This is a genomic window from Agrococcus sp. KRD186 (assembly GCF_017168255.1).
GTDB lineage: Bacteria > Actinomycetota > Actinomycetes > Actinomycetales > Microbacteriaceae > Agrococcus.
In genome coordinates this window covers 1,637,333-1,695,003 of record NZ_JABFAP010000001.1, presented here as the reverse complement: position 1 = coordinate 1,695,003, position 57,671 = coordinate 1,637,333, and the positions used below count along the sequence as shown (strand labels likewise).

47 protein-coding genes and 1 pseudogene (2 of these 48 running past the window's edge) are annotated in these 57,671 nt (G+C 70.4%); 31 read left to right on the top strand and 17 right to left on the bottom strand.

From position 1 onward, the window contains the following. Positions 1 to 1,428: the 5' portion of an acetyl/propionyl/methylcrotonyl-CoA carboxylase subunit alpha gene (locus J1M46_RS08130; protein ID WP_206447355.1), read on the bottom strand. 336 nt of this gene lie to the left of the window's left edge; only the first 1,428 of its 1,764 coding nucleotides appear in the window; the start codon lies at positions 1,426 to 1,428; its stop codon lies off the left edge, out of view. 151 nt (positions 1,429 to 1,579) lie between these two features. On the opposite strand from J1M46_RS08130, the gene J1M46_RS08125 reads away from it, so the two are divergent. Genes J1M46_RS08125 through J1M46_RS08115 form a run of 3 tightly spaced genes read left to right on the top strand, consistent with a single transcriptional unit; the run spans position 1,580 to position 5,981 of the window. Continuing rightward, positions 1,580 to 2,206, top strand: coding sequence for a TetR/AcrR family transcriptional regulator (locus J1M46_RS08125; RefSeq protein ID WP_342384320.1), 627 nt, complete (start codon positions 1,580 to 1,582; stop codon positions 2,204 to 2,206). A 3-nt stretch (positions 2,207 to 2,209) separates the two neighbouring features. Then, a complete protein-coding gene (locus tag J1M46_RS08120) occupies positions 2,210 to 3,940 on the top strand; it encodes an ABC transporter ATP-binding protein (protein WP_206447354.1) in 1,731 nt (576 codons plus the stop codon). 1 nt (position 3,941) lies between these two features. Further along, the gene (locus J1M46_RS08115) at positions 3,942 to 5,981 is read left to right on the top strand and encodes an ABC transporter ATP-binding protein (RefSeq protein ID WP_206447353.1); all 2,040 of its coding nucleotides are present in this window, start codon (positions 3,942 to 3,944) and stop codon (positions 5,979 to 5,981) included. 115 nt (positions 5,982 to 6,096) lie between these two features. On the opposite strand, the gene J1M46_RS08110 is transcribed toward J1M46_RS08115, so the two are convergent. From J1M46_RS08110 to J1M46_RS08100, 3 genes are all read right to left on the bottom strand, one after another. After that, positions 6,097 to 6,825: a hypothetical protein gene (locus J1M46_RS08110; protein ID WP_206447352.1), complete on the bottom strand. Its 729-nt coding sequence runs from the start codon at positions 6,823 to 6,825 to the stop codon at positions 6,097 to 6,099. After that, a complete protein-coding gene (locus J1M46_RS08105; protein ID WP_206447351.1) occupies positions 6,822 to 7,454 on the bottom strand; it encodes a Maf family nucleotide pyrophosphatase in 633 nt (210 codons plus the stop codon). Before J1M46_RS08105 ends, J1M46_RS08110 begins: the two co-directional genes overlap by 4 nt. A gap of 113 nt (positions 7,455 to 7,567) precedes the next feature. Next, positions 7,568 to 8,122 (bottom strand): TetR/AcrR family transcriptional regulator, encoded by a 555-nt coding sequence (locus tag J1M46_RS08100; protein ID WP_206447350.1) that lies wholly within the window; start codon positions 8,120 to 8,122, stop codon positions 7,568 to 7,570. Positions 8,123 to 8,181: 59 nt separating this feature from the next. Between J1M46_RS08100 and J1M46_RS08095 the strand changes: the two genes are divergently transcribed. From J1M46_RS08095 to J1M46_RS15915, 5 genes and pseudogenes are all read left to right on the top strand, one after another. Then, the gene (locus tag J1M46_RS08095; protein ID WP_206447349.1) at positions 8,182 to 8,544 is read left to right on the top strand and encodes a DoxX family protein; all 363 of its coding nucleotides are present in this window, start codon (positions 8,182 to 8,184) and stop codon (positions 8,542 to 8,544) included. 93 nt (positions 8,545 to 8,637) lie between these two features. Then, on the top strand, positions 8,638 to 9,912 hold the full coding sequence (locus J1M46_RS08090) for a class I SAM-dependent RNA methyltransferase (RefSeq protein ID WP_206447348.1): 1,275 nt from the start codon (positions 8,638 to 8,640) through the stop codon (positions 9,910 to 9,912). 78 nt (positions 9,913 to 9,990) lie between these two features. Then, positions 9,991 to 10,686: a hypothetical protein gene (locus J1M46_RS08085; protein ID WP_206447347.1), complete on the top strand. Its 696-nt coding sequence runs from the start codon at positions 9,991 to 9,993 to the stop codon at positions 10,684 to 10,686. Next, entirely contained in the window at positions 10,683 to 11,345 is a 663-nt protein-coding gene (locus J1M46_RS08080) for a nucleotidyl transferase AbiEii/AbiGii toxin family protein (protein WP_206447346.1), read from the top strand. Before J1M46_RS08085 ends, J1M46_RS08080 begins: the two co-directional genes overlap by 4 nt. Positions 11,346 to 11,356: 11 nt before the next feature. Further along, positions 11,357 to 11,827 (top strand): annotated as a pseudogene (locus tag J1M46_RS15915) (zinc-binding dehydrogenase); the annotation flags it as partial. Between the two features lie 93 nt (positions 11,828 to 11,920). Here the strand turns inward: J1M46_RS15915 and J1M46_RS08070 are convergent. The 4 genes from J1M46_RS08070 to J1M46_RS08055 form a co-directional block, all read right to left on the bottom strand. Beyond that, positions 11,921 to 13,060, bottom strand: coding sequence for an FAD-dependent monooxygenase (locus J1M46_RS08070; protein WP_206447345.1), 1,140 nt, complete (start codon positions 13,058 to 13,060; stop codon positions 11,921 to 11,923). Positions 13,061 to 13,094: 34 nt separating this feature from the next. Further along, entirely contained in the window at positions 13,095 to 14,057 is a 963-nt protein-coding gene (locus J1M46_RS08065; protein ID WP_206447344.1) for a DNA topoisomerase IB, read from the bottom strand. Between the two features lie 65 nt (positions 14,058 to 14,122). Beyond that, positions 14,123 to 14,335 carry an acyl-CoA carboxylase epsilon subunit gene (locus J1M46_RS08060; protein WP_206447343.1) on the bottom strand — a complete coding sequence of 71 codons (213 nt, stop codon included), beginning with the start codon at positions 14,333 to 14,335 and terminating at the stop codon, positions 14,123 to 14,125. A gap of 28 nt (positions 14,336 to 14,363) precedes the next feature. Continuing rightward, on the bottom strand, positions 14,364 to 15,980 hold the full coding sequence (locus tag J1M46_RS08055; RefSeq protein WP_342384319.1) for an acyl-CoA carboxylase subunit beta: 1,617 nt from the start codon (positions 15,978 to 15,980) through the stop codon (positions 14,364 to 14,366). 127 nt (positions 15,981 to 16,107) lie between these two features. Between J1M46_RS08055 and J1M46_RS08050 the strand changes: the two genes are divergently transcribed. The 6 genes from J1M46_RS08050 to J1M46_RS08025 all read left to right on the top strand — a co-directional run bounded on the left by J1M46_RS08050 (position 16,108) and on the right by J1M46_RS08025 (position 21,752). After that, positions 16,108 to 16,833: a biotin--[acetyl-CoA-carboxylase] ligase gene (locus tag J1M46_RS08050; RefSeq protein WP_206447341.1), complete on the top strand. Its 726-nt coding sequence runs from the start codon at positions 16,108 to 16,110 to the stop codon at positions 16,831 to 16,833. A 17-nt stretch (positions 16,834 to 16,850) separates the two neighbouring features. Beyond that, positions 16,851 to 17,324, top strand: a complete 474-nt coding sequence (locus tag J1M46_RS08045; RefSeq protein ID WP_206447340.1) for a PH domain-containing protein — start codon at positions 16,851 to 16,853, stop codon at positions 17,322 to 17,324. Between the two features lie 42 nt (positions 17,325 to 17,366). Continuing rightward, complete coding sequence (locus J1M46_RS08040) at positions 17,367 to 18,683, top strand: UDP-glucose dehydrogenase family protein (protein WP_206447339.1); 1,317 nt, start codon at positions 17,367 to 17,369, stop codon at positions 18,681 to 18,683. Then, the gene (locus tag J1M46_RS08035; RefSeq protein WP_206447338.1) at positions 18,680 to 19,801 is read left to right on the top strand and encodes a 5-(carboxyamino)imidazole ribonucleotide synthase; all 1,122 of its coding nucleotides are present in this window, start codon (positions 18,680 to 18,682) and stop codon (positions 19,799 to 19,801) included. Before J1M46_RS08040 ends, J1M46_RS08035 begins: the two co-directional genes overlap by 4 nt. Before the next feature lie 65 nt (positions 19,802 to 19,866). Further along, entirely contained in the window at positions 19,867 to 20,388 is a 522-nt protein-coding gene (gene purE / locus J1M46_RS08030) for a 5-(carboxyamino)imidazole ribonucleotide mutase (RefSeq protein WP_206447337.1), read from the top strand. Continuing rightward, a complete protein-coding gene (locus J1M46_RS08025) occupies positions 20,385 to 21,752 on the top strand; it encodes an LCP family protein (RefSeq protein WP_206447336.1) in 1,368 nt (455 codons plus the stop codon). Before purE ends, J1M46_RS08025 begins: the two co-directional genes overlap by 4 nt. Before the next feature lie 3 nt (positions 21,753 to 21,755). Here the strand turns inward: J1M46_RS08025 and J1M46_RS08020 are convergent, their stop codons facing one another. Continuing rightward, entirely contained in the window at positions 21,756 to 22,865 is a 1,110-nt protein-coding gene (locus J1M46_RS08020) for a glycosyltransferase family protein (RefSeq protein WP_206447335.1), read from the bottom strand. A gap of 28 nt (positions 22,866 to 22,893) precedes the next feature. After that, the gene (gene rfbB / locus J1M46_RS08015) at positions 22,894 to 23,877 is read right to left on the bottom strand and encodes a dTDP-glucose 4,6-dehydratase (RefSeq protein WP_206447334.1); all 984 of its coding nucleotides are present in this window, start codon (positions 23,875 to 23,877) and stop codon (positions 22,894 to 22,896) included. 199 nt (positions 23,878 to 24,076) lie between these two features. Between rfbB and J1M46_RS08010 the strand changes: the two genes are divergently transcribed. Together J1M46_RS08010 and rfbA are read left to right on the top strand one after the other, a co-directional pair. Then, on the top strand, positions 24,077 to 25,864 hold the full coding sequence (locus J1M46_RS08010) for a CAP domain-containing protein (protein WP_206447333.1): 1,788 nt from the start codon (positions 24,077 to 24,079) through the stop codon (positions 25,862 to 25,864). Positions 25,865 to 25,925: 61 nt separating this feature from the next. Next, entirely contained in the window at positions 25,926 to 26,792 is an 867-nt protein-coding gene (rfbA, locus tag J1M46_RS08005; RefSeq protein ID WP_206447332.1) for a glucose-1-phosphate thymidylyltransferase RfbA, read from the top strand. Between the two features lie 6 nt (positions 26,793 to 26,798). On the opposite strand, the gene J1M46_RS08000 is transcribed toward rfbA, so the two are convergent. Continuing rightward, entirely contained in the window at positions 26,799 to 27,752 is a 954-nt protein-coding gene (locus J1M46_RS08000; protein ID WP_206447331.1) for a glycosyltransferase, read from the bottom strand. Positions 27,753 to 28,085: 333 nt separating this feature from the next. Here J1M46_RS08000 and J1M46_RS07995 point away from each other — a divergent pair, with 333 nt between their 5' ends. Both J1M46_RS07995 and J1M46_RS15775 read left to right on the top strand, forming a co-directional pair. Then, positions 28,086 to 29,864, top strand: a complete 1,779-nt coding sequence (locus tag J1M46_RS07995; protein WP_206447330.1) for a rhamnan synthesis F family protein — start codon at positions 28,086 to 28,088, stop codon at positions 29,862 to 29,864. A gap of 80 nt (positions 29,865 to 29,944) precedes the next feature. Continuing rightward, positions 29,945 to 30,946 carry a glycosyltransferase gene (locus tag J1M46_RS15775; RefSeq protein ID WP_206447329.1) on the top strand — a complete coding sequence of 334 codons (1,002 nt, stop codon included), beginning with the start codon at positions 29,945 to 29,947 and terminating at the stop codon, positions 30,944 to 30,946. Here J1M46_RS15775 and J1M46_RS07985 read toward each other — a convergent pair. Both J1M46_RS07985 and J1M46_RS07980 read right to left on the bottom strand, forming a co-directional pair. Further along, entirely contained in the window at positions 30,914 to 32,608 is a 1,695-nt protein-coding gene (locus J1M46_RS07985) for a glycosyltransferase (protein WP_206447328.1), read from the bottom strand. The two genes, J1M46_RS15775 and J1M46_RS07985, sit on opposite strands and share 33 nt — an antisense overlap. Further along, a complete protein-coding gene (locus tag J1M46_RS07980) occupies positions 32,601 to 35,474 on the bottom strand; it encodes a glycosyltransferase (RefSeq protein ID WP_206447327.1) in 2,874 nt (957 codons plus the stop codon). The genes J1M46_RS07985 and J1M46_RS07980 overlap by 8 nt, the downstream gene beginning before the upstream one ends. 48 nt (positions 35,475 to 35,522) lie before the next feature. Between J1M46_RS07980 and J1M46_RS07975 the strand changes: the two genes are divergently transcribed. Beyond that, positions 35,523 to 37,013, top strand: a complete 1,491-nt coding sequence (locus tag J1M46_RS07975; RefSeq protein ID WP_206447326.1) for a glycosyltransferase — start codon at positions 35,523 to 35,525, stop codon at positions 37,011 to 37,013. Here the strand turns inward: J1M46_RS07975 and J1M46_RS07970 are convergent. Then, positions 36,970 to 37,899: a polysaccharide pyruvyl transferase family protein gene (locus tag J1M46_RS07970; protein ID WP_206447325.1), complete on the bottom strand. Its 930-nt coding sequence runs from the start codon at positions 37,897 to 37,899 to the stop codon at positions 36,970 to 36,972. The two genes, J1M46_RS07975 and J1M46_RS07970, sit on opposite strands and share 44 nt — an antisense overlap. A gap of 98 nt (positions 37,900 to 37,997) precedes the next feature. Between J1M46_RS07970 and J1M46_RS07965 the strand changes: the two genes are divergently transcribed. From J1M46_RS07965 to J1M46_RS07950, 4 genes are all read left to right on the top strand, one after another. After that, positions 37,998 to 40,013, top strand: a complete 2,016-nt coding sequence (locus J1M46_RS07965; protein WP_206447324.1) for an acyltransferase family protein — start codon at positions 37,998 to 38,000, stop codon at positions 40,011 to 40,013. A gap of 61 nt (positions 40,014 to 40,074) precedes the next feature. Next, on the top strand, positions 40,075 to 40,944 hold the full coding sequence (locus J1M46_RS07960; protein WP_206447323.1) for an ABC transporter permease: 870 nt from the start codon (positions 40,075 to 40,077) through the stop codon (positions 40,942 to 40,944). Beyond that, positions 40,944 to 42,149: an ABC transporter ATP-binding protein gene (locus tag J1M46_RS07955; protein WP_206447322.1), complete on the top strand. Its 1,206-nt coding sequence runs from the start codon at positions 40,944 to 40,946 to the stop codon at positions 42,147 to 42,149. The genes J1M46_RS07960 and J1M46_RS07955 overlap by 1 nt, the downstream gene beginning before the upstream one ends. Positions 42,150 to 42,257: 108 nt before the next feature. Further along, the gene (locus tag J1M46_RS07950; RefSeq protein WP_206447321.1) at positions 42,258 to 45,014 is read left to right on the top strand and encodes a hypothetical protein; all 2,757 of its coding nucleotides are present in this window, start codon (positions 42,258 to 42,260) and stop codon (positions 45,012 to 45,014) included. Positions 45,015 to 45,035: 21 nt separating this feature from the next. Here the strand turns inward: J1M46_RS07950 and J1M46_RS15770 are convergent, their stop codons facing one another. Next, a complete protein-coding gene (locus J1M46_RS15770; protein WP_206447320.1) occupies positions 45,036 to 46,319 on the bottom strand; it encodes an O-antigen ligase family protein in 1,284 nt (427 codons plus the stop codon). A 193-nt stretch (positions 46,320 to 46,512) separates the two neighbouring features. Here J1M46_RS15770 and J1M46_RS07940 point away from each other — a divergent pair, with 193 nt between their 5' ends. Then, the gene (locus J1M46_RS07940; protein WP_206447319.1) at positions 46,513 to 47,283 is read left to right on the top strand and encodes a polyprenol monophosphomannose synthase; all 771 of its coding nucleotides are present in this window, start codon (positions 46,513 to 46,515) and stop codon (positions 47,281 to 47,283) included. Here J1M46_RS07940 and J1M46_RS07935 read toward each other — a convergent pair. Further along, the gene (locus J1M46_RS07935) at positions 47,258 to 48,436 is read right to left on the bottom strand and encodes an acyl-CoA dehydrogenase family protein (RefSeq protein ID WP_206447318.1); all 1,179 of its coding nucleotides are present in this window, start codon (positions 48,434 to 48,436) and stop codon (positions 47,258 to 47,260) included. The two genes, J1M46_RS07940 and J1M46_RS07935, sit on opposite strands and share 26 nt — an antisense overlap. A gap of 80 nt (positions 48,437 to 48,516) precedes the next feature. Here J1M46_RS07935 and manA point away from each other — a divergent pair, with 80 nt between their 5' ends. The 5 genes from manA to J1M46_RS07910 all read left to right on the top strand — a co-directional run bounded on the left by manA (position 48,517) and on the right by J1M46_RS07910 (position 55,665). Further along, a complete protein-coding gene (gene manA, locus J1M46_RS07930; protein WP_342384318.1) occupies positions 48,517 to 49,653 on the top strand; it encodes a mannose-6-phosphate isomerase, class I in 1,137 nt (378 codons plus the stop codon). Positions 49,654 to 49,852: 199 nt separating this feature from the next. Next, entirely contained in the window at positions 49,853 to 50,110 is a 258-nt protein-coding gene (locus J1M46_RS07925; protein ID WP_177220369.1) for a WhiB family transcriptional regulator, read from the top strand. Positions 50,111 to 50,121: 11 nt separating this feature from the next. Beyond that, the gene (locus J1M46_RS07920; protein WP_206447317.1) at positions 50,122 to 51,210 is read left to right on the top strand and encodes a glycosyltransferase family 2 protein; all 1,089 of its coding nucleotides are present in this window, start codon (positions 50,122 to 50,124) and stop codon (positions 51,208 to 51,210) included. A 79-nt stretch (positions 51,211 to 51,289) separates the two neighbouring features. Further along, positions 51,290 to 54,064 carry a glycosyltransferase gene (locus J1M46_RS07915; protein WP_206447316.1) on the top strand — a complete coding sequence of 925 codons (2,775 nt, stop codon included), beginning with the start codon at positions 51,290 to 51,292 and terminating at the stop codon, positions 54,062 to 54,064. After that, positions 54,061 to 55,665: a DUF5719 family protein gene (locus J1M46_RS07910; protein ID WP_206447315.1), complete on the top strand. Its 1,605-nt coding sequence runs from the start codon at positions 54,061 to 54,063 to the stop codon at positions 55,663 to 55,665. Before J1M46_RS07915 ends, J1M46_RS07910 begins: the two co-directional genes overlap by 4 nt. Before the next feature lie 54 nt (positions 55,666 to 55,719). Here J1M46_RS07910 and J1M46_RS07905 read toward each other — a convergent pair whose 3' ends face one another. After that, positions 55,720 to 56,142 carry a hypothetical protein gene (locus J1M46_RS07905; RefSeq protein WP_092918041.1) on the bottom strand — a complete coding sequence of 141 codons (423 nt, stop codon included), beginning with the start codon at positions 56,140 to 56,142 and terminating at the stop codon, positions 55,720 to 55,722. Positions 56,143 to 56,198: 56 nt separating this feature from the next. Between J1M46_RS07905 and J1M46_RS07900 the strand changes: the two genes are divergently transcribed. Both J1M46_RS07900 and J1M46_RS07895 read left to right on the top strand, forming a co-directional pair. Then, positions 56,199 to 56,423 (top strand): DUF3499 family protein, encoded by a 225-nt coding sequence (locus J1M46_RS07900; RefSeq protein ID WP_206447314.1) that lies wholly within the window; start codon positions 56,199 to 56,201, stop codon positions 56,421 to 56,423. A 29-nt stretch (positions 56,424 to 56,452) separates the two neighbouring features. Further along, positions 56,453 to 57,671, top strand: partial view of a phosphomannomutase/phosphoglucomutase gene (locus J1M46_RS07895; RefSeq protein WP_206447313.1) — the 5' portion only. 170 nt of this gene lie beyond the right edge of the window; 1,219 of the gene's 1,389 nt are visible here — the first part of the coding sequence; its start codon is at positions 56,453 to 56,455; the stop codon falls past the right edge of the window.

The window sequence follows — 57,671 nt, the reverse complement described above, 5'->3', positions numbered from 1 at the left end:
CTCGACCACCACGGTGCGGCGCGCCTCCGGGCCGCCGAGCTCGCCCGGCTCGCCGCCCCAGGCCGGGATGTCGTTCTCGAACTCCGTCTCGATCCACGACGTGTAGATCGTGAACGGAGCGTCGCCCTCGGGGGCGAAGGCCGGGTCGTCGACGATCGCGCGGTGGAACGGCAGCACGGTCGGCAGCCCCTCCACCTCGAACTCCGCCAGCGCCCGGCGCGAGCGCGCGAGCGCCTCGGCGCGGTCGCGGCCGGTGACGATGAGCTTCGCGAGCATGGAGTCGAAGTTGCCGCCGATCACATCTCCGGCGACCACGCCCGAGTCGACGCGCACGCCGGGACCCGTGGGCGCGCGGAAGATGCGCACCGGGCCTGGCTGCGGCATGAAGCCGGCACCGGCATCCTCGCCGTTGATGCGGAACTCGATCGAGTGGCCGCGCACCTCGGGGTCGTCGTAGCCGAGCTGCTCGCCCTCTGCGATGCGGAACTGCTCGCGCACCAGGTCGATGCCGGAGACCTCCTCGGTGACCGGGTGCTCGACCTGCAGGCGGGTGTTCACCTCGAGGAACGAGATGGTGCCGTCGGCGCCGATCAGGAACTCGCAGGTGCCGGCGCCCACGTACTTCGCGGCGCGCAGGATCTCCTTCGAGGCGCGCCGCAGCTCGGCGTCCTGCGCGGCGGTGATGAAGGGCGCAGGCGCTTCCTCGACGAGCTTCTGGTGGCGGCGCTGCAGCGAGCAGTCGCGGGTGGAGACGACGACCACGTTGCCGTGCGCGTCGGCGAGGCACTGCGTCTCGACGTGGCGCGGCTTGTCGAGGTACTTCTCGACGAAGCACTCGCCCCGGCCGAAGGCGGCGACGGCCTCGCGGGTTGCCGACTCGAACTGCTGCTCGACCTCGTCGCGGGTGAACGCCACCTTGAGGCCGCGCCCGCCGCCGCCGAACGCCGCCTTGATCGCGACCGGCAGCCCGAACTCGTCGACGAACTCCAGCACCTCCGCGGCGCCGGAGACCGGCTCGATGGTGCCCGGCGCGAGCGGTGCGCCGACCGACTCGGCGATGTGGCGCGCCGAGACCTTGTCGCCCAGCTGCTCGATCGCCTCTGGGCTCGGGCCGATCCAGGTCAGGCCGGCATCGATCACCGCGCTGGCGAAGCCGGCGTTCTCCGCCAGGAAGCCGTAGCCCGGGTGCACCGCGTCCGCGCCCGAGCGGCGTGCGACCGACAGGATCTTCTCGATCACCAGGTAGCTCTCGGCGCTGGTGGATCCGTTGAGCGCGTAGGCCTCGTCGGCCAGCTGCGCGTGCTGCGCGTCGCGGTCGGGATCGGCGTAGACGGCGACCGATCCGATGCCGGCGTCGCGTGCGGCGCGGATGATGCGGACGGCGATCTCACCGCGGTTGGCGATCAGGACCTTCGTGATGCGGGGCATGGTTCCTCAGCCTAGGCGTCCATGCATGACGGATGCGTGCAGTCGCCACACAGAAACTGCGGTTCCCGTTGCGGAATCCCACAGCGGCCGCCGCGACGCGCCGAAGACCACGACTTGGTAAGTGAGCGCTCACTCAACTAGAGTCTTCGACGTGAATCCCATCCCTCGGCTGAGCGTCGACGACCGGCGCGCCCAGATCATCGAGGCGGTGACGCCCGCGGTGCTCGAGCACGGCGCGGCGATCACGAGCCGCCAGCTCGCCGATGCGGCGGGCGTGGCCGAGGGCACGCTGTTCAAGGCCTTCGGCGACAAGGAGTCGCTGCTGGCCGCTCTCGCCGAGCACCACATGACCGACGACGACGCGATCGTGGAGTTCTTGAGCGATTCGCTCGAAGCGCTCGTCGAGACGCTCATCGCCGTGCTAGTCGAGCGGATGCGCTTCATGTTCCAGCTGGTCGTGGCGCTCGGTCCGATCGCGCAGCGGGTCGCCGAAGAGCACCGCGAGGTGTTCGAAGCGTCGAAGGTCTGGATCGCCGCTCGATTCGAACCCTTCGAGCCGCAGCTGCGGGTGTCGCCACTGGTGGCGGCGGAGATGCTCCGCACGCTGGCCTGGTCGGCTGCCTCGGGCTGGGGCGAGAACAGCCCGGTGTCGTCGGTCGATGACATCATCCAGGTGCTCCTGCACGGCATCGTCCATGTCGAGCCCGCACCGAGCGCGGCCGCAGATCCCCTCCCCGCCGGCACCCCGGCATCCGTCACCGAGACCCAGAAGGCCTGAGACATGCTCTGGAAGCTCATCGTCCGCTACGTGAAGCCCTCCTGGCTTCCCCTCATCCTCGTCGTCGTGTTCCAGTTCACGCAGTCGGTGCTCTCGCTCATGCTGCCGACGATCAACGCCGACATCATCAACGACGGCGTGCTCGCCGGGGACACCGACACCATCTGGCGGCTCGGCTTCCTCATGCTCGGCCTGAGCCTCGGCCAGGTCGCAGCGAACATCCTCGCGATCCTGTTCGGCTCGCGCCTGGCCATGCGCGCCGGCCGCGAGATGCGCGCCGACATCTTCCGCACCGTGGGCGACTACAGCGAGCAGGACGTGCAGCGCTTCGGCGCCGCGAGCCTCATCACGCGCAACACGAACGACGTCCAGCAGGTGCAGATGCTCATCCTGATGAGCTGCACGATGCTGCTGTCGGCTCCCATGCTCGCGATCGGCGGCGTCATCATGGCGATCCGCGCCGACCCGACGCTGTCGTGGCTGATCGCCGTCGCGGTGCCGCTCATGCTGCTCGTGCTGGGCATCATCGTCTCGCGCATGGTGCCGATCTTCCGTCAGCTGCAGGTGCGCATCGACGCCATCAACAAGGTGCTGCGCGAGCAGCTCACCGGCATCCGCGTGATCCGTGCCTTCGTGCAGGAGCAGCGCGAGAAGCAGCGCTTCGCGGTCGCCAACGACAATGTCACCGACGCCATGCTGCGCACCGGCAACCTGTTCGTGCTGATGTTCCCGATCATCATGCTGATCGTCGAGATCTCGTCGATCTCCGTGATCTGGTTCGGCGCCGGGCTGGTCGAGACGGGCGAGCTCGAGGTCGGCACCATGATGGCGTTCCTGCAGTACCTCATGCAGATCCTGATGGGCATCCTGATGGTGACGTTCATGACGATCATGATCCCCAGGGCCGCCGTCTCGGCGAACCGCATCGGCGAGGTGCTCGAGACCGAGGCCTCGGTCGTGCAGGTCGAGCCGGGGCAGGGCGCTGCCATGCTGACGCCCGGCACGGTCGAGCTGCAAGACGTGGTCTTCCGCTACCTGGGCGCCGACACCCCGGTGCTGGACGGCGTCTCGCTCAAGGCAGAGCCCGGCGAGACCGTCGCCATCATCGGCTCGACCGGTGCGGGCAAGACGACGCTCGTCAACCTCATCCCGCGGCTCTTCGACGCCACTGGCGGCCGCGTGCTCGTCGGCGGTGCCGACGTGCGGGATGTCGACGCCGAGACGCTCTGGCGCGGTCTTGCGATCGTGCCGCAGCGGCCCTACCTGTTCGGTGGCACCGTCGCATCCAACCTCCGCTACGGCAACGAGGATGCGAGCGACGAGCAGCTCTGGCGGGCGCTCGAGATCGCGCAGGCGGCGGGCTTCGTGCAGCAGATGGACGGGCAGCTCGAGGCGCGCATCGCGCAGGGCGGCACCAATGTCTCCGGCGGCCAGCGCCAGCGCCTCTCGATCGCACGCGCGCTCGTGGCCGAGCCCGACGTGCTGGTGTTCGACGACTCGTTCTCGGCGCTCGACCTGACGACGGATGCGCGCCTGCGGGCCGCGCTGAGCGAGGCGGTCGGGCAGACCACACGGATCGTCGTCGCCCAGCGTGTGTCGACGATCGTCGACGCCGACCGCATCGTGGTGCTGGAGGCAGGCAAGGTCGTCGGCACCGGCACCCATGAAGCGCTCCTCGAGAGCAACGAGACGTATCGCGAGATCGTCGAGTCGCAGATGGCTGTGGAGGCCTGAGATGGCACGTGTTCAGAAGCCCAAGCCCGAGCTGACCGAGGAGGAGCGCCTCGAGGAGGAGCTCGCCGAGGCCGCACGCCTGGGTGCCGGCGACTGGGAGCCGCCGCCCGGCAAGGCCAAGTCGTTCTGGTCCTCCGGCCGACGCCTCATCGGCCTCATGCACCCATACCGCTGGTGGCTCGCGCTGGTGTTCACGCTCGGCGCGATCGGCGTCGTGCTCGTCGTGCTCGGCCCGAAGCTGCTCGGCGAGGCGACGAACGTCATCGTCCAGGGCTTCATCCAGCAACAGCTGCCGGAGGGCGCGACCCAAGCGCAGATCGTCGACGGCCTCCGGCAGCAGGGCCAGGGCGACTTCGCCAACATGATCGAGCGGATGCCCGCTCTGCAGCCCGGCCAGGGCATCGACTTCGAGACGCTCGGCGGCATCCTGCTGCTCGTGCTCGGCGTCTACCTCGTCGGTGCGCTCTTCCAGTGGCTGCAGGGCTTCGTCATCAACCGGGTCGTGCAGCGCACGGTGCAGGGCCTGCGTCGCGATGTCGAGGACAAGATCCACCGCCTGCCGCTGTCCTACTACGACCGCACGCAGCGCGGCGACCTGCTCTCCCGCGTCACGAACGACCTCGACAACGTCTCGCAGTCGGTGTCGCAGACCATGTCGCAGATCGTCATAGGCCTGCTGACCGTGATCGGCGTGCTCGTGATGATGCTGTCGATCAACGTCTGGCTGGCGCTCATCGCACTCATCGCCGTGCCGCTCACGGGCATCATCCTGGGCGTCGTGATGGGTCCGGCGCAGGGGCTGTTCAAGGAGCAGTGGAAGCGCACCGGCAAGCTCAACGCCATCGTCGAGGAGGCCTTCACCGGCCACGCCCTCGTCAAGGTGTTCGGGCGCGAGGAGGCCGTGCGCGCCCGCTTCGCCGAAGAGAACGACGGCGTGTTCCAGGCATCGTTCAAGGCGCAGTTCATCTCGGGCCTGGTGTTCCCGCTCATGACCTTCGTCGGCAACATCGGCTACGTGCTGGTCGCGGTCGCCGGCGGGCTGTTCGTGGCCGCCGGCCAGATCCTGGTCGGCGACGTGCAGGCGTTCATCCAGTACTCGCAGCAGTTCTCGCAGAACCTGGGCCAGATCGGCCAGACCATCACCATGGTGCAGTCGGGCGTCGCGAGCGCTGAGCGCGTGTTCGAGCTGCTCGACGCCGATGACGAGGCGTCGGATGCGGGCGGTGTCGTCCCCGAGGAGGGCTCGGGCCGCGTGACCTTCGAGCACGTGCGCTTCTCCTACTCGCCCGAGAAGCCGCTCATCGAGGATCTCTCGCTCGAGGTCGAGCCGGGCCAGACGGTCGCGATCGTCGGCCCGACCGGCGCGGGCAAGACCACGCTCGTCAACCTGCTCATGCGCTTCTACGAGCTCGACGGCGGCCGGATCACGCTCGACGGCGTCGACACGGCGACCATAACGAGGGATGCGCTGCGGGCGCAGACGGGCATGGTGCTGCAGGACACGTGGCTGTTCGGCGGCACGATCCGCGAGAACATCGCCTATGCCCGGCCCGACGCGACCGAGGAGGAGATCCGCGCGGCGGCCGAGGCGACCTATGTCGACCGCTTCGTGCACGCGCTGCCCGACGGCTACGAGACCGTCATCGACGAGGAGGCCTCCAACCTCTCCGCCGGTGAGAAGCAGCTGGTGACGATCGCCCGCGCCTTCCTGGCGCAGCCGAGCGTGCTCATCCTCGATGAGGCCACCTCATCGGTCGACACCCGCACCGAGCTGCTGCTGCAGCATGCGATGGCGGCGCTGCGCACCGACCGCACCTCGTTCGTGATCGCGCACCGGCTCTCCACGATCCGCGATGCCGACCTGATCCTGGTGATGGAGGCCGGCCGCATCGTTGAACAGGGTGACCACGACTCGCTGGTCGCCGCCGAGGGCGCCTACTGGCGACTGCTGCACGCGCAGTTCGAGCAGGCCGCCACCGACCTCGATCTGGAGGAGGAGCTCGCCGAGACCGGCGCGATCCCGACGCAGCAGACCACCTGAGTTGAGGGTTTGCGTCCGAGTTGACACCCGAACGGACGCGAAACCTCAACTCGCTGGCGCGGGGAGCATCCGCTGACGGCGGAGCGCCCGGCCGCAGGCCGGACGCGTCTCGAGATCACGACCCGAGCGACTGCCATCCGGCGGCGTCGTGCACCGCGACGCCGGCGAACCACCGATCGCCCGCGAGCTGCGCAGCCACCAGCGCGAGCTCCCGCTCGAGCACGGCGCCGCCGTCGTCGGCGAACGTCACGTGCGGCGGCGGCCCCGCGATCGTCTCGACGCCGATCCGGTAGGGGGTGCGCGACTTCGCGAGCTGCCGGCGTGCAGCGGCGCTGAACGACAGGATGCCGGCGGCGCGGTCTCGATAGGCCATCAGCGTGATGCGGTCGGTCTGCCTGGCAATGCCTGCGAACGCCTGCGGATGCTCGTCCGCGAGCCACGGCGCCAGGTCGACCTGCACCGGCAGCGAGGTCGCGGCGGCGACATCGCGCACCGCGCGCTCGAGCCCGGCCAGCAACCGCTCCCGATCACCGGCCCACTCGGGCAGCCCCCAGGGCTCGATGTCGAGGTGCACGCCATCGAACAGCCAGGCCGAGGTCGCGCGCCGCGCCCACGTGACCGCGCCGTCGCCGTCGACCCACGACGGGTCCCCGCCCAGTGCCGAGACGCGCACGCCACGTGCGCGCAGCGCCGCGACCAGGTCGTGCGTGAGCGGCGTCGGTCCGCCCCAGGGCACGCTCACGAACGCGTCGCCCACGCGCTGGGCGCCGGCGAAGGCGCCGAGCGCGCCCGGATCCGGCGGCGCATCCTCATGCACCCACACCCACATCGCGCGCCTCGTCATCGCGTCAGCACCGGCCAGGCGACGCCGAGCTCGCGGGCGAGCCGGCGCACGGCAGGGATGCTCATGCCGACGACCGTCGACGGGTCGCCATGGATGCGATCGATGAAGGCGGCGCCGCGGCCGTCGATCGTGAAGGCGCCGGCGACCTCCAGCGGCTCGCCGGTGGCGATGTAGGCGTCGATCTCGTCCGTCTCGATGTCGGCGGCGAAGTCGAGCTGCGTCGCGGTCGTGATGCCCGCGGAGTCCTGGATCCGCCCGCCGCGCACCCGCAGCATCCAATGGCCTGAGTGCAAGGTCGCCGAGCGGCCACGCTGAGCGAGCCAGCGCTCCCGGGCTCGCTCGGGCGTGTGCGGCTTGCCGAGCATCTCGCCGCCGAGCTCGAGCGACGAGTCGCCGCCGAGCACCAGGCCGTCGAAGCCGGTGAGCGGATCCTGGTCGAGCAGCGCCTCTGCCTTCGCGCGCGCCAGCAGCAGCACGTAGTCAGCGGGGGCGAGCGGCCCGTGCTCGGCCTCGTGCGAGGCGATCAGGAAGTCCTCGTCGAGGTCGGTGGGCGTGACGATCGGCTCGATGCCGGCCTGGCGCAGCAGTGCGAGCCGGGCGGGGGAGGCGGAGGCGAGGATGAGCTGCACGCGACGATCCTCGCATCCGTCGGGTCAGCGCCGCGCCCCGAGATCTCAACGTGTCAGGTGTCTGTTCGCTGCACACGGTGCGCCGAGCGCGCACCTGACACGTTGAGATCCGCTCAGCCCTCGGCGAGCACCTGCGGCACGTGCGGTGCGAGGCCGGCCAGTATGGTCAGCACCGCCTCGAGGTCGGCGCGCGAGGCGACGGTCGAGGCGCTCGCACCGATCAGCGCCAGCAGCGGCACGAGCGCGGCCGTGCGCGCGTGCGCCGCGGGCACCGCCTTCCGCCAGATGGCCTCGAGCGCCGCCAGCCGCGCAGCGTCGATGCGCTCCTGCACGGCAGCCGCCGCCGCGTCGGTCGCCGCCCAGGCGCGCACCGCTCGCTCGAGCCGGTCGTCGGGCAGCCGTGCGATGAGCGCGCCGAGGTGCGCGACGGCGGCGGATGCGTCGAGGTCGCCGATCTCGGCGGTGACGGCGGCGACGAGCTCGGCCTGCGCCCGCTCGTGCGCCTCGAGCACGGCGGCGCGCAGGTCGCCGGCGCCGCGGAAGTGGTGGTGGAACGAGCCCTTCGTGACGCCCAGCGCCGCCGCCAGCGGATCGACGCGGATGGTCTGCTCGCCGCCGGCGCCGAGGGCGCGCAGCCCCGCCTCGATCCAGTCGTCCCTGCTCGGCATCGTCGCTCCCTGCTCGCTCGGCCCTGGTGCCATACCGTACCGTATGGTACGGTCGCGCCATGACGCTGATGCTTCCCGACCCGGTGTGGCCGGTCCTGGTGCTCGCGGCGATCAGCCTCTTCGACGCCGCGATCAGCTGGAGGCCGGTCGCGTTCATCGCGCAGTGCTGGGAGGACGTGCGCTTCCCGAAGCGCTGGTGGCGCATGCTCACCTGGCTGAAGATCGCGGCCGGCGCGGGGCTGATCGCAGGCATCTGGATCCCGTACCTGGGTCTGCTGACCACCGCCTGCCTTGTCGCCTACTTCATCGTGGCGATCGCCTTCCACATCCGTGCGCGCGACTTCGGCCGCAACCTGTTCGTCAACGCCACCGGCATGCTGCTCATCTGCATCGCGGTGCTGCTCTGGTCCTTCCTGCTCTGAGCCCGTTTCGGCGCCGGGCCCGTTTCGGCGCCGGGCCCGTTTCGGCGCCGGGCCGCTTCCGGCGCTGAGCCGCCGATGCGGGAGGATGGACGCATGCCTGCAACCCCCGCCTCCCTCGAGACCGGCCAGATCGTCGAGCTCACCATCGACAACGTCGCCCACGGCGGCCGCTTCGTCGGCCGCCACGGCGCCGTCGACGGCGAGCGCGGGCGCGTCGTGTTCGTGCCGGACACCATGCCGGGCGAGACCGTCCGGGCGCAGATCGTCGAGGTGAAGAAGTCCTTCGCCGTCGCCGTCGCACTCGAGGTGGTCGACGCATCCGCCGACCGCGTCGAGCATGTCTGGCCGGAGGCCGCCATCGAGCGCTCGCCCGCCGAGCGCGCCGGCGGTGCCGAGTTCGGCCACATCGCTCTCGCGCGCCAGCGCGAGCTCAAGCAGCGCGTCACCGAGGACGCCCTGCAGCGCACCGGCGGCATCACCCGCGAGGTGACGGTGAAGGCGGCCCCCGGCGATGTCGAGCGCGGCGGGCTCGGCTGGCGCACGCGCGTGCGGCTGCACGTCGATGATCGCGGGCGCCAGGGCCCCTTCGCACCCCGCAGCCACGAGGTGGTGCCCGTCACCAGCCTGCCGCTGGCGACCGAGGGCATCCAGCGCTCCGCTCAGCTCGACCAGCGCCTCGGCGGCGTCACGGCGGTCGACTACGTCGAGTGGAGCGACGGCGAGGTCGACGTGATCGCGATGGAGGGGGCGCCCGAGCGGGGCCGCACCGACACCATCGTCGAGACCGTCGGCGAGCGCGAGTTCCAGCTCGACCGCTCGGGCTTCTGGCAGGTGCACCGCAAGGCGCCGCAGGTGCTGACGGATGCGTTGCGGCGCGTCATCGACGTCGACCGCGTCGACCCGGCGGGCTGGTCGCTCGACCTCTATGGGGGCGTCGGGCTGTTCGCGGCCACCATGGCTGAGACGCTCGGCGATCGCACCCGGGTGACGAGCGTCGAGGGCGACGAGGTCGCGACCGACCACGCGAGCGAGAACCTCGCCGAGTGGCTGGGCGCGACCGCCGAGACCGGTCGCGTCGACCGCTGGCTGCGCGAGCTGACGAAGCGCGCCAGCAGCGCCGAGCGCGAGCGGCTCGCGAACGGGCTGATCGTGCTCGACCCGCCGCGTGCCGGCGCCGGCCTCGACGTGATCGGGCAGATCGCCGACCTCGAGCCGGCGCAGATCGTCTACGTCGCCTGCGACCCGGTGGCGCTCGCGCGCGACGCGAAGCTGCTGGGCGAGCGCGGCTGGCAGATCGCCTCGCTCGAGGCCTTCGACCTGTTCCCGCACACGCACCACGTCGAGGCGGTGGCGGCCTTCCGTCGTTGAGTGTCGCCGACGTCCGGAACGGCTGCCGGTGTGCGATCACCCCCGCAAGTCCACGCATCAGGGGGGTAGAATACGAAAATGGACACACTCACTGGTCCGGAGGTCGCCGACCAACTCGGCGTTGCTCTGTCAACGGTGCACGCGCTGCTCGACGAAGCGAACGTACCCCGCCGCGGACGTGGCCACGCTCGGGCCGTCCCGATGAGCGTGGTGGAGGGCGCGCGCAAGCGCAGAGGAGCCGTCCCTGAGCGGCCTGACGGGCTCACCCGCTCCCAGATGCTCCTGCTCGCAGCTCTCTCTCGAGCACCGCTCGGGGCGTCCAGTGCGCGTGCTGCCGCCGCGCTTGCAGGGGTGAGCCCCACAGCCGCGGCGAGAGACCTGCCACGACTGGAGCACCGGCGACTCGTCGATCGTGTCGAGCGGAATGTCGCGGAGGACCGTGTGCGGCGCCAGCGGTATTGGCAGGCCGCAGCCATGACGCCGGAAGTGCTTCGAGCGGTGAGGAAGGTCCAGCTGCCGGCGCTGGAGGAGGCCGACACCTCGGCGCGCCTGCCCAGAAGGCTGTACAGCCACTTCTGGAACGCCGACCCGCAGCGCCTGAGCGTGGAGGACGACGGCAGCTACATCGCGAGTCGGCTGCTGCGTTCCGATGATGTGACCGCCGTTGCGTGGGCGCTGCGGCATGTGCCTGACGGGGACATCGACACGGCACTCCACCGCCGCGGCCTGAAGCCCGAGATCAGCCGGATGGTTGAGAACTGGCGCGCCACATGAACGATGCTGAGGAACTCGACGAGCTGCGGCAGTTTCTGCCGGAAGCGACTGCAGAGGCGTGGGAGAAGCTCGCGCCGGTTGTGCCTCAGTGGGCTTATCTGGCGGGTGAGACTGCCTTGACTGTGCACCTGCACCATCGTGTGAGCCGTGATCTGGACTTCTTCACCGAGCGCGAATTCCCGGTCGCTGCGGTTCTCGACCCGGTGGAGATCGTCGGTCGGTTCGCCGTCTCCCGAGCCGAGCCCGGCACGGTGAACGGCACGTTCGAGGGGGCGAAGGTGCAATTCCTGGACGCGTCCTCGCAACGCATCCTTGAGCCACTCACTCCCTGGGCGGGCCTGCGCATCTCGTCCGTCGCTGACCTCATGGCGATGAAGCTCAAGGTCGTTCGCGACCGCGGCGAACTGCGTGACTACTTCGACCTCATGGCCATCGAACAGCAGACTGACCTCCGGACTGAAGAAGGGATGCGCCTGGTGGTCGAGCGCTACGCTCCGAGAGGACCGGAGGCACTCATCGCCGAGACCGTGCGCGCGCTCGGGTATCTCGACGACGTCGAGGACGACCCGTCGCTGCCTGTGAGCCGCAAGGACATCACCAGCTACTGGGTCTCTCGGCAGAAGCCGCTGCTGTCGTGGTTGGCGCACACCCTCCGTTGAGGTGGTCCTCGATGCCGGGTCGACCGATGCCGGCCCGACGCATCCGGAGCGTGCCTCGTGACGTGCCCGATCGAGATCCTGATCGCCGAGGACCAGGGCATGATGCTCGCCCGCCGCAGCGGCTGGGTCTAGCTACCCGCGAGGACGAGGACGTCACGCGAGGATCGCAGCGCTTCGACGTCGTGATCGACGCGGTCGGCAAGAGCACCTTCCGGCGCAGCCGGCGCATCCTCGAGCCGAACGGCGTCTACACCTCCACCGAGCTCGGACCGGGCTGGCAGAACCTGCCGCTCGCGCTGCTCGGGCTCGCGCGCCGCAGCGGGCGGCGGGTGGTCTTCGCGCCGCCCGAGGAGGGCCGCCCGATGATCGAGCGCATCCGCGAGCACCTCGCGACGGGCGAGCTGCGACCCGTGATCGACCGCAGCTTCCCGCTCGAGCAGATCGTCGACGCATACCGCTACGTCGAGCGCGGGCAGAAGATCGGCAGCGTGCTCATCGCGGTGCGCCCGGATGCGCTGCGCGGCGACGCGGGGCGGGCCGGCCGGGGCGGGCGACGAGCCGAGCGCCTGAGCGGGTCAGCGGGCCTTCGTGACGCCGCCGGCGGCGCGAGCGACCAGTTGCGCCACGCCGGGCAGCGCCGCCGCCTTCCACACGGCTCGCTGCGCCTCGAGCTCGAGCCGCGTGTGCGGGGCGAACGTCGCCTGGGCCCGCCGCCCGCGCGCCTGCTCGCGCTCGACGATCGGCCGCCAGTCGCGTTCGTAGGCCTCGAGCCCGGCCGTCACGTCGGAGGGATGCCGCGCGAACGCGAGCTCCTCGGCGAGCCGCTCGGCGCCGGCGATCGCGAGCGACGCGCCCTGGCCGGCCAGCAGCGACACCGCCGCGCACGCGTCGCCCAGCAGCACCGAGCGGCCGCGCACCCACGGCTCGACCACGGTCTGCGCCACCTCGTCGATGTAGGGGTCGCGCACGGCGCGCACCGCGCGCCTGCCCAGCACCCCCAGCTCGGCGATCGCCTGCCGCGCGTCGGCCGCGCGAACGCCCCGCAGCACCGCGAAGCCGGTCACGCCCGACTCGCCCAGCGGCGCCACCACCAGCTGCCGATCGAGCTCGAGCTGCATCGCCACCTTGCCCTCGAGGTCGGCGTTCAGCGCGGCGTCGTCGCCGATCCACGCCACCGCCAGCAGATCGCCGACCGGCCGCACGAAGTCGCCCGCCGCACCCCACACCAGCTGCCGCACCCGAGAGCCCACACCGTCGGCGCCCACGAGCAGGTCGGCCGGCACACGATCGCCGTCCGAGAGCAGCGCCTGCACGTGCACGCCGTCGTCGTGCACGGTCTCGACCTGCGTGCCCCATCGCATCCGCACCCCGTCAGGCACCGCCTCGGCGAGCGCGGCGACGATCTGCGGCCGCAGGATGGTCATGTACCTGCCGGCGACCGCCTGCTCGACGAGCGCGATCGGCAGCCGCGCGCGCACGCGCCCCGACGCATCCACACTGCGCAGCTCGTCGAAGTGCTCGGCGCGCGACCGCAGCGCCGGCAGCAGCCCGAGCCGCTCGGCGGCGTCGTAGCCGGGCCCGAAGAAGTCGATCAGGTACCCGGATGCGCGGGGGCCGGGGGCGCGCTCGACGATCTCGACGGTCCAGCCGTCGAGCACCAGCCGGCCGGCGAGCGCGAGGCCGGCGACCCCCGCCCCCGAGATGATCGCGTGCATCGCTCGACCGTACTCCTGCCGCCCCGCGTGCAGCTCAGCGCAGCAGGTCGAGCAGCGCTCGCTCGCGCGAGCCGCGCAGGCCGATGGTCGCGCCCGCCTCGAAGCGCTCGAAGACCTCCGGGTCGATGTAGCTCGAGCGGGCCACGGCGGGCGTGTTGCCGAGCGTTTCGGCGACCTCGTCGACGGCGGCCCTGATCGCGCGCCGCCGCGCCGCCTGCGTGGCCACGTCGCGCGCGCGGGCGAGCGCGACGGCGGCGACGATCGTGCCGTGCAGCGTGCGGAAGTCCTTGGCGGTGAACTCGCCGCCGGTCGCCTCCCGCACCGCCTGGTTGAGGTCGACGTCGCGCAGCGGGTGCGAGCCGCGCTCGTCGCGCCATGCCAGCAGCCGCGACCGCCCAGAGCGCCCGGCATGCAGCGCATCGATGCAGCGCGCGAGCTCGCCATCCTCGATCGTGACGTCGAAGCGCTGCCCCGACTTCGCCGGGAACCGCAGGCGCACCGTGTCGTCCGCGACGCGCGCGTGCCTGCACAGCAGCGTCATCAGCCCGTGCGAGCCGTGCTGCTCGGCGTAGGCATCGCCGCCGGCGCGGATGGCGACCGCGTCGAGCAGCCGCAGCGCCGCGGCGAGCACCCGCTCGCGCGGGAGCCCCTCGAGCGCGAGGTCGCGCGTGACGCGGCGCCGCATCGCGGGCAGCGCCTCGGCCAGGTCGAGTGCGCGCTCGTGCTTGACCCGGTCTCGGCGCGCGCGCCACTGCGGGTGGTAAAGGTACTGCGTGCGCCCCGCGTCGTCCACGCCGATCGCCTGGATGTGCGAGAGCGGGTCGGCGGCGATCCACACGTCCTTCCAGGCGGGCGGCACCACGAGCGACTCGGCGCGCTCCCGGTCGGCGGCCGACACGCGGCGGCCGCTGTCGTGCGCGTACGACCAGCCGCGCCCCGACCTGCGGCGCCGGATGCCCGCATCCGACCCCGGATGCGCCCTGCGCAGCCTCGCCATGGCGCGATGCTATGCCGGGCGTCTGGGCCTGAGCGGTGAACCTTGCCCGCCGTTGCAGGAGCGGCTCAGTCGCGCTTCCAGCGCACGCCGGTCTCGGTGCGCGACTTCGCGTGCCACTCGCTCTCGGTGTCGAGCACGCGCCGGTGCTTGGTCTCGGCCCACTCCTCGGCCATGCCGGTCAGCACCGCCTCGACGGCCGCGGCCTCCTCGGCGGTCGGCGAGCCGCCGACGACCCGCATCATGGGTTCGTCGGATGCGTCGGCGTGCTTCGCGCTCATGGGTTCGTCCCGTCCCTGTCCACGGTGCTCACATCGGGATGTTGCCGTGCTTGCGCTCCGGGCGCTGCACGCGCTTCGTGCGCAGCGCGCGGAAGGCGCGCGTGATCATGACGCGCGTCTCGGCCGGCTCGATGATGCCGTCGAGCTCGCCGCGCTCGGCGGCGAGGAACGGCGAGGCGACGTTGTAGGTGTACTCGCTCGCGAGCCGCTTGCGCACCTCGGCGACGTCGTCGCCGTTCGCCTCTGCTGCCTTGATCTCATTGCGGTAGAGGATGTTCACCGCGCCCTGGCCGCCCATCACCGCGATCTCGGCAGAGGGCCACGCGATGTTGATGTCGGCGCCGAGCTGCTTCGAGCCCATCACGATGTAGGCGCCGCCGTAGGCCTTGCGCGTGATGACCGTCACCATCGGCACGGTCGCCTCTGCGTAGGCGTAGAGCAGCTTCGCGCCCCGGCGGATGACGCCCGACCATTCCTGGTCGGTGCCGGGCAGATAGCCGGGCACATCGACGACCGTGAGGATCGGGATGGAGAAGGCGTCGCAGAAGCGCACGAAGCGCGCGGCCTTCTCGCCCGCCTCGATGTTGAGCGTGCCGGCCATGGCGTTGGGCTGGTTGGCGATGACGCCCACCGTGCGGCCCTCGAGGCGGCCGAAGCCGATCACGATGTTGGGCGCGTAGAGCGGCTGCACCTCGAGGAACTCGCGGTCGTCCATGAGCGTCTCGATGATGGCCAGCACGTCGTAGGGCTGGTTCGGCGAGTCGGGGATGATCGTGTTCAAGCGCCGGTCGGCGTCGCTGACGACCCGCTCAGCGGTGTGGTCGTAGGCCGGCACCTCTGACTGGTTGTTGTCGGGCAGATAGGCCAGCAGCGCCCGCACGTAGTCGAGCGCGTCGTCCTCGTCGGCGGCCAGGTAGTGGCTGACGCCCGAGACGGTGTTGTGGGCTCGGCCGCCGCCGAGCTCCTCGAAGCCGACCTCCTCGCCCGTGACCGTCTTGATGACGTCTGGCCCGGTGACGAACATGTGGCTGGACTTGTCGACCATGATGACGAAGTCGGTCAGCGCGGGGGAGTAGACGGCACCGCCGGCCGCCGGCCCCATGATGATCGAGATCTGCGGGATGACGCCCGAGGCGGCGGTGTTGCGGCGGAAGATCTCGCCGTACTTGCCGAGCGCGACCACGCCCTCCTGGATGCGCGCGCCGCCGGAGTCGAGCATGCCGACGATGGGCACGCCCACCTTCATCGCGTAGTCCTGGATCTTGATGATCTTCTCGCCCGCCACCTCGCCGAGCGAGCCGCCGAAGGTGGTGAAGTCCTGGGCGTAGACGGCCACGCGCCGACCGTGCACCGTGCCGATGCCGGTGACCACCGCATCCCCGTACGGCCGGTTCGCCTCCATGCCGAACGCGGTCGTGCGGTGCCGCACGTAGGCGTCGAACTCGACGAACGAGCCCTGGTCGACGAACTCCTCGATGCGCGCGCGGGCGGTCTTCTTGCCCTTGGCGCTCTGGCGCTCCTGCGCGCGGGCCTCCTTGTCGGTCACCGCCTCGCGGTGGCGCACGCGCAGATCGGCGATGCGGTCGGCGGTGGAGGAGAGGGGAACTGCGGCCTCGGAGCCTGGGGTCACGGTGTCGTCGGTCACGGATGCCACTCTAGACGGCGCCGCATGCGCAGCCTTTGTGGACTCCCACAGCGTCTGCGGCGGAACCGCTGGCGATCCTCTCCATCCCATGCGCCTCCGAGGCCGTGTCGAGGCCTAGCCTGGGGTCATGCTCTTCCCCGGCGCCGCCCGCATCGCGCGGGTCGTCGAGCTCGAATCGATCGGCTCGACCTTCGACGCCGTCGACGAGCGCGCTCCGCATCTGACCACGTGGGCGACGCTCGACCAGCGCGCCGGTCGCGGCAGGCTGGGCCGCGAGTGGGTCAGCCCCGCCGGCAAGTGCCTGTCGGCGACGGTGCTCGTGCACACCCGGCGGATGCGCGACGACGCCATCGCCTGGATGCCCCTCGCCGCCGGACTCGCGCTCGCGGACGCGCTCGACACGCTGGTGGGCGACCGTGCGGGCCTCAAGTGGCCCAACGACGTGCTGATCGAGGGCAGGAAGATCGCCGGCGTGCTGTGCGAGCGACGCAAGCAGGCGGTCGCCGTGGGCTTCGGCGTGAACCTCACGCTCGAGCGCGACGAGCTGCCCACGCCGCAGGCCACATCGCTGACGCTCGAGGGCGCGGAGGGCACGGCGCCGGTGCTCGCCGACGCGGTGCTGTGGCACATGCTGCGCTCGCTCGATGCGCTGCTGCCCGCATTGGGCGGGGAGGGGCTGCACGCCGCGGTGTCCGCTTCGCTCACCACGATCGGCCGTGAGGTGCGCGTCGAGCTGCCCGACGGCGAGCTGCTCGGCACCGCCGTCGGCCTGGGCAGGGCAGGCGAGCTGCAGGTGGCGTGCGGGGACGAAATCGTCGACGTGCGGGCCGGTGACGTCATCCACGTGCGCTGATGCGAGAGAATCGTCGGGTGCCAGCCGGCGAGGAGCGGATCATCGCGCGCATGCGACCGCATGGGCGCGCCCTCGTGGTGCCCGTGCTGGTGCTGTGGCTGTGCGTCGGCCTGGCGATGCTGCTGCTCGATCGGGTCGACTGGCCGTTCTGGAACATCGCCGTGCTCACGGTCGCGGCCATCGTCGTGGTGCTGCTCACCGTCGTGCCGACGCTCGCGTGGCTCTCGCGCGGCTTCACGTTCACGACCGAGCGGGTCATCATCCGCACCGGCTTCGGCGGCACCAGGCGCGAGACGATGCTCGCCCGCGTGCACGACGTGACCGTGCGGCGGCGCGGGCTGCAGGCGCTGTTCGGCGCCGGTGACGTGCTGCTCTCGACCGGCGGCGACCGCGCCGTCATCCTCTCCGACGTGCCCGCCGCCCCGCTCGTGCAGAGGATGCTCTCCGAGCAGCTGGGCGCGCGCGGCATCGTCACCCCTGACGTACCCTGATCGACGACTGCGCCGTCGGCGCAACTGCTTAGAGGAGCTCATATGAAGATCGCCGTGATCGGATGCGGTTACCTGGGTGCCGTGCACGCCGCTGCCATGGCGTCGCTCGGCTACGAGACCGTGGGCGTCGACATCGACGAGGCGAAGATCGAGCGTCTGCGCCGCGGCGAGCCGCCCTTCTACGAGCCGGGCCTGCCCGAGCTGCTGACGGCAGGCGTCGGGGCCGGAAACCTGCGCTTCACGACCGACGTGAGCGAGGTCGTGGGCAGCGACGTGGTCTTCATCGCCGTCGGCACGCCGCAGCGCGCGGGCTCGGATGCTGCGGATCTGACCTACGTCGATGCGTCGATCGAGTCGCTCCTGCCCCACATCGGGGCAGGCACGCTCGTCGCGGGCAAGTCGACGGTTCCCGTCGGCACCGCGCAGCGCCTCTCCGACCTCATCGCGCCGACGGGCGCGAAGCTCGTGTGGAACCCCGAGTTCCTGCGTGAGGGGTTCGCCGTCGAAGACACGCTGACGCCCGACCGCCTGGTCTACGGCGTCGCTGACGGAGACGACGCATCCGTCGCGCGGCTCGATGCGGTGTACGCCGGCATCCTGGCGCGCGGCACCGACCGCCTGGTGGTGAACTTCGCCACTGCGGAGCTCGTGAAAGTGAGCGCGAACGCGTTCCTCGCCACCAAGATCTCCTTCATCAACGCGATGGCAGAGCTCTCCGAGACCGTCGGTGCCGACGTGACGCAGCTCGCCGACGCGATCGGCCTCGACGCCCGCATCGGCCGCCGCTTCCTCAACGCCGGGCTCGGCTTCGGCGGCGGCTGCCTGCCGAAGGACATCCGGGCATTCCAGGCGCGCGCCGAAGAGCTCGGGCACGGGCAGACGCTCGGGTTCCTGCGCGAGGTCGACCAGATCAACCTGCGTCGGCGCGAGCGCATGGTCGAGCTCATCGAGGGCGAGCTCGCTGCGATCGGCGGCGACCGGGTCGCGATGCTCGGCCTGGCGTTCAAGCCGAACAGCGACGATGTGCGCGACTCTCCGGCGCTGGACGTCTCCCGCAAGCTGCAGGAGAACGGCCGCGTGGTGAAGGCCTTCGACCCGGAGGCCGCAGCGACCGCGCGTCGCTCGGTGCCGACGCTCGACATCGTCGATTCGATCGAGGCGGCCATCCGCGGCGCGGACGTGCTCGCGCTCGGCACCGAATGGCAGCAGTTCCGCGACCTCGACCCCGCGGAGGTCGCCACGCAGACCGAAGCGCGCGTCGTCGTCGACGGCCGGAACACGCTGGACGCGATCGCGTGGTCCGCAGCAGGCTTCAAGGTGATCGGGCTCGGCCGTCCGGACACCGCCCCCGCGGCATGATCGTCGGCGTGGTCGGCGGCGGGCAGCTCGCCCGCATGATGATCCCCGCGGCGATCGAGCTCGGCGTCGAGATCCGCGTGCTCGCCGAGAGCGAGGGCATGTCCGCCTCGCTCGCGGCCACCGCCGTCGGCGACTACCAGGACGCATCCGTCGTGCTCGCCTTCGCCGAAGGCGTCGACGTCATCACCTTCGACCACGAGCACGTGCCGCAGGAGGTGCTGCGGGCGCTCGTGGATGCGGGCGTCGCGGTGCACCCGGGCCCCGACGCGCTGCGCTTCGCGCAGGACAAGCGCGAGATGCGCGCGCGCATGGCCGAGCTCGGCGTGCCGCAGCCCGATTGGGCACCGGTGGATGCGGTGGGCGACCTCGAACGGTTCCTGGCCGATCACGGCGGCGTCGGGGTCGTCAAGACCGCCACCGGCGGGTACGACGGCAAGGGTGTGCGGGTCGTGCGCTCGGCCGCCGAGGCGAGCGACTGGCTCGACGGCGCCGCCGCGGGCGGGCCGCGGCTGCTGGTCGAGGAGCTCGTGCCGTTCCGCCGCGAGCTCGCGCAGCTGATCGCGCGCCGGCCCTCGGGCGAGGCCGTCGTATGGCCGCTCGTGCAGACGGTGCAGGAGCAGGGCATCTGCCTCGAGGTGCTGGCGCCCGCGCCGCACGCGGCGAGCATCCAGCCGGTTGTCGACGACGTGGCGCGGACGGTCGCGGAGGGCATCGGCGTCACGGGCGTGCTCGCGATCGAGATGTTCGAGACCACCGACGGCCGGGTGCTGATCAACGAGCTCGCGATGCGGCCCCACAACTCCGGGCACTGGACCATCGACGGCGCGGTGACGAGCCAGTTCGAGCAGCATGTGCGGGCGGTGCTCGACCTGCCGCTGGGCTCGACCGCGCTGCTGGCGCCGACGAGCGTGATGGTGAACGTGATCGGCGGGCCGGGCTCCGGCTCCATGACCGACCGGTACGCATCCGCCCTGGCCGCGCACCCGGATGTGAAGGTGCACTCCTACGCGAAGTCAGCCCGCCCCGGTCGCAAGGTGGGGCACGTCACCGCCGTCGGTGATGAGCTGGACGAGGTCGCCTACCGCGCCCGCGCCGCCGCCGCGCGCTTCGACGAGTGATGGCGGATGCGGGGCCCGGCGGGGCGCGCTCGGCACCCATAGGCGGCGGCCGTACCCTGGACGGCATGGCAGCGCAGGTCAGCATCATCATGGGCTCCGACTCCGACTGGCGGGTCATGGAGGCGGCGAAGGCCGTGCTCGATGAGCTCGGCGTCGCGGCGGAGGTCGACGTCGTCTCGGCGCACCGCACGCCGCAGAAGATGGTCGACTTCGCGCGCGGCGCCGCCGACCGCGGCGTGCGCGTCATCATCGCCGGTGCCGGCGGAGCAGCGCACCTGCCCGGCATGGTCGCCTCGATGACGCGGCTGCCCGTCATCGGCGTGCCGGTGCCGCTGGAGCAGCTCGACGGGCTCGACAGCCTGCTCTCGATCGTGCAGATGCCGGCCGGCATCCCGGTCGCCACCGTCTCGATCGGCGGCGCCCGCAACGCCGGCATCCTCGCCGCCCGCATGCTGGGCGCCTTCGACGCCGAACTGGGCGCGCGCCTGGACGCCTTCGCCGCTGACTTGGAGCGCCAGGTGGACGGCAAGGCGCAGGCGCTTCGTGAGCGCGTGACGATGGGCGAGCGCACGGAATCGGGCGCATGACGCTGCTGGAGACCGGCACGCCGATCCGCCATCCAGACTCGCGCCGCCCGGACGTCATGCAGCGCCGCGGCTGGTGGCTGGTCCTGATCGGCTTCCTGCTGCCCGGCAGCGCCCAGACGCTCGCCGGCAGCAAGCGGCTCGGCCGCATCGGGCTCGTCGCCACCGGTGTGCTGCTCATGCTGCTCGTGATCGCCGGAGTCATGTGGTTCGCCGCCCGCGGCGCGCTCATCACGATCGTCGGCAACTCGATCGGCCTGCTGGTGATCGAGGTGCTGCTGATCGCCTACGCCGTCCTCTGGCTCGTGCTCGGCCTCGACACGCTGCGGCTCGCCCGCCTGCGCAAGGTCAAGGGCAGGGCCCGCGCGGCCATCGCGATCGTCGCCGTGCTGGCCACACTCGCGCCCGCGGCATTCGCCGGCTACGGGGCGACCCTGGTCGACGCCACCCGCGGCCTGGTGGGCAACATCTTCGACTTCGCGCGGCCCGCCGTGGAGCCCGTCGACGGCCGCTACACCTTCCTGCTGCTCGGCGGCGACGCCGGCGACGACCGCGTCGGCCTGCGCGCCGACTCGATGACCGCCGTCACCGTGAATGCGGAGACCGGAGCGGCGACCATGATCGGCGTGCCCCGCAACCTGCGCAATGCGCCCTTCTCGGAGGGCTCGCCCATGTGGGGGCCGTGGCCGAACGGCTTCGACTGCGAGTCGAGCGACTGCCTGCTGAACGGCACCTACACCTACGGCGAGGCGAACCCTGAGCTCTACCCCGACGCGGTCGCCAACGGCTCGAGCCCCGGCATCGAGGCGACCCGCGACGCGGTCGAGGGGGTCACGGGTCTCGAGCTGCAGTTCTTCGTGCTCGTCGACATGCGCGGCTTCGTCGACCTCGTTGACGCGCTCGGCGGCCTCAAGCTTGAGGTGACTGAGCGGGTGCCGATCGCCATCGAGGGTGAGCCGGTGCGCGACTGGATCGAGCCGGGCACGCAGACCCTCGACGGCCACGACGCGCTCTGGTACGCGCGCAGCCGCGCCGGCACGAGCGACTACGACCGGATGGCGCGGCAGCGGCAGGTGCAGGAGGCAATCATCCGGCAGTTCACGCCGCAGGCGCTGCTGACGAAGTACACGCAGCTCGCCCGGGCGGGGCAGGACATGGTGCAGTCGGATGTGCCGCAGTCGATGATCGGGTCGCTGTCGGAGCTCGCGCTCCAGACCCGGCAGCTGCCGATCACCCAGCTCGAGCTCGTGCCAGACTCGGGCGTGGTCACGGGAGATCCCGACTTCGAGCAGATCCACGCCATGGTGCAACAGGCGCTCGCCGAGGCGGATGCGGTGGTGCCTCCCACCGAGTCGCCCGCGCCGTAGGCGTTAGAGCTCGGCCTGCAGCTCCCACACCTGCTGGGCGGCGCCCTCCCAGGTGAAGGCCTGCGCGCGGTCCTGCGCGTGCAGGCCGAGGCTCGAGCGGCGCTGGTCGTCGCCCAGCAGCTCAGCCAGTGCGCTCGCGAGCTCGTGCGGGCCGCCCTCGACCGCGACGCTCGTGCCGCCGGCGATCTCATCCAGCGAGCGCGTCGCGGGATGCACCGTCGCGGTGCCGAGCGACCCGGCCTCCAGCAGCGACAGCCCGAGCGCATCCTGCTCGTTCGTGTGCAGGTGCGCGAGCGCCTGCCGGTAGGCGGTGGCGAGATCAGCGTCCGAGAGGTCGCCGAGCATCACCAGCCGGCCAGCCGGGATGCCCGCCTCCACGGCGATGGCGGCGAGGGTGGTGTCATCCCACTCGACCGGACCCGCGACGACGACCCGCACATCCGGCATCTGCGCGCTCGCGATCGTCTCGACGAGCCGCTCGGCGTGCCCGCGGCCGCTCGGCTGCGTGAGCGCGAGCACGTACGCCTCCGGCAGGTTCAGCGCGCGCGCCGGCGGCACGGCGGCTGCTGCGAGCAGCGCGGCCGAGGGCGCGGGCGGCACGACGCGGAGGCGTCCCGCGGCGGCTTCGTCGAGCAGCGCGAGATCCTCGGCGACCGCGGTCGTCGGCACCACGATGCCGTCGGCTCGTGCCAGGGCGCGGCGGAGCGCACGGTCGAACCAGCGCTGCTTGCGCTCCGAGCGGTCGGAGAAGGGCTGCAGGCCGTGCACCGTGACGGTGACCTGGTCACCCTCGACGCGCTCGCGCGGGAGCGGTGCCATGAGGCTCGTCGCGTGCACCAGGCCGTGCACCGGGATGGTGGTGATGCTGTGCAGCCACGCCTCGCGCAGCTCGCGCGCGGGCACCGCGGTCTGCCGCAGCTCGGCGAGGCCGGGCAGCTGCACCTGCGCGCGCGCCGCCCGCGCATCGGTGATCTTGGGGGAGAGCCCGCAGACCTCGAAGCCGACCGGCGCGGTGGCGATGAGGCCCCTGGTCATCTCGGCCGAGTACCGCCCGACCATCGTGGTCGACTGCTCGGCGACCTCGTCGAGCACCACGGTGAGTCGATCGCTCATGCGGCGTCCTGCCAGTCTCCGCGGCGGCTCACAGCGCGGCTCGTTCCTTCAGCGGCTCCCACCAGGAGCGGTGGTCGCGATACCACTGCACCGTCTCGGCGAGGCCCTGCTCGAACGGCACCTGCGGCGCGTAGCCGAGCTCGCCGACGATCTTCGAGATGTCGACCGCGTAGCGGAAGTCGTGGCCCTTGCGGTCCTCGACGTGCTGCACCGACGAGCCGTCGCGGCCGGTGGCCTCGAGCAGCAGCTCAGTCAGCCGGCGGTTGCTGAGCTCGGCGCCGCCGCCGATGTTGTAGATCTCGCCCGGGCGGCCGCCAGTGAGCACCAGCGCGATGCCGCGGCAGTGGTCGTCCACGTGCAGCCAGTCGCGCACATTCTCGCCGTCGCCGTAGAGCGGCACCGGCAGCCCGTCGATGAGGTTCGTGACGAACAGCGGGATGAGCTTCTCGGGGAAGTGGTAGGGCCCGTAGTTGTTCGAGCAGCGCGTGATGCGCACATCGAGCCCGTGCGTGCGGTGGTAGCTGCGAGCGAGCAGGTCGCTGCCGGCCTTCGACGCCGAGTAGGGGCTGTTCGGCTCGAGCGGGCACCCCTCATCCCACGAGCCCTCGGCGATCGAGCCGTAGACCTCATCGGTCGAGACATGCACGAAGCGGGGGATGCTGTGGCGCAGCGCCGCGTCGAGGAGGCGTTGGGTGCCCACCACGTTGGTCTCCACGAAGACGGAGGCGTCGCGCACCGAGCGGTCGACGTGGCTCTCGGCGGCGAAGTGCACGATCGCGTCAACACCCGGCAGGATGCGGTCGAGCAGGCCGGTGTCGCGGATGTCGCCGTGCACGAAGCGGTACTGCGGATGCTCGGCGACGGGGGCGAGGTTGGCCGGATTGCCCGAGTACGTGAGCGCGTCGAGCACGGTGACCGATGCGCCCTCGAGCCCCGGCAGTCGGTCGCCCAGGGTCATCCGGGCGAAGGTCGAGCCGATGAAGCCGGCGCCGCCGGTCACCAGAATCTGCACGTGTGGTTCCCTCCTCGCGCCGCCCCGCCGACGCACGGCGTCACAGTCTACGCGGCGGTTCGAGTACTGAACTGCGCAGGGCGCCCGAGCGCAGAGCAAGCCGCCACGCCGGAGAATTGCCAACTTGCTAACCTGTTCCGGTCACGAACCCTGGAGATGCTTCGCAATGCGCCCCCGTCACCTCGCCCTCGCCATCGCAATGATCGGAACCGCCGCCCTCGCCGCTCCATTGGCGGCTCCGCCGCCCGCGGCGCATGCCCGTCCGTTGTCGGAAGGGACCTTCGTCGACCGGCCCACGGTCGACGAAGCTACCGAGGTATTCGATGGCATCAACGCCTATCGCGTGCAGCAGGGTCGTGCGCCGCTGCGCTTCATGCCCGCGCTGCACGAACTCGCGGAGGACTGGGCCGAGACGCAGGGCGAGAATGACACTTTCCAGCATCGCTCGGGCTTCCTCGGGCTCTATCCGCCTCGCCCCGCCGGCGGCGGCGAGATCATCGCGTGGCGAACCGACAGCAACCCATCCGGGCTGGTAGCGCAGTGGATCAACTCGCCGGCGCATCGCGACCACTTGCTCGGCAACTACACCCACATGGGGCCCGGCGTGGTATTCGCCACCGGTTACCAGGGGCGTACTGGCACCGCGATGCTGGGGGTGACGAACTTCGCACGGTACACCTCGACCTCGGCCGCGCCGTCGTTCGCGAGCGTGGAGGGCTGGCGCGTCGCGAGCGGAGAAGCCGTGCATGACGTCATCGGGCAGGTCACGTCGGTGTCCGCCTCAGCCGACGGCGCGATCGTGGTCCGGGGCTGGGCGTATGACGGCAGCGATGCGCGCGCCACCGTGAACGTCTCGTTCTGGGTCAAAGGCCAGCCGGCGGTCGTGGCCGCTGCGAACCGGCCCTCACCGGAACTCGCGGCAGAGCAAGTCGTGGGCAACCACGGCTTCGAGGTGCGGATGCAGGCACCTCAGGGTGCTGTCGCAGAGGTGTGCGGCCAGGCGAACAACGTCACCGGTCCAGGGGACCGCATCTGGTTCCCCTGCATCTCGCGCGATATCCCAGCTCCGCTCGAGTTCGTCCGGATCCCCGCGCGCGATACCCAGCAGGCTTCCGTCGACCTCAGCGTGCAGCACAGCGAACCCGCGCTCGTCCAAGAGGTGTACCTGGCGCCGAGTCACGTATACTTCGAATCGCTCCTCGCCGCTCCGGCGGCCGCACGACAGGATCGCGCGCTGCTCCTGGTGGATCCCGCAGGTCCCTCATCCGCGCTGCTGAGCGAACTCCGGAGGCTGGCGCCCGCGACGGTGACCGCCGTCGGCCTGCCCGACGTCCTGCCCGAGTCGACACTGCGCGCCGTCCGCACTGCGCTGCCGCAAGCGAACGTCGCGCGGGTGCAGGGTAGCGACGTGCCCGAGATCTCGACGAACTTCGCGCGACAGGAATTCCCGGGCGCCAGGAGCGCCTACCTCACCGCCATCAGCGCCGTCTCTGACGAGATCTCCGCATCGTCCGCGGCGGCACGAGCGGGAGTGCCACTGATCCTGACGGATCGAGTGGGCGATCTTCCGCAGGCCGTCACCGCGTACTTCGCGGAGGCGCGCCCCGAGGCCGTGCGCGTTGTCGGCGGCAGCCCTTGGCTTTCGGGCACTCACGAGCGACAGGTCGAAGCCGCAACACCGGTGACGGATGGGGTCGCGGTTCGCGGCGCCGATCGCTTCCAGACGAATGTTGCGGCCCTGGCCTCGAGCGGCGGAGGACCGGCGGAGGCCGTGTATCTCGCTTCTGCCCTGAGCTTCGGCCATGCTGCCGTGAGCAGCGCCATCGCCACCGGCACCGGACCCGTTGCTCTAACCTCAGTCGAATGCGTGCCGCCCGACACGCACGACTTCGTGGCCGATACCGTGCGGCCCTCGACGATCGTGGCGATGGGAAGGGAATGGACCGTCAGCCAGTACGCCGCGGACTTCGGCCGCTGCGCGAGTTGACGACGCGATTGCGTCCGCAACTGCCCCGTAGACTGCAACCCGGACACGAAGAGGGGACCGAATGCGCGGCATCATCCTGGCGGGTGGGTCAGGAACGCGGCTGTGGCCGATCACGCGCGGCATTTCGAAGCAGCTCGTGCCCATCTTCGACAAGCCGATGATCTACTACCCGCTGTCGACGCTGATGATGGCAGGCATCCGTGAGGTGCTGGTGATCACGACGCCCGAGCACGCCGATCAGTTCAAGCGGCTGCTCGGCGACGGGTCGGAACTCGGCATGCGCATCGAGTACGCCCAGCAGCTGAATCCCGAGGGGCTTGCGCAGGCATTCCTGATCGGTGAGGAGTTCATCGGCGACGAGCCAGTCGCGCTGGTGCTGGGCGACAACATCTTCCACGGCGCCGGGCTCGGCTCGAGCCTGCGCGCGCACAGCGAGATCGACGGTGGCCTGATCTTCGCCTACCGGGTGTCGAACCCGCGCGCCTACGGCGTGGTCGAGTTCGACGAGGCGGGAACGGCGGTCTCGATCGAGGAGAAGCCCGAGCAGCCGAAGTCGTCCTTCGCCGTGCCCGGCCTCTACTTCTATGAGTCCGGCGTCGTCGATGTGGCCCGAGACATCCGCCCCTCGGAGCGCGGCGAGCTCGAGATCACCGCGGTCAACGAGCATTACCTTCGCGATGGGCGCCTGCAGGTGCAGACGCTCGATCGCGGCGTCGCGTGGCTCGACACGGGCACCTTCGAATCGATGATGGCCGCGAGCGAGTACGTGCGCGTCATCGAGCAGCGGCAGGGCACGAAGATCGGGTGCATCGAGGAGATCGCCTGGCGAGCCGGTTGGATCGATGACACGCAGCTGGCCACCCTCGCCGCACCGTTGGTCAAGAGCGGCTACGGGCGCTACCTCGAGCAGCTGCCGCAGCAGGCGTAGCGGCGGCTACCAGAGGCCCAGACGCAATATCAGGTCGAGCCAGCGGCGCTCTGCCGGCTCGCGACGCAGCTCGGGCACCAGTCGGCGCAGCGCCGCCCGGGAGGCGAAATCGTTGCGCTGGAACAGCGGCGCGATGCGCTGCAGCCGCGACTGCGTCTCGCCCGTCGCGAGCGCGGCGGCGAGTGTCGCGATCGACGCGCACTGCCGACGGTAGTCGCCGCTGGCGAGCCGGCGGACGCGTCGCAGGGCGGGCCGGATACCAGTGTTGGCACCGGTGGCGTTGCTGTCGTGCTGGCGGTAGTCGATCGTCGGCGTGGGATCGATGCGCCAGCGACGGCCGGTCGCTCGCGCGATCGCGTAGACGATCCAGTCGTGCGGCACCGTCTCGTCGACGAGCGGGTGCGCGCCGATCACCTCGCGCACGGCCGCGAACAGCCGCGCGGTGAGCACGAACGTGCAACCCGGCCCGGCCGACTCGAGCAGGTAGTCGAGCTTGGTCTGCGGCTGCGACTTCTCGAGATACTCGGTGCGCTCGGCGCCGTCGGGCTGCACCCAGTAGGCGGTGACGGAGGAGGAGATCGCGTCGAGTTCGTGCTCGGCGATCAGCGTGAGCTGCCGCTGGAAGCGGTCGAGGTGCCAGCGGTCGTCCTGGTCGGCGAGCGCGACGACCGTCGCACCACTGACGTCCGCGTCGCGAATGAGCCGCAGGAAGTTGGCCTGCGGCGTGCCGAACCTGCCGGGTTCGAGGATGACGATGCGCTCGTCATCGAACCCACGCAGGATCTCGAGCGTCGCATCCGTCGACGCGTCGTCCGAGACGATCAGGCGCACCTCGACCCCCTGCTGATCGAGGATGGTGCGCACCTGCTCCTCGACGAATGCCGCGCCATTGTGCGTCGCCATGAGCACGGCGACGAGCGGTTGCCGAGCCTGCGCATCGGGAACGGTCTTGTCGGGCAAAGCGGTCTCCGTCGGTGGACGCCGCGAGGTGCGGGCTGACCGCCTAGGGTACCGACCATTCATGTCCGTCGAGTAGCACGAAGTAGCACGGTGCACGGGAATCCCGATGCCGCCGGCGCGCGGAGCTGCGCTGGCGAGCTGGCCGACATCTCCAGGGCCGTCGACGCGAACGGGCTGTGGCGCCTCGGGCGTTCCCAGGGCGACGCTCGAGCGGCAGGACCGTCGGCGCCCAAGGCCGCCAGGCTGCGCGTGCTGCGCACGTTCTCGTAGTCCGCACGAACTCGTCCCGGGCGTTCGCGTCCCACAAGTTCCCGTTCGTCTACGCTGAGGGCGATGACTGCTGCAGCCACGCGCCTCGCGATCGTCGCCCATCGCGATCCCCGCGGCGAGGTCGGCGATCGCGTCGACCTGCTGGTGGCGGGCCTGCGCACGATCACCGATCGCGTCGTGCTGGTCGCGGATGCGCTCAGCGCGGCCGGGCGTGAGCGCGCCGACGCGCTCGCCGACCGTGTGGTCGTGGCGCAGGCGGGTTCCGTGCTGGCGCTGATCGCGGCGGGCCTCGCCGCGGTGGACGACGAAGTCTGCGCGGCTGCCTCGGTGCTCGTGACCGACACGGAGCGATACGGGCCGCTGCCGGATCGCGACATGCTCGGGATCCTCGCGGCCGGGGCGCCCACGACCGGTGCGTGGACCTGGACGCCGACAGCTCCGCGGCAGCATCTCGAGCCCTCGCCCTGGCTGTGGGCGCACCGTGACGCGTTCGATGGCGAGACCTGGCGCAGGTGGTGGCGCGCCGCTCGCGACGATCGCGACACGCTCGGCGTGCATGACCTGGTGCTCGCGCTGCAACGAGGTGGAGCCCGCGTGTCAGCAATCCGCAGCCACCAGGACGAGCGCATCCAGCGGGCAGTGCTCGAGGTGCCGCTCGAGCAGCCCTTCTTCGAGCGTCTCCTGTTCACCGCCGACCCGGGGGACCTGGAGCAGCACGCGCTCGGTGACCCTGGTGCCTGGCGGATGTTGCAGGGCAGCGGCTATCCGATGCGCGTCATCGCGCGTGACCTTCAGCAGGCTGCTCCGCCGCGGCAGGTGGCGACCACTATCGGCGCCATGCGCGTGCTCGAGCGGTGGCCCGAGGAGCTCAGTGCTGGTCCCAGGCCGCGGCTGGCTGTGATCGCGCACGTCTACTACCCGGAGGCGCTGCCTGAGATCGGCGTGATGCTGCAGCACATGCCGGTAGACTGGACGTTGATCGTCACGACCGGCAGCGAGGAGTCGAAGGCTGCCATCGAGCATCGCTTTGAGCGCGAGGTCAGCAGTTGGCTGCAGCGCCTGCAGCACTTCGAAGTGCGCGTGGTGGAGTCCAACCGAGGCCGCGACATCTCGGCCTTCCTTCTCGGCTGCTCGGATGTGCTGCGAACGGATGCGGCGGGCGGGCATCCGTTCGACGTCGTGCTCAAGCTGCACTCCAAGCGCTCGCCACAGGATCCGTATCCGCGCGCGACGCGGTTCCAGGAGCACGTGCTCGGCAGCCTGCTGGGTGCGCCCCATGCCCTCCTCCAGCTCTTCATCGACGAGCCCGAGCTCGGCATGGCCATGCCTCCGCAGATCCACGTGGGTTACCCGACGCTCGGCCGCGCGTGGTTCGGCAACCGGCCGCTCGCCGAACGTCTCGCGAGACGGCTCGGCATCGACGTGCCTTTCGACGACGGCTCGCCGCTCGCGCCCTTCGGTTCGATGTTCGCCGCCCGCCCGGAGGCGTTGCGGCCGCTCGTCGACAGCCTCGGCTGGCATGATTTCCCCGACGAGTCCGGCTACCGCGACGGCGGGGTCGCGCACGCTGTCGAGCGCCTCTTCGCCTACGCAGCCATCAGCGAGGGCTACATCGTCCGCACCGTCACCTCCCCCGAGGTCGCCGCCGAGTCCCACCAGATGCTCGAGTGGAAGCTGCAGGAGATCCTGCAGGATGTGCCGGGCACGTCGCGCCAGCAGGTGCAGCTTGCGAGTGCCGCGACCCGTGCAGCCGCAGCGGTCGCAGGCCCGGCGGTGCGCGTGCTGAAGGGGCTCAGGCTCGCGGCACGCAGAGCGCTATGGAGCGGGAGGGGAGCTCGATGAGCCGGTTGCTTGTGTTCCCGGCGTACCGGGAGAACCCGTTCCTCGACCTGCTACACGGCAGGCTGCCGGACGAGATCGACGTGGACGACGAGGTGGAGCTCGACGCTCTGCTCTCCTCGCTGAGGATGCGACCGCAGGACACGGTCCTGCACATGAACTGGACCAATCCGATCGCCCAGCGCACCCGGAATCCGTTCGTCGCCGCGCGTGGCGTCTGGCGGTTCGTGCGTGCGCTGACAGAGGCGAAGCGCGCCGGCATGACGATCCTCTGGACGGTGCACAACGTGCTGCCGCATGATGCGCGACACCGGTGGGTCGAGCGCTCACTGCACCGGAGCCTCTCCAGGCTCGCGGACACCATCCACATCATGTCCATTTCGACGGCCGTCGCCGCAGCCCCAGAATACCGGCTGCCACCCGACCGCACCGTCCGCATCCCTCATCCGAGCTACTTCGGTGCCTACGGGCCGCGCGAGGATCGTGCTGCGGCGCGTGAGCGGCTTGGCATCGGCGCCGACGACCTCGCACTGCTCATGCTCGGACAGATGCGTGCGTACAAGGGGGTGCGTGAGTTGATCGAGGAAGCGGGGACGGCGACGCGGCAGTCGGGCCGGGTCGTGCTGCTGCTGGCCGGCAACGCGACCGAAGATGAGGCTGCGGTGATCAACGCCCTCGTGGAAGACCACGGCGTCGAGACGGTGCGCCAGTTGTCGTTCATCGACGCGGAGGCGGTGCCGGGCTGGCTCGCGGCGGCGGATGTCGTGGTGCTGCCGTATAGCCACATGCTCAACTCGGGCAGCATGATGCTGGCCGCGACCTTCGCGCGGCCCGTGCTGCTGCCCGACGATAAGGCATTGCGGCAGGAGCACGGTGACCGTGGCTGGGTGCACTGGTACGCACGCACTCCCGGTGGACTGCGCGCCGCGATCGAGCAGCTGCCGGTCGGAGACGAGCTCGCCTTCGCCGCGGCGCTAGCCGATGCCGGCAGGTGGACGCCGCAGGACGCGGGGACGGCGTTCGCCGGCGAGGTGCGTGCGCTGCTGGCCCGCTCAGGCGCGTCGCACGCGCAGCACGACCGGTGACGAACCGCTGAACGAGACCCGCAGGGAGACCGAGCTGAGCGGGCCCGGCGTTGACTGAGCATGGACCGCGAGCTCTGCAGGCGCTCGGTGCCTGCGCGTGAGTCTGAGCGCGAGTGTGAGCTCGCGACCCACCATTCTGCGGGTTACGGGCAAGGTCGCTCTCCAATGCAGGACGCCGTCGTGGCCACGGGCGGCATCGAGCGAGACCAGCTGCGTGAACCGGCTGGAGCGGCCGCGCACGACGAGCGCGATTGCTTCAGAAGGATCGGGCGATTCATGCCCGGCGATGATTCCCTCGAACAGCACGTGATGGTCGTCAAGCATCACGCGCCGCAGGCGTGCAACTCTCAGTGGCATCCGATCGAGCACGGCCCGCGCGGACGCCGCGTGCTCGCCCACCGGCAGGGTGGCGGGCGCGCTGACCACTGCGACCGCGGTGAAGGCAGCCGAGCCGATGCGATCGATCTGATCGCGCGCGCTCTCCACCAGCCGCGCTGCGACATCTTGCGGGCGCGCGAGCCCGAACGCGACCGGCGCAAGCACCCGGTTGACGAGTAACTCTGCAGCCATGCGCGCTTCGACGGCGTCGTCCGTGTCGAGCTGCGAGGCAGCTTCGAGCGCCGCCACGGCCACGCGCGTGCCATTCCGGCGATCCGGCGAGGTGAGGGGACCCGAGTCCGTCGATGCTCCCAGCACCCAGCGACGGCTTGGAGCGCCTGCGGCGAAGAAGGCAAGTGCTGCGGTGCGGAGAGGATCGAGCCTGCGCGGCGAGGGCCCGATCGCAGCCAGAATGTCAGCGGCGAGGGACTCGACGCCGATCGCGAGATCGCGCTCGATCGCCGTGATCTCTGCAGCGCGGCTCCACCATTGGTCAAGCACGTGCCCGCCGACATAGTGCTCGATGATGGTGCGATCGTCGGTCGCGACCGCCGTGGCGACAGTGGCCCGCGCCTGCGAGATCCAGTCGCGCAGCGTGCGAGCGCGCATGTAGTCGGCGCTGACGGTCTCCAGGTGCCGGCGGTGCAGGTAGACGGACTCTGGCACAACGGCGATGCGCCCGGCGGCGAGTTGCAGCCGGAGCATCGGGTGGATGTCCTCGCATTGCACGCCCTCGGGGAAGCGAACTCCGGCGCGGTCTATCAACTCGCGGCGGAAGAGCTTCGCCCAGACGACGTGGTCCTCGAGCAACGACGGCGTGTCGAGGATGTCGTAGACGCCCGCGCTCGCGAAGTGCGGTCCCTGCATCGTCCAGTACCGCATCCGCCGCCGGCGCCTGCCGCTGAAGAAGTCTTCGCCGATCCCGGTCGACATCTCGGTGTCGCCGGCGCGCATCGCGGCGATCAGTGATTCCAGCGCGGTCGGCTGCAGGATGTCGTCGGAGTCGGCGAACGCGATCAGGCTGCCTTTCGCGGCGTCGAGGCCGAGGTTCCGAGCAGCTCCGATGCCGCGGTTGGGCGCATCGATCACCCGGAAGCGAGCATCGCTTGCTGCATACGCGCGCGCGACGTCGATCGAGCGGTCGGGTGAGCCGTCGATGACGAGCACGGCTTCCCACTGCATCCAGGTCTGGGCGAGCATGGAGTCGAGCAGCGCAGGCAGCACCCGCTCCGTGCGGTACACGGGCACGATGATGCTGATCAGCCCAGCCGCGGGCTCAGTCACGGCCAGAGACCTCCTCGATGAGCTCGGCGTAGGCGCGCGCCATCGCGTAGGGCGAGCGGCGCCGCGCGTACGCCAGGGCCGACTCCCGCACCGCAGGATCGCGGAACCAGCCATCCTCGATGCTGGCACGGATCGAGGAGACCGCGTCGGCCGGGTCGAAGAACCGCAGCCATTGCTCGTCGCCGAAGTCGGCGGTGATCGTGTGCTCGTCCGGCAGCAGCACGGGCAGCCCGAACGTCGCGGCGAGATGCATCGTGCCAGAGTTCAGGATGCGCTCGTATGGGAGCACGGCGACATCGGCCGCCGAGAACCAGGCGGCGACTTCGCTGTCCTCGATGAAGCGCAGCGCGCTGGTGACGCGCATGTCGGTCTGCGCCAGCTCGGCGATGCGCTCGCGCAGGTCGGGCGTCGGGTTGCCCGCGAGCAGCAGTTCGACCTCCGCCGGGGTGCCCTGCAGCTGGGTCGCAGCCTCGAACAGGTGCTCGAGGCCCTTGTACGGCCGCATCTGGCCGAAGAAGAGCGCCTGCGTGGTCGTGGAGGACGAACCGATCGCCTCTCGAGCGGCGGCACGCTCCATGCGGGTGCCGTAGATCCCTGCGTAGGACGAGTGCGGCAGCACCCGCACCTTCTCCGGCTGCAGTCGGTACAGCTCGCCGATCGCCTCCTGGGTGGTCGTGCCGAGCACGTGGACGACGTCGGCGATGTCGGCGAGACCCTGATGCAGGCGCACGGCGGCGAGCGGGAATCGCGTATCGTGCGGCAGCACATTGTGCACGGTCCAGATGATCGGCCTGCCGCGCTCGCGCGCTGCGACGAGACCGCGCAGCACCGCCTCGACGCGCTTCTCGGCATCCTCGGGATCCGTCGACTTCTCGATGATCGGGCTCGTCCAATGCACGTGCACGACGCCCGTCGCCGCCCGGTCCTCGAGCTCGCGAACCAGCTGCGGGTGCTCGACCGTGCCCGGCATCGACGCGCCCGATCCGCGCACCTCGGTCTGCAGCATCGCCATGTACGGGTTCGAGCCCCAATTGGGGAAGGTGAACACGCGCCGGGGCGTGCGAGCCGCAGGTGCGGCCGCGCGCCGTCCGGTGCGCTCGACGCGTGCACCGACGGTCAGCCGCGTCTCGCCTCCGAGGGCGACGAAGAGGGAGACCGGGCGAGAGCGCAGGTCGACCTGGAGCGACGACGGGTGGTCTGCGGAGACGACGACCGGCAGTTCGACCCGACGGCCGTGCCGGCTGTCCCGTCGCAGCCAGAGGTCGGCCTTCTCGAGTGCCTCGAGATCCTCTGCGGGAATGACAGCCTGCCAACTGACCGGACCCGGCTCCTGCGGCGGCGATGCGACCGTGACCGCGACGACACGCGGCCTGCTCGAGCCCCGGTCGACGACGGACAGCCGCAGTACGTCTTCCGCCTCCAGCGGCCGGTCGAGGTGCACCGACCCTCGCAGCACGAGGCCGCGCGCCTCGAGCCGGATCGCCGTGATGCCCGCCGTGAACGGCAGCAGCGAGCGCCAGTGCTCCCGGGCCAAGTCTGCGACCGGGGAGGCGTCGTCGCCGAACGGCGAACCCGGGAGTCCGATCGAGATGAGCACGTCGGGGGCGGTCGCTTCGACGCCGCGGATCGCAGCCGCGACGACCGTCGCGTCATCGATCCAGCCGCGACCGGCCGTGCTGAGCACCTGCGAGAGCAGTAACTCGGCGGCCAGCCTGTCCTCGAGCGGATCCGTGCGGTCGAGCAGATCGACGGCGCGGAGCGCGGCTCGCGCGATCGCGGGCGCGCGCTCGGGCCCAGGGGATTCCAGCGGGCTGATGGCCACCTCCGGGGTCTGCCCCCTGCCATCGAGGTCATCGCGCAGCGCGGCGGCCAGTTCGCGCCACCGTCGCGAGGGCACGCCCGCAGCGAAGGCGCGCAGGACGCTCGTCCGGAGCGTGTCGAGCGGATCAGGCTCCCGCCCCGCGACGTCGAGCATGTCGGCGGCGAGGCGCTCAACGACCACGAGCAGTCCGGAGTCCTCGATGAGCGTAAAGCGCTCCGCGCGCGTCCACCACTGCGAGAGCGTGTGCTTGAGCACATAGTGGTCGCGCACGTGCTGCTCCGGCACCGCAGCGATGAGACGCAAGGTCCTGGTCGCCTGCGTGCCCCAGTCACCGAGCGTTTTGGGTCGCAGATAGTTCGCGCTGATGGCACTGCCGTGCCGACGATGCGCGTAGATCTCGGCGGGCACGATGGCGGTCAACCGCGCGGCCAGCTCGAGCTGCAGCGCGGGGACGATGTCCTCGGTATGTGTGTGCTCGGGGAACTCCAGCCCGATGCGATCGATCAGCGACCGGCGGAAGAGCTTCGCGCAAACGATGCTGTCCTCGATCAGGCTGGGCATGTCGGTGAGTCGATAGGTCGCCCAGCGTCGGGAGAACTGAGGGCCGCGCATCGTCCAGTACCGGACGCGGCGGGGGCTGTCGGGGAAGAAGTCGTAGATGATCCCCCCGGCCATGTCGGCTTCGCCGCCCTCGAGCGCGGCCACCAGCACCGAGAGCGCCTCCGGCTCCAGCAGATCGTCGGAATCGACGAAGGTGATGTAGCTGCCCCGTGCGATCGCGAGGCCCGCGTTGCGAGCCGCGCCGGGTCCGCCGTTGGGGGTGACGAGCACCGTGAAGCGACTGTCCTTCGCGGCGTAGCGACGCGCCACCCGTTCGGAACCGTCCGGCGATCCGTCGATGACGAGGATCGCCTCCCAGTTCGTGTAGGTCTGCGCCAGGAATCCGTCGAGGCAGGCGCCGAGCATCTCTTCCGCCTGGTAGATCGGTACGATGATCGACACGAGCTGCGAATCGTCGCCAGCGGCGTCTGATGCGATCGGCATGCAGCCTCCTCACGAATCTGACTGGCCCGAACCATTGTAGGAGGAAGAGTGACGTCACCCGGATCGACTGTCGACTCGCCGTCGGTGAGCGTCATCATCCCGACCTACAACGTGGGCGAGTGGGTCGGGCAGTTGGTTCAGTCGCTGCGTGCGCAGACGCTGGCGGACTTCGAGGTGATCGTGGTCGACGACGGCTCGACGGACGACACCCTCGAGCGGCTCGCTGAAGCAGCCGACGGCGATGGGCGATTCCGGGTGCTGCAGAACATTGGCAAGGGCGCAGCCCGCGCGCGCAACCATGGCATCGCCAATGCGGGAGGCGAGTACCTCGCCTTCGCGGACGGCGACGACATCGTGCCAGCCGACGCCTACCGGTTGCTGGTGGAGCAGGCGCGGACCACCGATGCGGAGATGGTGCTCGGAAACCATCTCGTGATGGAGGCGCAGCGGCTGACGACGCGCGATCAGAGCCTGCCGCTCTACGACCGCGTCCGCATCGGCGTCACGCTCGCCGAGGAGCCTCAGTTCGTGCGCGAGCGCGTGTGCTGGAACCGCATCATCCGTCGAACCAGTTGGCAGGCCGCCGGCATCGAGTTCGCCGATGCGCGACGGTCGAACGACATCCAAGCGATGATGCACGCCTATACCAGTTTCGCCTTCGACGTCATCCCCGAGCCCGTCTATGCCTATCGCCGGCGCATCGGCACGACCTCGATGACCTCGTCGAAGCAGCAGTCTGGCCCGGTTACAGACCACTTCACCCAGGAGATCGCCTGCCGCGATGCCATCGCGCGCCTGCGCGATGGCGAGCTCAGCAAGCGCTACTACGCCAGCATTCTCGAGTTTGACATCTGGGCACACTGCATGGGCGCGGTGCTCAGCGAGGACGATGCCTTCGATGAGGCGCGGAGTCTGCTCGTCGAGCTCGTGTCGGCGGCGCCTCGGGGAGCCTTCGACGGGCTGGATCCGCTGCGCCGCGTCGTCTATGGCCTTGTCGCGCGCCGAGGCTGGGCGCTCGCGGCCGCCATGATCACCGGATCCGGTGCGGAGGGGCTCGCGGCGCTGCGCGCCTCTGGCGCCAACGCGCAGATCACGGCTGCGGTCGTCGCGGATCGTGGCGCGCATCGAGCGATCGCCGAGCTCGCGCGTCGTGACCTCATCGCACCGATGGCGCTCGCGAGCACCACGGATGACGATGTGCGCAGATTGCACGCTCTCGCGGCCGGTCTCGTCGAGGCGGGACTGTCGCCGGCTGCGCTGACTCGGCACGAGCGAGCGCTCCTGAAGCTCGACTCTCACGTGCCGGTCGACCGACTTCGCGAACGCGCCGCGCTCGCGAAGTCGGCCGGCTCGCTCGGCACGGCCGCCCGTCAGGCCGCTGGCGTCCTCCGCGCAGTGCGATCAGGCAGCCCGCGTGCGGTGCTCGAGGCCTCGCGCCAACTGCGCGGCCATCACGTGCTGACGCTGGTGAGCGAGGTCCGGCCGCACCACGTCCTCACGGGGCTGCGTCGCGTTCGGGCGCGACTGCGGCGGCGCTGAGAGGGCGCGGCGCCCAGAGATCCGCTGGGAAGGCGGCCTCGAGCGGGGCGGGATCCCACTCGAGCGGTGGCAACGGGCCCATCGCGAGCGCTGCAGCGACGGTCGCCGCGAGTTCGAAGGGGCGGCGGCCCGTGCCCTCAGCGTAGTCGTCGTACTTGAAGCGGTGCTCAGCGCCCGAGCGCATCGGCCGCACCGGCACCCCCATGGCCTCTGCGAGCACGATGCCGTGGAGCGAGGAAGAGACGACGACCTCCGACTCCGCGATCGCATGGATCACGTGCGCGAACGGCTCTGTCGGCTGCACGAGCCATGGTTCGCCCAGCATTGAAGGCAGGTCGTTGAGGTTCGGGATGACGCTGAGCGGTCGTGTCGTCGGGCGCCTTCGCGTCAGCTCGGGCATGAGCCGCGGCAGCAGGAGGGCGGGGTCGCCGAACACCGCGGGGCAGTCGATGCCGGCCTCGGCGAGCACCGCTCGCGTGAGCGGACCCCTGACCGATCGAATATCGAGGCTCGTGGACGAGATCGCGTTGGCGATCTTGCCGTTGATGCCCGCGCCCCAGACGACATCGCCGTCAGCGGCGAAGTGGAGCACCGACCCGACGGAGAGGAGTCGCGCGAGCGCCTTCGGCACGGGCACGGGCGCGCCCTCGTCGCTCGACAGCGGCTCCTCGGGTTCCGAGAGCGTCGGAGGAGGAGCAGTGTCGAGGCCATGGGACACCGCCATCGCGCGGACGACCTCGATGGCGAGTTCGTCGCCGAAGTTCACAGGCTGGTGTTCGGGAATGACCGCTCGGCGCATGGGCAGCCAGCGGAACACTTCGACCTCGCCCAAGCGCACCCACTTCGGTTGCGAGGGCAGGCGATCGTCGGGCGATGGCGCGGACACAGGCATAGCCTATGAGAGCGGGCCTCGCCATCCGTCATCCCTGCACTCAGCGGGTAGACTCCTGTGCCCATGTCGCAAGCACGAAGCAGCGAGAGCGGATGACGGGCGGAGCACAGCTGTCAGAGGTGCGCCCGCGCAGCGGCCGACGCACCGACATCCAGGGCCTGCGGATGCTGGCCGTGGTCGGCGTCGTCGTCTCGCACTTCTGGAGCTGGCCGGTCGGCGGTTTCGTGGGTGTCGACGTCTTCTTCGTGATCTCGGGGTTCCTGATCACCGACCTGCTGCTGCGCGAGCACGAGCGCAGCGGACGGATCTCGTTCGTCGACTTCTATCGGCGACGCGTCAAGCGCCTCATGCCGGCAGCACTGCTCGTGTTGATGGCGACGACCGTCGGATCGGCGCTGCTGCTGCCTCAGCCTCGTGCCCAAGGAGCCGCCGTCGACGCGGGCTTCGCCGCGCTGTTCTCTGTCAACTGGCGACTCGCGGCGGTCGGCACAGACTACTTCGAGGCGGGACGGGCGCCGTCGCCGGTGCAGCATTACTGGTCGCTGTCGGTCGAGGAGCAGTTCTACATCGTCTGGCCACTCGTACTCGCGATCGTGCTGTGGGCGGCCGCCGCACGGCGACGGAAAGCGATGCTGCTGCTGGCGGCGGCGGTCGTCACCGCCGCGTCGTTCGCATGGGCGCTGCATGAGACCAGCGCAGCGCCCACTCTCGCGTACTTCTCGACGCTGTCTCGGGCATGGGAACTGGGCGTGGGCGTGCTCGTCGCGGTCGCGGCGCGGATGACCCGGCGTCGGCTGCCGCGCGCGATCGCTCCCTGGGTCGGGCTGATCGGGTCGGTGGGCATCCTCGCGAGTTTTCTGGTGGTGCTGCCCGCGCCCGGCTTCCCCGCGCCGAGCGCGCTGCTGCCCGTGCTGTCGACGGCGGCAGTGATCGTGGCCGGGCTGGGCGCCGATGCCCAGTACGACCGCATAAACGTCCTGCTCACCAATCGGCCGGCGCAGCTGCTCGGTGAGGTCTCCTACTCTCTCTATCTGTGGCACTTCCCGATCGCGGTGCTTGGCGCAGCAGTGCTGCCGCCGGACTCGCTGCTGCGCAGCGTGGGGGGTGTGTTGCTCTCGGTAGCGCTCGCGTGGCTCAGCTTCCGCTTCGTGGAGGACCCGGCGCGTCGAACGTCTTGGCGGCCCGGAGTGCGGCGGTGGCGCGTGCGTCGCTTGGCTCTGGTCACGGTGGTGGCCGCCGCTGTTGTCGCTCTCACCGCGACCGCGACGGTGCACCTCGTCCGCCCGACGCAGGCAGTCGCGGCCGAGGAGGCGGGTGCGCCGGGCTGCGTCGGCGCCGACAGCCTGCTCAATGAGTGCGGCCCCGAGGATCTCTCCGGCGTGCTCGCTCCTGGAGTCGACGCGTTCGAGGACGATGCGGGTTCCATGTATCGGTGCTGGCGGCCCGAAGGAGGGGAAGCAGTTCCATGCACGGTCGGGGATCCGGACGCTGACACGCGAGTGGCGCTCGTCGGCGACAGCCACGCAGCGATGCTGCTGACCGCATTGGAGCCTGCCGCCGAAGAGCGGGGCTGGGCACTCGACACGTTCCTGGGCTACGGGTGTCAGTGGCGCGACGGCGATCCGACGAGCGACTGCGAGGCTCCGAGACGGGAGATGATGGACCAGCTGGAATCGGGCGCCTACGACATCATCATTACCTCTGGCGCGCGGTGGGCCGCGACCGATGAGGGAGCAGCGGATGGTTACGCCGCCGCTTGGCAGCGCGCCGCAGACCGCGGTGCTCGAGTAGTCGTCGTCGGAGACGCGCCTGAGGTCTCCGCTGAGGCGCTGGCCTGCGTGCAGCGCATCGGGATGGATCCTCGACGGCCGCCCTGCGTTACGTCCCACGAGGATGCGTTCGCGCAGGTGGATCCGATGCCGGCCGCCGCACGCAAGGCGGATGCGGCATTCGTCGATATGACCGATCTGTACTGCACGCCTGGGGGATGCCCCGCAGTGATCGGTGGTGTGGTGGTCTATCGCGACACGGTCGGCCACGTCACCGCCACCTACATGGAGACCGTGGCGCCGGAGCTCGTCGAGCGCATCGCCGCCGCTGCTCGTTGAGGAGCCGATGATACTCTCGATGAGTACGGCGCCCGGGACCGGGCCGGGTGAGTGGAGGAGCATGGCGAGTGCCGCAGCTGGGCGATCGAGCGCTCGGCACATCACCCTCAACCTTCTGAAGAACCTCACGCTGCGGGAGATCCGCTCCGAGTACAAGCGCACGGTGCTCGGGCGAGTGTGGTCACTCATCAATCCGCTCGCGCAGGTAGCGATCTACGGGGTGGTGTTCGGCCTCATCTTCGGGGCGGAGCCCGAACCCGGCATCAACTCCGGCATCCACCTCTTCGCGCTCTGGCTCGGGGTCGGCATCGTCACCTGGGGCTTCATCAACATCGGCATCCGTGAGGCGATGCAGTCATTCCTGGCTTACCAGGGCCTGCTGAAGAAGGTCTCGTTGCCGCGATGGACGCTGCCGGCCTCGAAGGTGCTGGCTCGCACGGCCACGTACCTCACCGAGATCGCCGCTGTCGCCGTGATCTGCGGCATTCTCGGCGGCTGGGAGATCCTGCTGCGGATCTGGATGCTCGTCCCGCTCATCGCGCTTACTGCAGTGTTCATCTACGGCATCGGTCTCCTGCTCGCGATCGGCATCATCTACTTCCGCGACATCGAGCACTTCTGGGGGATCCTCACCCAGATCTTCTTCTACGCATCCGGTGTCATGATCCCCGGCAGCACGGTCGCGACGGTGCAGACCGAGACGCTCGACGCGGGTGGCTACACGTTCCTCGGCGGTCCGGTGCCGCTCTTGGCGCTGTTCGAGGCGAATCCCGTGTACCAGTTCCTGACCGCCTACCGCCGCGTCGTCTACGACTTCGCGTTCCCCGAATGGCAGCTGCTGCTGTCGCTGTCGCTATGGGCGGCGGGCGTGCTCATCGTCGGCCTGTTCGTCTACCAGCGCTTCCAGGCCCGCATCGTGGAGGAGCTCTGATGGGCGAGGCTGCCGTCGAGGTGCATGGCGTCTCGAAGAAGTTCCGCGTCTACCACGACCGCAACCAGTCGATCAAGGCGACGGTCCTCAAGGGCGGGCGCGCGAAGTACGAGGAGTTCTGGGCGCTCCGCGATGTGTCGCTCGAGGTGCCGAAGGGAACGACGTTCGGGCTGCTGGGGCTCAACGGTTCCGGCAAGTCGACGCTGCTGAAGTGCATCGCCGGCATCCTGCAGCCCAACGCGGGTCACATCGTCACCCGCGGCCGCATGGCGGCGATGCTGGAGGTCGGATCCGGGTTCCACCCCGAGCTCTCAGGCCGAGAGAACATCTACCTCAACGCAGCGATCCTGGGCATGAGCGACCGCGAGGTCGACGCAAAGATCGACTCGATCATCGATTTCGCCGGCGTCGAGCGCTTCATCGACCACCCGGTCAAGAACTATTCCAGCGGCATGTATGTGCGGCTGGGATTCTCCGTCGCCATCCACACGCAGCCCGAGCTGCTGCTGGTCGACGAGGTGCTGGCCGTGGGGGACAAGGACTTCCAGGCGAAATGCTTGGGCAAGTTCGAAGAGTTGAAGGCAGCGGGGAAGACCGTCGTGGTCGTCTCGCATTCGATGGGCACGATGCGCACGTTCTGCGATCGCGCGGCCTGGCTCGAGCAGGGCGTGCTGCAGGATGTCGGAGATGCATCGGCGATCGTCGACGACTACTCCGGCTCCGGCTCCGGCCCCGGCCCCGGCCCGCAGGCACCTTCGTCCGCCGCGCTCGGCGATCGCACCGTGCACATCTCCGCGGTGCGGGTGCTGCGACCGGACAACGAGGAGCCGGTCGAGGTCGGTCCAGCGGAGCGGCTGCGGATCCGCGTCGAGTTCGAGGCTCGGGAGCGGATTCTCGACCCGGTGTTCACGCTGTCGATCACCAACGCGCCGCGATGGGTGCTGCATCGAATGCTCAGCACCGATTACGGCTGGGATCCCGGAGCGATCGAGCCCGGTGCGGGCGCGTTCGAGGTGGAGATCGACAGCCTTCCGCTCGTGGCGGGCGAGTACGACATCAACATCGACATTCGACCGCGCGGAAGCTCGCTGACCTCGGTGAACGCGCAGGGGGCCGGGACCATCCGAGTCGGCTCTACCGGGCTGGTGAGCTCACGCAGCTCGCTCGCGCTGCCCGCTCGCTTTACGGCGCTCGAGCAGGGCTGACGTCCGCTCGCGCATTCCGCGCGACGCGCCCGGGGAACCTCGGGCTTCAAGTTCGGCTTGAGGGTTCGCTAGGCTGTGCGAGGTTTCGTCCCCCAATTCGGAGTTGTCATGCGCTGGTCACGGTCCATCGTCGCTGCATTGCTGTCGGCGGTGCTCGTCGTCGGCCTACTTGTGGCGCAGCCTGCGAGCGAGGCTGAGGCTGCGAACTCGAGCGACTTCAACCCGGGCAACATCGTCAGCGACGAGCAGTTCTTCGATGGCGATGCCATGTCTGCGAGCCAGATCCAGGCATTCCTCGATTCGCAGCTTCAGGCATGCCAGTCCGGGTACACCTGCCTGAAGGACTACCGCCAGTCGACTCCGCGCATGAGCGCGGACAAGTACTGCGACGACGTGCCCGGCGCTTCCAGCCGCACAGCGGCACAGATCATCGCTGTCGTGGCTGCGGCATGCGATGTCAGCCCGAAGGTGATGCTCGTGCTTCTGCAGAAGGAGCAGAGTCTCGTCACGCTGTCGGCTCCTTCGCCGGTCCGCTTCGAGCGTGCGACCGGCTTCGCCTGCCCAGACACCGCACCGTGCGACTCCTCCTACGGCGGCTTCTTCTACCAGATCTACTACGCAGCCCGACAGTTCCAGCGCTATGCCGCGCATCCGGGGTCGTATCAGCACCAAGCGGATCGCACCAACCGCGTGCTGTACCACCCGAACGCTGCCTGCGGCACGAGCGACGTCTTCATCCGCAACCAGGCGACTGCCGGGCTCTACAACTACACGCCGTACCAGCCGAACGCGGCCGCGCTAGCAAATCTCTACGGCGCGGGCGATGCGTGCTCGGCGTACGGCAACAGGAACTTCTGGCGGATGTGGACGGATTGGTTCGGTTCTCCCACGAGCGCGATCTCGAGCCTGCTGGTCCGAGGCACGAGCAGCAGCACGGTGTACCTGGTCAACGGCAGTTGGCTGCACCCCTTCCCGAACGCCGCGCTGGTAGGCGAGTATCAGTCTCGGCTGGGACCCGTGCAGGTCGTGCCCGATGCTGCGATCCGCGAGATGACGATCGGCCAGGGCGTCACCCGCTGGATACGCTTCGACGGGAGTTCTTATTTCGTCGATGACGGCAAGCGCTACCACTTCCGCAGTGCCGAGCAGGTGCATGAGTGGGGTCACACCACGAGCTACGGCATCAACGTCAACGCCGAGCTGTACGACGCGCTGGTGAACGGCGGCTGGCTGCGCGACGTCGTGCGGTGGGGCAGCGAGTGGTGGATCGTCCGGGACGGGATGCGTCAACCGATCAGCGATCCGGCCATCCTCAAGGCCCTTGGGCTGTCAGACGAGCGCTCCTGGATGAGTGCGAACGCACTCGATGAGTTCGGTATCGGGGATCCACTGCTGGCGAACGGCTACGGGGCGATCAACTACTCGGGTACGGACGCCGTCTACCAGACCTCGGCGGGTCTCGTCTATCTTGATCGCCAGCAGGTTGAGCTCGGTGTCTTCGACGACTTCGGTGCCGTCACATGGGTCGCGGTCGAGCACGCTCGCCAGAGAGCGACCGCGCTCCCGAACCGCGTCTGGGATGGCAGAGATGCCTGGGTCGTGACCGATCGAGGGATGCTCCGGGTCACCAAGACCATGTTCGGAGGGGATGCATTCTTCGGCGCGATACCGCGCACCATCGTGCTCGGATTGCCGAGTGCGGGGGCAGTCACGGGAGAGCACTTCCAAGCCGAGCTCGGCGCTAGCACCGTCTGGTGGATGCATGACGGCAAGCGCGAGTCGATCCCTGCCCACAGCGTTGCGACAGTGGCAGCTCGCGAAGGCATCCCGAGCACTGTCCACCGCGGCGTCGATGGATATCTCAGCTGGATTCCAGAGCACTCGAGCTTCAGCCCTGGCACACTGCTTCGCGATGCTATCTCCGGCCAGCTCGTGCTGACGTCCGCGTCGTCCACGCTGCGAGTCGACGACGCGCGCGTGCTGCAACAGCTGGGTCTCGACACCACGCCCACCACGATCTCGCGATCGGTCCGGAACGGCCTACCGCCGCAGGCTGAGGCGTTCGATGACTTCGGTGTGCGATGCGCTGCACCGGGGCTCGCTTCGGATCGTCGGCTGATGAGCTTCGCCTCAGCCGCGGTGCAAGCCGACTGGGGCATGACGTTCGAGCAGTTGCCGAGTGACATCTGTCGGTTGATCAGCACCGGACCGGCTCTCGACCAAGCGGTCGCCGACTCCTCTGGCAATCTCTGGCTCGTCGGTGACGGCACACGCGCCCCGATCGACAGTTCGAGGACGCTGCGCGACCTCGGGATTGAGCAGAGTGCAGTGGTTCGTGTGAACGGCGATCCGCTGTACACGCTGGCACGCGCGCCCATGGTTCCTCCGTACTACTACACGGGCACGCTCGTCCGCGGTTGGGGGCTGTCGCAGGCCTACCTGGTTGATCAGGGCAGGCTGATGGCGACGACCGGTGCTGTCGCCGAGGAACTCGGATTCGATGACCGACCGATGGGGGTGTCGGTGGACGCCATCCAGGTCTCGACGCACGGAAGCGAGCTCCCGGCACCGTTGATCCGCTGCAACGGAAGAGAGTACGCGGGCGTGGACGGCCGACTGGTTGCCTTCCCTTGGCGAGTGGCTCTCGAGTTCGGCGACCCCACCGACTTCGTCGATGTGTCGTCGACCTTCTGCGGCAAGTTGGCGAAGGGGGGCTGGATGTCGCAGTATGTGCGTGACACGAGCAACGTCATCTGGTTCGTCGACGATGGTGCACGTACGCGCATCTCTGCTGCATCAGTCCCGACCGGTCAGCAGGTGCACGTCGTGGGAGACGCGATCCTCGCGCTCCTTCCGACGCGCTGAGCTCGCTCTCAGTGACGCGGGTCAGGACCGGATGGTGGTGATGACCTCGGTACGCGGCGCGCGCGGTGCGATCTGCTTGCGCAGCGGGCCGATCGCGAAGATCACGAGCAGCATCATGCCGAACTCGATCCAGGGCCGCGACTCCGCGAGCCCCTGCACGAACAGCGCGACCCAGAGCAGCAACGGGATGGCGTTGAGCGCGCGCTCGCCGATCGGGGCGCGGTAGAGCGCGCCGAGGCAGTTTGCGACCGCTCGGTACTGCAGTCCGCCCCACAGCAGCACTCCGACGAGGCCGAGCTGCATGAACACGTCGAGCCAGACGTTGTGCGCCTGCAGGTAGACCATGCCGTGCATCTCGCCGAGGCTGTCGAACGGCGGGACCCACGGGAGCCAGTAACCGAGGTAGCCCACGCCAACGACCGGGCTCGTAAGGCCGAGGTCGATCACGCGGCCCCAGATGTCGAAGCGGCCCGTCATGTCTGCATCGCGGCCGAGGAACTCCGTCACTGCATCCCAGTTGCCGATGATCAAGCCGATGCAGGCCAGGCCCACCGCGATCGCGATGCCGAAGATGCGATAGAAGGTGGCGCCGCGCCAGCGCACCCAAGCGATGACCAGGAACGCGAGCACCGCGACCATTGCCGTCGCGAACAGTACGGTGGCGCTCCGTGTGACGGCGTGGGCAAGCAGCGGCAGCGCGATCCACACCGGCCACCATCGGTCGAGCCGGGCGGCTGCGCGGCAGCTGGCGATCACCAGCGCGATCAGCGCCACCATTCCCAGCAGATTGGCGTTGCCCATGATGCCCTGCACGCGCCCGCCCTCGAACAGGAGGCCGCTCGACCAGTGCAGTTCGCCGCTGACGTCGGGCGGGTAGTCGGCCCAGAGCGGGAAGAGCGGGCGGCGCAGCACCAGCGCGACGAATGCCTCGAACAGGAACGAGGCGATCAACAGGCCCTGCATCGTCCAGTGCGTGAGATCGAGGATCACGCGGTAGGGAAGCGAGGCGATGAGCACCGCGCTCGCGATCGTGCCGATCAGGATGATCGACCCGACGAGCGACCACGCAGGTGAGATCGCCCAGATCGCCGAGACCAGCGCCATGGCCGCGAACGCGACGACCGACACGGGCATCCGCCACAGCCGAACGCGCAGCAACGTCAGCTCGATGGCGACCCAGATGAAGGTCGCGAGCACAATGCCTGCCCAGGCAGGATAGCCGATCACGTTGCGCACCGCGTCGCCGCAGGTCGCGTTGGCGACGATCCACGCTGCGAGGATCGTCCTCCTTCTCTGCCCCGGCACCGCACCATCGTGCCACGGCTCGGCTCGGCGCGAGCACTGTTGCACGCGCAGGAGCGGCGCGCTCGATGGACCGTGACCCGGGACGGGTCCCGGCGCTGGGGTCGCGGTGCAGGCGCGAAAGCGCCTGCACCCTCAGCTCCACCGCGCGTGTGCGAGGATTGCTCGCCGCCATCGTCCAGCGAACCGGAGCCCCATGCGCGTCGTCGTCCTCGTGCCGACCTACAACGAGCGTGAGGCCCTGCCCGTGACGATGCACGGTCTGCTGCAGGCGGCGCCGACGGTCGAGGTGCTCGTCATCGACGACGCGAGCCCGGATGGCACTGGCGAGCTGGCCGACGCGATCGCCGCCGCTGATCCGCGCGTGAGCGTGCTGCACCGCCCAGCCAAGGCGGGCCTCGGGGCCGCCTACGTGCACGGGATGCACGTGGCGCTCGAGATGGGGGCGGATGCGGTGGTCGAGTTCGACGCAGACGGCTCGCACCCGGCCGAGGCCGTGCCGCGCATGCTGGCAGCGCTCGCACACGGCTCCAGGGCGGGCGCCGATCTGGTGATCGGCTCCCGATGGGTGCAGGGCGGAGGCGTCGTCGACTGGCCCTGGCACCGGCAGGCGATCTCCCGTGTGGGCAACGTGTACGCGCGGGTGATGCTGCGGTCGTCGGTGCACGACATGACCGCCGGGTGCCGCGCGTACACGGCCGAGCTGCTGCGACGCATCCCCCTGGAAGAGGTGCGCAGCCAGGGCTACTGCTTCCAGATCGACATGACGCGGCGCGCGCTGGAGGCGGGTGCGCGCGTGGTCGAAGTGCCGATCCTGTTCCGCGAGCGCGAGCTCGGAGCGTCGAAGATGACGCCCGGCATCGTGCGCGAAGCGCTCGTGAGCGTCACGGGCTGGGCGGCCGGCCGGGCCTGGAGGGCAGTGGCCGAGCGCCTCGCGCGACTCAGGCGAACGCCGACTGCCCGCTGATCGCCCGCCCCACGATCAGCGAGTTCATCTGCGCGGTGCCCTCGTAGGTGTAGAGCGCCTCGGCGTCGACGAAGAAGCGCGCGACGTCGTAGTCGGTGACGATGCCGTTGCCGCCGCACACCTCGCGGCACCAGGCGACCACCTCTCGCATCCGCGTGGTGGCGTAGGCCTTGGCCAGTGCGGAGTGGGCGTCCTCCTGCCGACCTTCGTCGAGCATCCGTGACACCTGCACGCAGAGCGCGATCGAGGCGGTAATGTGCCCGAGCGACTTGGCCAGCAGATCCTGCACGAGCTGGTGCCCGGCGATCGGCTTGCCGAACTGCACCCGCTCGGTCGTGTAGCGCACGGCGGCCTCGTAGGCGCCGATCATCACGCCCACGGCGCTCCAGGCGACCTCGGCGCGGGTGAGGCGCAGCACCTTGGCGGTGTCGCGGAAGCTCGAGGCCCGCTGCAGGCGCATCGACTCCGGCACCCGCACGCCCTCGAGCACGATGTCGGCGTTCTGCACCATGCGCAGCGAGATCTTGCGCTCGATCTTGGTGGCGGCGAACCCGGCGGTGTCGGTGGGCACGATGAAGCCCTTGACCTGGCCGTCCGCGGCGTCCTTCGCCCAGATCACCACGATGTCGGCGTGCGTGGCGTTGCCGATCCAGCGCTTCGCACCATCGATGACCCATTCCTCGCCCTCGCGCCGGGCGGTGGTGCGCAGGCCCTGCGCGGCATCCGAGCCGGAGAGCGGCTCGGTGAGCCCGAAGGCGCCGATCACCGAGCAGTCGGCGAGCTTCGGCAGCCACTCCGCGCGCTGCTCGTCGCTGCCGGCGACGCCGATCGAGCCCGCGACGAGCCCGTTCTGCACGGCGACGAAGGTGGAGACGGATGCGTCCACCCGGCTCATCTCGAGCGCGACCCAGCCGCGGTAGACCGCCGAGTTCTCGATCCGGGCGCTCTCGGCCCACCCGGGGCCCACCACGCCGAGGCCCGCGAGCTCGGGGATGAGCTGGTGGGGGAAGGTGTCGGCGTGCCAGTGCTCGTCGATGACGGGGCGCACCCGCTGCTCCATGAACGCACGGATCTCGGCCAGCGAGGCCTGCTCCGCTTCGGTGAGGTCGGTGGCGAAGCCGAAGAAGTCGCTCGTGAGCGGTGTGAAGGTCATGGCGTCACGCTACGGCGAGGCCGCTGGCGCCACCGCGGCGTTGGTACGCTCATGCCAATCTGCCGGGAGGAGACCGCGGCGTGTTTGTGCCCATCGCCAACGACCCCAGGGGCTACGCCTGGGGCAGCACCAGGCTGCTGGCCGACTACCTGCGCCGCACTCCTTCCGGCGGGCCCGAAGCTGAGCTGTGGCTCGGTGCGCACCCGGGCAGCCCCTCGCGCGTGACAGGAGGGGAGCACCTGGGGCTCGACCTGTCGCAGGCGATCGAAGCGGCGGGCCGCACCCAGCCCGTGATGCTGCTCAAGGTGCTGGCCGCGGCCGAGCCGCTCTCGCTGCAGGCGCATCCGAATGCCGCACGCGCCCGAGCCGGCCACGAGCGGGAGGACGTTGCTGGCATCGCTCGCGACGCGCCGCACCGGAACTACCGCGACCCGTTCGCGAAGCCGGAGCTGGTCGTCGCCGTCACGCCGTTCGAAGCGCTCAGCGGGTTCCGCCCGCGGGAGCAGGCGCAGGGCGTCGCCGAGGCTCTCGCCGCCGTCGACGCGCGGTTCGGGCCTTTGGCAGAGCACGTGCGCTCGGGCGATGCGCTCGCTTGGCTGCTCTCCGGTGCGCTGGAGGTACGCGCCGCGATCGCTGCCGCGTCCGAGCGGTCTGACGCGATCGCCGCGGCGCTGCCGGACGAGGCCGACACCATCGCCCGACTGGCCGCCGCGCACCCGGGCGACCCCGGCATCCTCGTTGCATTGCTGCTCAACCGCGTGTCGCTCGCGCCGGGCGAAGCGCTCTACCTGCCGGCCGGCAACCTGCACGCCTACCTCGAGGGTCTGGGTATGGAGCTCATGGGACCGAGCGACAACGTGCTGCGCGGCGGCCTGACGTCCAAGCACGTCGACGTCGACGAGCTGCTCGCGATCGTCGACGAGACGCCACTCGAGGATCCGCGGCTGCCGGCGATGGAGCTCGACGGCGCAATCGCCTACCGGCCGGAGGCGCCATTCGAACTGCGGCTGGTGGAGGGCACGCACCGGGTGGGGCCCGGAAGGGCGCTGCTGCTCGCGATCTCGCCCACGCGCATCGACGTCGACGGCGTGACGCATGAGCTCGACGTTGCGCAGGCGGCGTGGATCGACACCGAGGTGGACTTCTCCGTGGCCTCCGACGAAGCCTGGCTGGCTCTCGAGTGCGACACGCCGGAGGGCTCCCCTCCGCGGCCCTAGCGGCGACACGCTTACAATCCTCGACTTGACGCGGGGCGAACTACACCGGTGTAATTGGTGCAGCGCGGGCCCGGCCGGGGTCCCGCAGAAACCGGGGGAAGCCATGCGAGAGGGAGTGCAGCGCAGCACGACAGCGCGAGGCATCGAAGAGGGTGGGCTGCGTCGCGGCGTGCCAGGCGACTGGTTCGTCGACCCGATCATGCTTGGGGTACCTGGCGTTCGCAACGAGGCGGACGACCACCCACTGGGATGGCAGGCCGACGCGCTCTGCGCGGAGACCGATCCGGAGGCGTTCTTCCCGGAGAAGGGCGGTTCCACACGGGATGCCAAGCGCATCTGCGACACCTGCGAGGTGCGCCAGCAGTGCCTCGAGTACGCCCTCGAGAACGATGAGCGCTTCGGCATCTGGGGCGGGCTGTCCGAGCGCGAGCGGCGCAAGCTGCGCAAGCTCGCCTGAGCGCGATCCGCATGCGGGTCGTCCTCACCATGATGGTCCGCGATGAGGCGGACGTCATCGCGGCGACCATCGAACACCATCTGGCCGAAGGCGTCGACCGCATCCTGGTGACGGACAACGCATCCGTCGACGGCACGCGCGAGATCCTCGCAGACTACGCGCGCGCAGCACCCGTCACCGTCTTCGACGATCCGGAGCACCGCAAGCAGCAGGCGGAGGTCGTCACCCGCATGGCGCGGCTGGCGGCGGCCGAGCACGGCGCCGATTGGGTGATCAACGGCGATGCCGACGAGTTCGTGCTCGCAGGTGCGCGCACGGTCGCCGAGGCGCTCGCGAGCGCGCCGCCGGCACTCGGCTCGTTCCACGTGCCGGTGCGCAATCTCGTCGGCCCCACAGCGCGCAGCGGCTCCGGCCTTGCCACCCGCATGCATTGGCGTGACGAACGCGCGCAGGCGCAACTCGAGGCGGCGGGCGTGCAGGCGCACCCGACCCCGAACGCCATTCACGTCGGTGACCCCCGCGTCGAGGTCGCGCAGGGCAACCACTTCGTCTCGATGCCGCAGCGCGGCGAGGTGACGGATGCGTTCGGCCTCGAGGTGCTACACGTGCCGTGGCGCTCGTGGCAGCAGTTCGAGCGCAAGACGATCAACATGGGCCGGGGATACGAGGCGTCGCCCTCGCTCGATCCGAGCCCGAATCATCACGGCATGCGCGATTGGCGTCGTTGGAAGGCGGGCATCCTGCTGCCGTTCTACCTCGCGAGGACGCCAGTCGCTGACTCCGACTTCGGCGACGGCTTCGTGCGCGACGATCGGCTGGCGACGCGGCTCACCGCGCTGTCCGCGGTGCTCCCTGTTCGGCTCGCCGAGGCCGTCGACGCCGATCGTGATGCCCACTTCAGTCCTGCTGAGGTCCGCGAGCTGCTTGAGCGCGAGCGGGCACTGCACGGGCTCGACGACGCCTTCCACGCCGAGGTGGCCGCGCAGATCGCGCGTCGGCAGGCGCTGGAGCGCCGAGCCATCACGCCCGAACGGCTCGCGCGGGGCGCGCGCCGCGCCGCCGGGCATGCCGCAGCCGTCATCCGTCGCATCCGCCGCTGACGCGGGCTCCGGCACGCAGATCCGCGGCACACCGGCCGCAACCGCCGGTCGCCGTCGTCATCCCATCTAGCCTTGCCAGGTGCATCCGAGGGTCTTCGCCGTGCTCGCGGCCAGCAGTGGCGCCGCGTATCTGCCGGCGACCCTCGCCGCGATCGACGCGCAGACCGTCGCCCCCGAGCGACTGGTCGCGGTGGACGGCGGCTCCAAGGACGACTCCCGCGCGCTGCTCGAGGCGTCGAGCGCGCGCAGCGTGGTCGCGGCTTCGCGCCTGCCCTATGGGCAGCTGATCGCGAAGGGCGTCGCATCGCTGCCGGAGGCGCACGACGATGACTGGCTGTGGCTGCTCGCGCACGATGCGACGCCGCATCCGCGGGCGCTGCAGGCGCTGCTGGCGCACGTCGACTCGCACCCGAGCGTCGCAGCGGTGGGTCCGAAGGTGATGCGGGGCGACGCCCCGGATCGATTCGCCGAGTTCGGCGAGTCGATGACGCCCTTCGGCCGCAGCCTGCTGCTGCACGAGGGCGAGCTCGATCAGGGGCAGCACGACGACGACAGCGACCAGCTCGGTGTCGCCGAGACCGGCGTGCTCATCCGCCGGGATGTGTTCGCACGCCTCGGAGGCTTCGATCCGGCACTGCGCTCGATCGATGCCGGGCTCGACCTCGGCGTGCGTGCCCGGCTGGCCGGCCACCGCGTCGCCGTCGAGCCCCGAGCGCGGGTGCGACGGGCCGGCGGTCCGGAACACTTCGACGCCCGTTCGGTGAGCGACGCGCACCGGGTGGCGATCTCGCGCCGCGCGCAGTTGCATCGACGGCTCGCCTATGCGAACCCCGTCGCGCTGGTGCTCCACTGGCTGCTGCTGCTGCCGCTGGGCGTCGTGCGCACGATCGTGCACCTGCTCGCGAAGCGGCCCGCCGCTGTGCTCGCCGACTGGCGCGCGACGCTCACGACGCTGGTCGCCTTCGGTGCGACGGCACGGGCGCGGCAGCGGATCGCATCGGCGCGGAAGATGCGCTGGGCATCGCTTCGCCCGCTGCGCGCCTCCTGGCGCACCGTGCGCTCGCAGCGCCGTGCGCTCGGCGATCCTGAGCGCATGCAGCTCGCCGCCGACGAGCGTGTGGGGTTCGTGGAAGGCGCTGGGCTGTGGGTCACGGCGCTCGCCGTCGTCGTCGGCATCGTGCTGACCCCCCAGTTGATCGGTGCTGCGGCCGCGACGGGTGGCGGGCTGCTGCCGCTCTCCGGCTCCCTCGGTGAGCTGTGGTCGAACACGCTCTTCGGATCCCGCGATGCGCTGGGCGCGGTGACCGGGCCCAGCGATCCCTTCGTGCTGATGCTGGCGCTGCTCGGCTCGCTCACGCCGTGGCAGCCGTCCACCGCCATCGTGCTGCTGCTCTTCCTCGCTCCCGCGATCGCATCGCTGACGGGCTTCTTCGCGGCACGACGCATGACGACCTCGCGGTGGGCGCCGGCCGTCGCCGCTGCCCTGTGGTCGCTGTCACCGCTGCTGCTGGCACCCATCGTCGAGGGCAGGCTCGGCGCCGTGCTCGCGCACCTGGCCCTGCCGCTCGCGGTCGTCGGGCTGATGCGGGCATCCGCCTCCTGGCGGGCGGCCGGTGCTGCGGCGATCCCCGTCGCCGTCGTGATCGCCGGCTCGCCGGTGCTGCTGCCGGCGCTGCTGCTGTGCGGCATCGTGGCGGCGGCCGTCGGCTGGCGCCGGCCGCTGCGACCGCTCGCGGCGCTGCTCCCCGGTGCCGTGCTGTTCGCGCCTGTCGCGATCGCCCGGTGGCTTGACGGCTCGCCGCTGGCGGCACTCGCCGATCCGGGCGTGCCGAGGCCGTCGGTGCCGCCGACCGCCGTCGAGGCGGCTCTGCTCGCCCCTGATTCGTCGCTGGCGACGCTCGATGGCGTGATCGCGTGGCTCGCCCCGGGCGCCGACCCGGTGTGGTTCGCGCTCGGACTGCTGGCGCCGCTCGCGCTCGCCGCGCTCGGCGGCGTGGTCCTGCGGCCGGCGACCGCGTGGCCGTGGCTGCCGCTGGTGCTGGCGGGGTACGCGACGGCGGTCGCCTCGACACGGCTGGAGCTGACCAGCCTGGACGGCGAACCGGTGACGGTCTGGGCCGGCAGCGGTGCATCCCTGGCGCTGGCTGCGCTCATCGCGCTCGCGCTCGTCGCCGTCGACGTCGACGACCGCCGCGGCAGCCTGCCCGGCAGCGTGATCGTGCTCGCCGCGCTCGCGGCAGCCGTGCCGCTCATCGCGACCTCGTTCCTGACGCCCGCGACCGTGATCGCGGCACCCGACCGCCGCATGCCGGCATTCGTCGACGCCGCGGCGGAGCACGATCAGCAGATCGGCACGCTCGTGCTGCATCCGCTCGCACAGGGCGTGCTCGGCGTCGACGTCGAGCGCGGTCGCGGCGCGGCGCTCGACGACGTGGCCACCGGTGAGCTCGTGCGCGATGGCGCCAGCGAGGTCGAGGAGCAGCTCGCGCAGGCAGCCGTCGATCTGGCTGCCGGCGGCGACGTCGACGTCGCTGCGCTCCTCGACGACCAGGGCGTGCAGTTCATCCTGCTCGAGCAGGAGCGCGAAGGCGCGGCTGCCGTGCATGACCGGGCGCAGCGCTCGCTCGACGCGCGCGGCGATCTGCAGGCGATCGGCCAGACCGAGGCGGGCCTGCTGTGGCAGCGCGTCGATCCGCGGCCCGGCGAGCCGGCTGCACCGGTCGCCTGGGCGGGCTGGCTGCTGCTGGGGCAGCTGGCGGCGCTCGGAGCCGCGGTCGTCGCCGCGCTGCCCTCGCTGCGCCGTGGGGCTCGCGTGCGCACGAAGCGACTCGAGGGAACGGGGGAGTGGCAGTGAGCGACCGCGACAGGGAGCCGCTCGACGACTCGCAGGAGTTCGACGACGTCTCGCCCATCGATGACGCCGAAGTTCCTCGCGAGCACCGGGCGGCTCCGGAGGAGCTTGCCATCGAAGCCGAGGCGCAGGCCAGGGCAGAGGCCGACACCGGCGGCGCGGGCGATATCGCCAGTGACGTCGCGCTCACCGACCGCGAGGCGGTCGCGAACGATGCCGCGCTGGCCGGCAGGCGCGTCGAGCGACGGGATGTCGTGCGGTGGAGCGCGCGCGCGCTTGCCGGCGTCGCGGCCGCAGCGCTCGGCTTCGGCGCGGTGCTCGGCGCTGGAGCACTGCCCGACGATGCCCGCGTGCGCGCCGAGGTGCCTGCGACCCAGGTGCAGCCGGCGTCGCCGCTGCAATCGCGCGTGTGCGCCGGCCCGGCGCTGCGCGTCGGCACAGCCGATGGCGAGAACGCGCTCGCGATCGCTGCGATCGCCGAGCCCTCGCTGGTGATCGGCAGTCTCGGCGGCGAGGTCGAGCAGACCGCGCTGGGCGTGACCGGCGCGGACGACGTCAGCGGCGGCGAGTCGATCGTGCAGCGCAACGAGGCCTCGACGCTCTCCGCCGCGCAGAGCCTCGACATCGACGTCGAGGGCGTGCGCGGCTTCGCTGCCAGCGAGTGCGCGGAGACGAGTTTGGACCAGTGGCTGGTGGGCGGCTCGACGCGCACCGGCCGACAGACGGTGCTGACGATCGCGAACGCCTCTGAGGTCAGTGCCAGCGTCGACGTCACCGTCTACGGCCCGGAAGGGCCGATCGAGAGCGTCGGATCGACGGGCATCGCCGTGGCGCCGGGTGCCGAGGAGGTGCTCGACCTCGCCGCCCTCGCCCCCGGTGTCTCGGACGCGGTGGTGCGCGTCGCATCCGTCGGCGCACCGGTCACCGCGCACCTGCAGCAGACCACCACGCGCGGGCTCGAGCGCGGCGGGTTCGAGATCATCGATCCAGTCCCTGCGCTGCTGACCACCGTGCTGCCTGGCGTGGCCGTGACCGAGTCCACCGGGCTCGAGACACAGCCCGACTATGACGACACCGCGTCGGTGCTGCGGGTGCTCTCACCGCAAGGTGGCGATGTGCGCGTCGTGTTCCAGGCGAGCGACGGCTCGACCATCGAGTCGGAGGGCACGCTCGAGGCTGGCAGGGTGACCGACTTCGACCTCGAGGAGCTGCCGGTCGGCACCCACGCGATCCGTGTCGAGTCGGATGCGCCTGTGGTCGCCGGCGCGCGCACCGTGGCCGTCGCCGGCGAGGGCCTCGACTTCGACTGGGTCGCCGGCGGACAGGCGCGCTCGGGCGCCTCCGCGATCGCCGTGCCCCCGGGCCCGGAGGCGACGCTGCACGTGGTGAGCAGTTCGGATGCGGACCAGGAGATCACGGTCGCGGGCGAGACCGTGCGGCTGCCCGCGGGGGGCGTCCACGAGCAGCAGGTGCCCGCCGGCACGGTGGAGGTGAGCGGCGACGATCTCATCCTCGCCATCGAGTACCGCAGCCCGAGCTCGGTCGGCGGCTTCACGGTGAGCACCCAGGGGCGGGCGGCGAGCGGCGTGCTGGTGGTGCACTGACTCAAAGGATCGGTGGTGCCGAAGCTCAGCGGTGCCGATGTCAGGTACCGGAGCTCAGTGGTGCCGCCAGCGATCCGGCGCGACCTCCCAGGGATCGCGGCCGATGAGCTCGGCGGCGGCGCGGAAGACAGCGCCCTCGATCGCCACCTGCCGATGCCAGGGATCATCGACGTGCACGCGCGGCAGCCGCTGCAGCGGCAGCCGATAGATCGTGATCGTGCGCTGCTGGGTGTCGATGGCCCACTCCGGCACCTCGTCCAGGCGATCGGCGAGCGCGCGCGGCGGCATGTCCGCCCACCGGAAGCGCACGTCGCCGAGCTCTGCCGGCCACAGCGCGGTCACGTAGTCGGCCGCATCCGCCGCGATGTCCTCAAAGCGTGTCTCGCGCGAGGAGAGGAAGGGCAGCACAGGGCCGGCGACCGACGAGCGGATGTCGCGGCCGTGGCGCGATCCACGAGAGCGTTGGCGCGCGGGCATGCCGCCATCCTACGTGTCGCGGCCGGATGCGCCGGGACGGCGATACCCTGGGGGCGATGGATGACAGGACGTGCTCGCGCCCCGGCTGCCGCCGATACGCGGACCGCACTGTCACGGTCGACTATGCGGCGCAACTGCTGGTCGTCGGGCCCCTGCAGCAGGCCAGCCGGCAGGGTGCGATCGAGGGCAGCTACGCCCTGTGCGAGCCGCACGCCGATCGTCATGCCGGCCCGACCGGGTGGCAGATCGTCCGGTACGAGCCCGGGCACGCGAGCCTCTGAAGCGACGCGGTCAGAAGGAAGAGGAATCCATGTCCCTGAGCGACATTGTCAAGGCCTACGACGTGCGCGGCCTGGTCGACGGCCAGTTGACCGAGGACGTCGTGCGCGCGCTCGGCGCGGCCTTCGCCGACGAGGTCGGCACCGAGTCTCCCATCGTGATCGGGCACGATATGCGCCCCTCATCTCCCGCGCTGGCGGCGGCTGCAGCGGATGGCGCGCAGGCTCGCGGCGCAGATGTCGTGCTCATCGGCCTGTGCTCGACCGACGGCACCTACTTCGCGTCCGGCACGCTGGACGCGCCCGCGATGATGTTCACCGCATCCCACAACCCCGCCTCCTACAACGGCATCAAGTTCTCGCGCGCCGGCGCGCGCGGCGTGAGCCTCGACACCGGACTCGCGACCATCCGCGATGGGGCGCAACGCTACATCGACGAGGGGCTGAAACAGGTCGCGACTCCTGGAACGCTCACCGAGCGCGATGTGCTGGGCGACTATGCCGCCTATTTGCGGGAGCTCGTCGACCTGCGCGGCTTCCGGCCGCTCAAGGTCGTGGTGGATGCGGCTAACGGCATGGGCGGGATGACGGTGCCTGCGGTGCTCGGCACGGCTGCCGGACTCCCCGCGCTGCCGCTCGAGATCGTGCCCATGTACTTCGAGCTCGACGGCACCTTCCCGAACCACGAGGCGAACCCGCTCGACCCTGCGAACCTCGTCGACCTGCAGGCCGCGGTGGTCGAGCACGGGGCCGACATCGGCCTCGCATTCGACGGCGATGCCGACCGCTGCTTCGTGATCGACGAGCGGGGCGGGGCCGTCTCGCCGTCCGCGGTCGCCGCGATCGTCGCCGAGCGCGAGATCCGCCGGGTGCAGGCGGAGGGGGAGCGCGACGTCGTCGTCATCCACAACCTGATCACGAGCCGTGTCGTGCCCGAGGTGATCGCCGACGCTGGCGCCTCACCGGTGCGCACCCGCGTCGGACACTCGCTCATCAAGGACGAGATGGCTCGCACGGGGGCGGTCTTCGGCGGTGAGCACTCGGCCCACTACTACTTCCGCGACTTCTGGGGTGCCGACAACGGCATGCTCGCGGCCATGCACGTGCTCGCGACGCTCGGCGCCGACGCCGAGCCGATGAGCAGCCTGGCCGCACGCTACACGCCCTACTTCGCCTCCGGCGAGATCAACTCCACCGTCGCCGACGTGCCCGCCGCCTACACGCGCATCGTCGAGGCGTTCGCGGGGCGGG

Excerpts from the sequence above, each read along its gene's own strand:
- J1M46_RS07940 (WP_206447319.1), top strand. The coding sequence starts at position 46,513 with ATGCGCGTCGTCGTCCTCGTGCCGACCTACAACGAGCGTGAGGCCCTG.
- J1M46_RS07995 (WP_206447330.1), top strand. The coding sequence starts at position 28,086 with ATGACTGCTGCAGCCACGCGCCTCGCGATCGTCGCCCATCGCGATCCC.
- J1M46_RS07905 (WP_092918041.1), bottom strand. The coding sequence starts at position 56,142 with ATGCCCGCGCGCCAACGCTCTCGTGGATCGCGCCACGGCCGCGACATC.
- J1M46_RS08050 (WP_206447341.1), top strand. The coding sequence starts at position 16,108 with ATGCTCTTCCCCGGCGCCGCCCGCATCGCGCGGGTCGTCGAGCTCGAA.
- J1M46_RS08090 (WP_206447348.1), top strand. The coding sequence starts at position 8,638 with ATGCCTGCAACCCCCGCCTCCCTCGAGACCGGCCAGATCGTCGAGCTC.
- J1M46_RS08080 (WP_206447346.1), top strand. The coding sequence starts at position 10,683 with ATGAACGATGCTGAGGAACTCGACGAGCTGCGGCAGTTTCTGCCGGAA.
- J1M46_RS07920 (WP_206447317.1), top strand. The coding sequence starts at position 50,122 with ATGCGGGTCGTCCTCACCATGATGGTCCGCGATGAGGCGGACGTCATC.
- J1M46_RS08070 (WP_206447345.1), bottom strand. The coding sequence starts at position 13,060 with ATGCACGCGATCATCTCGGGGGCGGGGGTCGCCGGCCTCGCGCTCGCC.
- J1M46_RS08095 (WP_206447349.1), top strand. The coding sequence starts at position 8,182 with ATGACGCTGATGCTTCCCGACCCGGTGTGGCCGGTCCTGGTGCTCGCG.
- purE (WP_206447337.1), top strand. The coding sequence starts at position 19,867 with ATGGCAGCGCAGGTCAGCATCATCATGGGCTCCGACTCCGACTGGCGG.
- J1M46_RS08025 (WP_206447336.1), top strand. The coding sequence starts at position 20,385 with ATGACGCTGCTGGAGACCGGCACGCCGATCCGCCATCCAGACTCGCGC.
- J1M46_RS08085 (WP_206447347.1), top strand. The coding sequence starts at position 9,991 with ATGGACACACTCACTGGTCCGGAGGTCGCCGACCAACTCGGCGTTGCT.
- J1M46_RS07965 (WP_206447324.1), top strand. The coding sequence starts at position 37,998 with ATGACGGGCGGAGCACAGCTGTCAGAGGTGCGCCCGCGCAGCGGCCGA.
- J1M46_RS08010 (WP_206447333.1), top strand. The coding sequence starts at position 24,077 with ATGATCGGAACCGCCGCCCTCGCCGCTCCATTGGCGGCTCCGCCGCCC.
- J1M46_RS08035 (WP_206447338.1), top strand. The coding sequence starts at position 18,680 with ATGATCGTCGGCGTGGTCGGCGGCGGGCAGCTCGCCCGCATGATGATC.
- J1M46_RS07955 (WP_206447322.1), top strand. The coding sequence starts at position 40,944 with ATGGGCGAGGCTGCCGTCGAGGTGCATGGCGTCTCGAAGAAGTTCCGC.
- J1M46_RS08040 (WP_206447339.1), top strand. The coding sequence starts at position 17,367 with ATGAAGATCGCCGTGATCGGATGCGGTTACCTGGGTGCCGTGCACGCC.
- J1M46_RS08120 (WP_206447354.1), top strand. The coding sequence starts at position 2,210 with ATGCTCTGGAAGCTCATCGTCCGCTACGTGAAGCCCTCCTGGCTTCCC.
- J1M46_RS08020 (WP_206447335.1), bottom strand. The coding sequence starts at position 22,865 with ATGAGCGATCGACTCACCGTGGTGCTCGACGAGGTCGCCGAGCAGTCG.
- J1M46_RS07900 (WP_206447314.1), top strand. The coding sequence starts at position 56,199 with ATGGATGACAGGACGTGCTCGCGCCCCGGCTGCCGCCGATACGCGGAC.
- J1M46_RS08115 (WP_206447353.1), top strand. The coding sequence starts at position 3,942 with ATGGCACGTGTTCAGAAGCCCAAGCCCGAGCTGACCGAGGAGGAGCGC.
- J1M46_RS07925 (WP_177220369.1), top strand. The coding sequence starts at position 49,853 with ATGCTTGGGGTACCTGGCGTTCGCAACGAGGCGGACGACCACCCACTG.
- J1M46_RS08060 (WP_206447343.1), bottom strand. The coding sequence starts at position 14,335 with ATGAGCGCGAAGCACGCCGACGCATCCGACGAACCCATGATGCGGGTC.
- J1M46_RS08065 (WP_206447344.1), bottom strand. The coding sequence starts at position 14,057 with ATGGCGAGGCTGCGCAGGGCGCATCCGGGGTCGGATGCGGGCATCCGG.
- J1M46_RS07980 (WP_206447327.1), bottom strand. The coding sequence starts at position 35,474 with ATGCCGATCGCATCAGACGCCGCTGGCGACGATTCGCAGCTCGTGTCG.
- J1M46_RS07960 (WP_206447323.1), top strand. The coding sequence starts at position 40,075 with ATGGCGAGTGCCGCAGCTGGGCGATCGAGCGCTCGGCACATCACCCTC.
- rfbA (WP_206447332.1), top strand. The coding sequence starts at position 25,926 with ATGCGCGGCATCATCCTGGCGGGTGGGTCAGGAACGCGGCTGTGGCCG.
- J1M46_RS08110 (WP_206447352.1), bottom strand. The coding sequence starts at position 6,825 with ATGACGAGGCGCGCGATGTGGGTGTGGGTGCATGAGGATGCGCCGCCG.
- J1M46_RS07935 (WP_206447318.1), bottom strand. The coding sequence starts at position 48,436 with ATGACCTTCACACCGCTCACGAGCGACTTCTTCGGCTTCGCCACCGAC.
- J1M46_RS08100 (WP_206447350.1), bottom strand. The coding sequence starts at position 8,122 with ATGCCGAGCAGGGACGACTGGATCGAGGCGGGGCTGCGCGCCCTCGGC.
- J1M46_RS07950 (WP_206447321.1), top strand. The coding sequence starts at position 42,258 with ATGCGCTGGTCACGGTCCATCGTCGCTGCATTGCTGTCGGCGGTGCTC.